The 57,671-nt window shown below is 37.1% G+C and carries 49 protein-coding genes and 2 pseudogenes (1 of these 51 running past the window's edge); 41 read left to right on the top strand and 10 right to left on the bottom strand.

Annotation, left to right across the window (positions count from 1 at the left end):
- The first annotated feature begins 1,019 nt into the window (after positions 1 to 1,019).
- The 4 genes from KQI21_RS14250 (at position 1,020) to KQI21_RS14265 (ending at position 2,933) form a co-directional block, all read left to right on the top strand.
- Positions 1,020 to 1,334 (top strand): cytochrome c oxidase subunit II, encoded by a 315-nt coding sequence (locus KQI21_RS14250; RefSeq protein WP_216484887.1) that lies wholly within the window; start codon positions 1,020 to 1,022, stop codon positions 1,332 to 1,334.
- 165 nt (positions 1,335 to 1,499) lie between these two features.
- Complete coding sequence (locus KQI21_RS14255; RefSeq protein ID WP_179104300.1) at positions 1,500 to 1,637, top strand: hypothetical protein; 138 nt, start codon at positions 1,500 to 1,502, stop codon at positions 1,635 to 1,637.
- Positions 1,638 to 2,141: 504 nt separating this feature from the next.
- Complete coding sequence (locus tag KQI21_RS14260) at positions 2,142 to 2,450, top strand: YwdI family protein (RefSeq protein WP_216484889.1); 309 nt, start codon at positions 2,142 to 2,144, stop codon at positions 2,448 to 2,450.
- Positions 2,451 to 2,564: 114 nt separating this feature from the next.
- Positions 2,565 to 2,933, top strand: coding sequence for a DUF423 domain-containing protein (locus KQI21_RS14265; RefSeq protein WP_216484891.1), 369 nt, complete (start codon positions 2,565 to 2,567; stop codon positions 2,931 to 2,933).
- An 8-nt stretch (positions 2,934 to 2,941) separates the two neighbouring features.
- Here KQI21_RS14265 and KQI21_RS14270 read toward each other — a convergent pair whose 3' ends face one another.
- Positions 2,942 to 3,199, bottom strand: coding sequence for a hypothetical protein (locus tag KQI21_RS14270; RefSeq protein ID WP_216484892.1), 258 nt, complete (start codon positions 3,197 to 3,199; stop codon positions 2,942 to 2,944).
- A gap of 397 nt (positions 3,200 to 3,596) precedes the next feature.
- On the opposite strand from KQI21_RS14270, the gene KQI21_RS14275 reads away from it, so the two are divergent.
- Positions 3,597 to 3,752 (top strand): hypothetical protein, encoded by a 156-nt coding sequence (locus KQI21_RS14275; RefSeq protein ID WP_216484893.1) that lies wholly within the window; start codon positions 3,597 to 3,599, stop codon positions 3,750 to 3,752.
- Positions 3,753 to 4,033: 281 nt separating this feature from the next.
- On the opposite strand, the gene gerQ is transcribed toward KQI21_RS14275, so the two are convergent.
- The 3 genes from gerQ to KQI21_RS14290 form a co-directional block, all read right to left on the bottom strand.
- Positions 4,034 to 4,492: a spore coat protein GerQ gene (gene gerQ / locus KQI21_RS14280; protein ID WP_216484895.1), complete on the bottom strand. Its 459-nt coding sequence runs from the start codon at positions 4,490 to 4,492 to the stop codon at positions 4,034 to 4,036.
- A 31-nt stretch (positions 4,493 to 4,523) separates the two neighbouring features.
- Entirely contained in the window at positions 4,524 to 4,949 is a 426-nt protein-coding gene (locus tag KQI21_RS14285) for a cell wall hydrolase (RefSeq protein ID WP_216484896.1), read from the bottom strand.
- Positions 4,950 to 5,109: 160 nt separating this feature from the next.
- Positions 5,110 to 6,108 (bottom strand): SDR family oxidoreductase, encoded by a 999-nt coding sequence (locus KQI21_RS14290; RefSeq protein ID WP_253291531.1) that lies wholly within the window; start codon positions 6,106 to 6,108, stop codon positions 5,110 to 5,112.
- A gap of 135 nt (positions 6,109 to 6,243) precedes the next feature.
- Between KQI21_RS14290 and KQI21_RS14295 the strand changes: the two genes are divergently transcribed.
- Positions 6,244 to 6,408 carry a hypothetical protein gene (locus tag KQI21_RS14295; protein ID WP_216484898.1) on the top strand — a complete coding sequence of 55 codons (165 nt, stop codon included), beginning with the start codon at positions 6,244 to 6,246 and terminating at the stop codon, positions 6,406 to 6,408.
- An 83-nt stretch (positions 6,409 to 6,491) separates the two neighbouring features.
- Here the strand turns inward: KQI21_RS14295 and hemQ are convergent, their stop codons facing one another.
- Positions 6,492 to 7,238, bottom strand: a complete 747-nt coding sequence (gene hemQ, locus KQI21_RS14300; RefSeq protein WP_216484899.1) for a hydrogen peroxide-dependent heme synthase — start codon at positions 7,236 to 7,238, stop codon at positions 6,492 to 6,494.
- Positions 7,239 to 7,748: 510 nt separating this feature from the next.
- On the opposite strand from hemQ, the gene pta reads away from it, so the two are divergent.
- The 3 genes and pseudogenes from pta (at position 7,749) to ltrA (ending at position 11,600) form a co-directional block, all read left to right on the top strand.
- Positions 7,749 to 8,717 (top strand): phosphate acetyltransferase, encoded by a 969-nt coding sequence (gene pta / locus KQI21_RS14305; RefSeq protein ID WP_216484901.1) that lies wholly within the window; start codon positions 7,749 to 7,751, stop codon positions 8,715 to 8,717.
- Between the two features lie 85 nt (positions 8,718 to 8,802).
- Positions 8,803 to 9,015 (top strand): annotated as a pseudogene (locus tag KQI21_RS14310) (zinc ribbon domain-containing protein); the annotation flags it as partial.
- A 782-nt stretch (positions 9,016 to 9,797) separates the two neighbouring features.
- Positions 9,798 to 11,600 (top strand): group II intron reverse transcriptase/maturase, encoded by a 1,803-nt coding sequence (ltrA, locus tag KQI21_RS14315; protein ID WP_216484902.1) that lies wholly within the window; start codon positions 9,798 to 9,800, stop codon positions 11,598 to 11,600.
- Between the two features lie 126 nt (positions 11,601 to 11,726).
- On the opposite strand, the gene KQI21_RS14320 is transcribed toward ltrA, so the two are convergent.
- Positions 11,727 to 12,572, bottom strand: coding sequence for a lipoate--protein ligase family protein (locus KQI21_RS14320; RefSeq protein ID WP_216484904.1), 846 nt, complete (start codon positions 12,570 to 12,572; stop codon positions 11,727 to 11,729).
- A gap of 253 nt (positions 12,573 to 12,825) precedes the next feature.
- On the opposite strand from KQI21_RS14320, the gene KQI21_RS14325 reads away from it, so the two are divergent.
- The 3 genes from KQI21_RS14325 to KQI21_RS14335 all read left to right on the top strand — a co-directional run bounded on the left by KQI21_RS14325 (position 12,826) and on the right by KQI21_RS14335 (position 15,355).
- Positions 12,826 to 14,145: an HD domain-containing protein gene (locus KQI21_RS14325; protein WP_216484906.1), complete on the top strand. Its 1,320-nt coding sequence runs from the start codon at positions 12,826 to 12,828 to the stop codon at positions 14,143 to 14,145.
- Positions 14,135 to 14,629 (top strand): YwgA family protein, encoded by a 495-nt coding sequence (locus KQI21_RS14330; RefSeq protein WP_216484908.1) that lies wholly within the window; start codon positions 14,135 to 14,137, stop codon positions 14,627 to 14,629. The genes KQI21_RS14325 and KQI21_RS14330 overlap by 11 nt, the downstream gene beginning before the upstream one ends.
- Before the next feature lie 207 nt (positions 14,630 to 14,836).
- A complete protein-coding gene (locus KQI21_RS14335; RefSeq protein ID WP_216484909.1) occupies positions 14,837 to 15,355 on the top strand; it encodes a YwhD family protein in 519 nt (172 codons plus the stop codon).
- A 578-nt stretch (positions 15,356 to 15,933) separates the two neighbouring features.
- Here the strand turns inward: KQI21_RS14335 and KQI21_RS14340 are convergent.
- Positions 15,934 to 17,979 (bottom strand): transglycosylase domain-containing protein, encoded by a 2,046-nt coding sequence (locus KQI21_RS14340; RefSeq protein ID WP_216484910.1) that lies wholly within the window; start codon positions 17,977 to 17,979, stop codon positions 15,934 to 15,936.
- Positions 17,980 to 18,251: 272 nt separating this feature from the next.
- Entirely contained in the window at positions 18,252 to 19,199 is a 948-nt protein-coding gene (locus tag KQI21_RS14345) for an L-lactate dehydrogenase (protein WP_216484912.1), read from the bottom strand.
- Between the two features lie 513 nt (positions 19,200 to 19,712).
- Here KQI21_RS14345 and KQI21_RS14350 point away from each other — a divergent pair.
- Together KQI21_RS14350 and argS are read left to right on the top strand one after the other, a co-directional pair.
- Positions 19,713 to 20,153 (top strand): YwiB family protein, encoded by a 441-nt coding sequence (locus KQI21_RS14350; RefSeq protein ID WP_216484913.1) that lies wholly within the window; start codon positions 19,713 to 19,715, stop codon positions 20,151 to 20,153.
- On the top strand, positions 20,150 to 21,814 hold the full coding sequence (argS, locus tag KQI21_RS14355; protein ID WP_216484915.1) for an arginine--tRNA ligase: 1,665 nt from the start codon (positions 20,150 to 20,152) through the stop codon (positions 21,812 to 21,814). Before KQI21_RS14350 ends, argS begins: the two co-directional genes overlap by 4 nt.
- A 596-nt stretch (positions 21,815 to 22,410) precedes the next feature.
- On the opposite strand, the gene pflA is transcribed toward argS, so the two are convergent.
- Together pflA and pflB are read right to left on the bottom strand one after the other, a co-directional pair.
- A complete protein-coding gene (pflA, locus tag KQI21_RS14360; protein WP_216484916.1) occupies positions 22,411 to 23,142 on the bottom strand; it encodes a pyruvate formate-lyase-activating protein in 732 nt (243 codons plus the stop codon).
- Between the two features lie 101 nt (positions 23,143 to 23,243).
- Positions 23,244 to 25,493, bottom strand: coding sequence for a formate C-acetyltransferase (gene pflB, locus KQI21_RS14365; RefSeq protein WP_216484918.1), 2,250 nt, complete (start codon positions 25,491 to 25,493; stop codon positions 23,244 to 23,246).
- Between the two features lie 368 nt (positions 25,494 to 25,861).
- On the opposite strand from pflB, the gene KQI21_RS14370 reads away from it, so the two are divergent.
- The 27 genes and pseudogenes from KQI21_RS14370 to KQI21_RS14500 all read left to right on the top strand — a co-directional run.
- Entirely contained in the window at positions 25,862 to 27,964 is a 2,103-nt protein-coding gene (locus KQI21_RS14370) for a heterodisulfide reductase-related iron-sulfur binding cluster (protein WP_216484920.1), read from the top strand.
- A gap of 157 nt (positions 27,965 to 28,121) precedes the next feature.
- Positions 28,122 to 29,306 (top strand): acetyl-CoA C-acetyltransferase, encoded by a 1,185-nt coding sequence (gene mmgA / locus KQI21_RS14375; RefSeq protein ID WP_216484921.1) that lies wholly within the window; start codon positions 28,122 to 28,124, stop codon positions 29,304 to 29,306.
- Positions 29,307 to 29,330: 24 nt separating this feature from the next.
- Positions 29,331 to 30,182 (top strand): 3-hydroxybutyryl-CoA dehydrogenase, encoded by an 852-nt coding sequence (locus tag KQI21_RS14380; protein WP_216484923.1) that lies wholly within the window; start codon positions 29,331 to 29,333, stop codon positions 30,180 to 30,182.
- 30 nt (positions 30,183 to 30,212) lie between these two features.
- Entirely contained in the window at positions 30,213 to 31,343 is a 1,131-nt protein-coding gene (locus KQI21_RS14385; RefSeq protein ID WP_216484925.1) for an acyl-CoA dehydrogenase, read from the top strand.
- A 40-nt stretch (positions 31,344 to 31,383) separates the two neighbouring features.
- Complete coding sequence (locus KQI21_RS14390; RefSeq protein WP_216484926.1) at positions 31,384 to 32,523, top strand: acyl-CoA dehydrogenase; 1,140 nt, start codon at positions 31,384 to 31,386, stop codon at positions 32,521 to 32,523.
- A 43-nt stretch (positions 32,524 to 32,566) separates the two neighbouring features.
- Entirely contained in the window at positions 32,567 to 33,193 is a 627-nt protein-coding gene (locus KQI21_RS14395) for a TetR/AcrR family transcriptional regulator (protein WP_216484927.1), read from the top strand.
- Between the two features lie 39 nt (positions 33,194 to 33,232).
- Positions 33,233 to 33,577 (top strand): hypothetical protein, encoded by a 345-nt coding sequence (locus tag KQI21_RS14400; RefSeq protein ID WP_216484929.1) that lies wholly within the window; start codon positions 33,233 to 33,235, stop codon positions 33,575 to 33,577.
- 641 nt (positions 33,578 to 34,218) lie between these two features.
- Positions 34,219 to 34,743, top strand: a complete 525-nt coding sequence (gene rpoE / locus KQI21_RS14405) for a DNA-directed RNA polymerase subunit delta (RefSeq protein WP_216484931.1) — start codon at positions 34,219 to 34,221, stop codon at positions 34,741 to 34,743.
- A 600-nt stretch (positions 34,744 to 35,343) separates the two neighbouring features.
- Positions 35,344 to 36,954, top strand: a complete 1,611-nt coding sequence (pyrG, locus tag KQI21_RS14410; RefSeq protein WP_216484932.1) for a CTP synthase — start codon at positions 35,344 to 35,346, stop codon at positions 36,952 to 36,954.
- An 856-nt stretch (positions 36,955 to 37,810) separates the two neighbouring features.
- Positions 37,811 to 38,170: a response regulator gene (locus KQI21_RS14415; protein ID WP_216484934.1), complete on the top strand. Its 360-nt coding sequence runs from the start codon at positions 37,811 to 37,813 to the stop codon at positions 38,168 to 38,170.
- A 101-nt stretch (positions 38,171 to 38,271) separates the two neighbouring features.
- The gene (locus tag KQI21_RS14420; protein ID WP_216484936.1) at positions 38,272 to 39,129 is read left to right on the top strand and encodes a class II fructose-bisphosphate aldolase; all 858 of its coding nucleotides are present in this window, start codon (positions 38,272 to 38,274) and stop codon (positions 39,127 to 39,129) included.
- A gap of 35 nt (positions 39,130 to 39,164) precedes the next feature.
- Positions 39,165 to 39,806, top strand: a complete 642-nt coding sequence (fsa, locus tag KQI21_RS14425; protein ID WP_216484937.1) for a fructose-6-phosphate aldolase — start codon at positions 39,165 to 39,167, stop codon at positions 39,804 to 39,806.
- A gap of 127 nt (positions 39,807 to 39,933) precedes the next feature.
- Entirely contained in the window at positions 39,934 to 41,220 is a 1,287-nt protein-coding gene (gene murA / locus KQI21_RS14430; RefSeq protein WP_216484939.1) for a UDP-N-acetylglucosamine 1-carboxyvinyltransferase, read from the top strand.
- Between the two features lie 394 nt (positions 41,221 to 41,614).
- The gene (glpX, locus tag KQI21_RS14435; protein WP_216484941.1) at positions 41,615 to 42,580 is read left to right on the top strand and encodes a class II fructose-bisphosphatase; all 966 of its coding nucleotides are present in this window, start codon (positions 41,615 to 41,617) and stop codon (positions 42,578 to 42,580) included.
- A 1,595-nt stretch (positions 42,581 to 44,175) separates the two neighbouring features.
- Positions 44,176 to 45,459, top strand: coding sequence for a transcription termination factor Rho (gene rho, locus KQI21_RS14440; RefSeq protein WP_216484942.1), 1,284 nt, complete (start codon positions 44,176 to 44,178; stop codon positions 45,457 to 45,459).
- 241 nt (positions 45,460 to 45,700) lie between these two features.
- Complete coding sequence (locus KQI21_RS14445) at positions 45,701 to 45,946, top strand: type B 50S ribosomal protein L31 (RefSeq protein WP_077318529.1); 246 nt, start codon at positions 45,701 to 45,703, stop codon at positions 45,944 to 45,946.
- A gap of 1,112 nt (positions 45,947 to 47,058) precedes the next feature.
- Positions 47,059 to 47,679 (top strand): thymidine kinase, encoded by a 621-nt coding sequence (locus KQI21_RS14450; RefSeq protein ID WP_216484944.1) that lies wholly within the window; start codon positions 47,059 to 47,061, stop codon positions 47,677 to 47,679.
- A 372-nt stretch (positions 47,680 to 48,051) separates the two neighbouring features.
- On the top strand, positions 48,052 to 49,122 hold the full coding sequence (gene prfA / locus KQI21_RS14455; protein ID WP_216484945.1) for a peptide chain release factor 1: 1,071 nt from the start codon (positions 48,052 to 48,054) through the stop codon (positions 49,120 to 49,122).
- Positions 49,123 to 49,135: 13 nt separating this feature from the next.
- Positions 49,136 to 49,987: a peptide chain release factor N(5)-glutamine methyltransferase gene (gene prmC, locus KQI21_RS14460; RefSeq protein WP_253291533.1), complete on the top strand. Its 852-nt coding sequence runs from the start codon at positions 49,136 to 49,138 to the stop codon at positions 49,985 to 49,987.
- 70 nt (positions 49,988 to 50,057) lie between these two features.
- Positions 50,058 to 50,669 carry a stage II sporulation protein R gene (gene spoIIR / locus KQI21_RS14465; protein WP_216484946.1) on the top strand — a complete coding sequence of 204 codons (612 nt, stop codon included), beginning with the start codon at positions 50,058 to 50,060 and terminating at the stop codon, positions 50,667 to 50,669.
- Positions 50,670 to 50,739: 70 nt separating this feature from the next.
- Positions 50,740 to 51,141 (top strand): GNAT family N-acetyltransferase, encoded by a 402-nt coding sequence (locus tag KQI21_RS14470; protein WP_216484947.1) that lies wholly within the window; start codon positions 50,740 to 50,742, stop codon positions 51,139 to 51,141.
- Between the two features lie 489 nt (positions 51,142 to 51,630).
- A complete protein-coding gene (locus KQI21_RS14475) occupies positions 51,631 to 52,656 on the top strand; it encodes an L-threonylcarbamoyladenylate synthase (protein ID WP_216484948.1) in 1,026 nt (341 codons plus the stop codon).
- A gap of 724 nt (positions 52,657 to 53,380) precedes the next feature.
- Positions 53,381 to 53,929: a manganese efflux pump MntP gene (locus KQI21_RS14480; protein ID WP_216484949.1), complete on the top strand. Its 549-nt coding sequence runs from the start codon at positions 53,381 to 53,383 to the stop codon at positions 53,927 to 53,929.
- Positions 53,930 to 54,344: 415 nt separating this feature from the next.
- The gene (locus KQI21_RS14485; RefSeq protein ID WP_216484950.1) at positions 54,345 to 54,950 is read left to right on the top strand and encodes a low molecular weight protein arginine phosphatase; all 606 of its coding nucleotides are present in this window, start codon (positions 54,345 to 54,347) and stop codon (positions 54,948 to 54,950) included.
- Between the two features lie 14 nt (positions 54,951 to 54,964).
- Positions 54,965 to 56,324, top strand: a pseudogene (locus KQI21_RS14490) (methyl-accepting chemotaxis protein).
- 360 nt (positions 56,325 to 56,684) lie between these two features.
- Positions 56,685 to 57,125 carry a ribose 5-phosphate isomerase B gene (rpiB, locus tag KQI21_RS14495; RefSeq protein WP_216484951.1) on the top strand — a complete coding sequence of 147 codons (441 nt, stop codon included), beginning with the start codon at positions 56,685 to 56,687 and terminating at the stop codon, positions 57,123 to 57,125.
- Between the two features lie 501 nt (positions 57,126 to 57,626).
- Positions 57,627 to 57,671: the 5' end (the start) of a TIGR01440 family protein gene (locus KQI21_RS14500; RefSeq protein WP_216484952.1), read on the top strand. It continues 504 nt past the right edge of the window; 45 of the gene's 549 nt are visible here — the first part of the coding sequence; its start codon is at positions 57,627 to 57,629; its stop codon lies off the right edge, out of view.

A 57,671-nucleotide genomic window follows, 5' to 3' on the forward strand; every position in this document is an offset into this window, starting at 1 on the left:
ACGAAGCAAGTAGCATTTAGTGCAGAAAAGATGTTACGTGACATTCCGCATTTTCGATTACAGAATGTAGCCTAGAGACATAACGTTTCCCATGTATTAATGAGAATGTAAAACGTTTATTTTTAGAGGAATCATCCATAACAATGGAAGCACGGAGCAGCCGGCAAATTTTTATACTATCGGGCAATGACCCTGCAGGAAAGCATCGCCGGCCCCACTTCATGGATAGACCGAACGAAGGAATGTATGCGCAATGACGCTGTGAGATGTGGGAGGGTTTGTCGCCATGAGTATAGTGGGATTAAGAGGTGCGATCATAGCAGCAATAAATTCCATTTTTTTCAAAGAGAGAAGGATGGCTTATTAAGTGCACCCTTTTCCATTAAAATCTCTCTAAATCAGTTGGATACCCAGTATAATGTTATGAATAACTCAAAACAAATTATGAAATTCTAAGAAAAGCGAAGAAAACTAGAGAAAACGTTAGTATATAGAGGGAGTATAAAACTTTATGGTTTATAGTATAAGAAAAACGATAGCTTTCGCTATAAAGACTTGGCGATAAGCCAAGTTTTTCTAATACGGCGCTAAAAATATAGTTCAATACTTAAAATTTTTGTTTTTACGTATTACACGCAATTCGTTTTCTGCCAGGAGATTGCTTGCTAAGTTTTCTATTTATGAAAGTATGCAGGCCTTAAGGTAAACGATGCAGACACTTAACTTTGGAAATCTTTGTGTTAACCATATTTTTTATAGAGGTTATTTAAAAAGTCAAAAATGACACTTCCAATTCCTTTGTTGATTTGTTTCTAGCTAGTGCTGATATCTCATGACATACATTCTCCTGATGTTTTCATTTTGAACAAGTATTATAACTGAGTAAAAAAAACTATGTTTTAGTCCTTCGTTAGGTAGGAGTAGAGAATAACTGTAACGGATTTTGCAAAAGCCCCTTGATTGTAAATCGTTTGCACTAGAGCTCTAAATTAAACGTTAACAAGGGGAGATGGGATACAATGAAAAAATTATTTCTTGTTTCAATATTGTTTATTCGATCAGGCTGTCATATTATTGTACTTGATGCTAAAAGTGGTACTGCAAGTGACCAGATTTTTCTTATTATATTTAGTTTTTGGATAATGATGATTGTTGTTAGTACTGTCTTTGTTTTAGTGATTTGGTTTGTTTACAAATACACTAAAATTAGAGAAAGATTAGCTATTTTTTCTTATTACTGGTATTTTGTTGATAGCGTTAGGGTGTTTATTATTATAATTCTATTTGCCTTATTTGTTATAGGTTGTCAAACAATAGAAAAGACATGTAGATAAGTTGTAATCTTTACAAAAAATCTGTCGGTTTAGTTAGCATCTATTTTGTCAAAATGAGTAGTTATCTGTAAATTCTGCCTTTTGACCAGAAAGTTATTGCGCTTCACTCTAAACAGCGATACAATGGAAGGAAATATCAGCTCCAATAGGGGGAATTTCAAGCGTATGGTAACCTTTTTACAAATCTGTCAGGAAACCGAAGAAAAGTTAGGCAGGCAATTACAAGATAATGAAGTAGTTTTTTTGCAATGGGTGTATAGTCGATATTTAGAGGAGTTACCTAAGAAAATGTTAAATGCATAGACAAGATAAAAAATGGAACACCAATAGAAATGTCTCTACTTGAGTTGATAGGGTAAACTGAAAATACAATTTGGAAAGAAACAAGGTCCTGCCATTACAGGACTTTTTATTTGACCAGGAAAGTATATCTATTTATATGGTGGATAGTTTCTTTAAAAGTAGCATTTGAGTGACTAGCAAATTTCGATCTTCTTGCTCCGATAAGTTAACATCGGTTCGAATCTAAGGAAGGCCGACTAAAAGCGGGCTTGCCGCTCAGGCGTCGGCATACCCCTGTTACAGGGACTTGTTTCCTTATTCCACCATATAAGGTTCCCGTAAAGACTCCCGTTTTAAGAGTTATAGAGAAGACGAAGAAGTAAGTAGGAGATAACATTAACATTCAAGCACTCCTTAAAATGAAGTTACACTATATCTATTTCGTAAGCTCAAGGGAAACTGTTTGTTTTCCACTAGAACTCCTAATATAATGAAACTAGGTATTTTAAGGAAGGAAGATAGGCTATGGCAGTAGCTAATGCAACAATTATAAATAAAATGATAACTGAATTAAATAAAGCGAAAGCTGATCCTGAAAATATAACCGAAATGACCAAACGTATTAGTCATGTTCGTTTATTATGTGATTTGCTACTTGAGGAACAACCAAAAACAGTAAATCAGACGGATGAACACACCATTTCACAGCTCGAGCTAAAAGCAATGATCGGAGAACAGGATGCTAGTAAAGTGATCCAGCAACATCAAGTTTCAGGTAATTTATCAAAGCTTGATCATGATGGTGCGAATGGAGACTCGATTTTTGATTTTTAACACTATAGGCAACTATAAAACTTTATGGTTTATAGTATAAGAAAAACTATAGCTTTCGCCATAAAGACTTGGCGATAAGCCAAGTTTTTCTAATAAAGAGGGGGAAGTGCAAGCATGAAGGTATTTTTACTTTTAGGAGTTATAAATGGTTTTTTAGCAGTTGCCTTAGGGGCATTTGGCGCGCACGGCTTAGAAGGAAAACTATCTGAAAGTGCTATTGCCACTTGGGAGAAGGCCGTAACTTATCAAATGTTTCATACGATAGCACTATTAGTAATCGGGCTACTCATGATGAAAGTAAACAGCAATGGAGTTATGTGGGCAGGTTGGATGTTTTTTATTGGTATTGTTTTATTTTCAGGAAGTTTATACATCTATTCGACCACTGCTATTAAAACTTTTGCGATGATTACACCATTTGGGGGAGTTGCATTTCTTATTGGCTGGGTGCTTTTAGGATTATTTATCTTAAAATATGTATGATTGCATAATTAAAGCTGGAACATTAAAGCTACTGCAAATAAAATAAGCAGCAGTGCTCGTACTGCTTGTTTAATGGTGTAGAATGGTTGCATAATAAATACTTGTAATTGAATGAATGTGTCAAAAGCGAGGCTTGCTGCAATTAGTAAAAGGCAAATGATGATAAGGAGCGGATACCCATTTATGAGGGCAATTAACCCAAGAATGGCAGCTCCAAATAATGATACGGACTCCATAAGTATGAATTTTTCATAACTTCGTTTCATCGTATCAGCCTCCCTATCATACCGCTATTACAATTAATTAAACTGAGGAGGGATGACACAGGGGATATTGCCCGCGTCATCCCTTATTTTTCGTCTAGGAAATTATACATTTGTTTTTGTTTAAGAAACGATATCTGTTAGTACATGGTGGATATCTTGTTTTGAAAGTAGCTTCATCTAGCTTAAGCACACTCACGCTGCTAGCAAACTTCGATCTCCTTCCTGGCACGGAAGAAAAAGTGTTTTTTCTTTTTCAGTGACGCCTGAGAACTTAGCTTTTGATCTACTGTTTCAAGGGCAATAAAAGCTACGATAGCGACGCATCGCACGCAGAAAAAGCGTTCTTCTTTTTCAAGGACAGATAAGCTACGACAGCAACACACCGCACGCAGAAAAAGTGCTTTTCTTTTTCAAGGACAAGAAAAGCTACGACAGCGCCGCATCGCACGCAGAAAAAGTGCTTTTCTTTTTCAAGGACAAGAAAAGCTACGACAGCGCCGCATCGCACGCAGAAAAAGTGCTTTTCTTTTTCAAGGAGAAAAGAACTCCTTGAATGAAGTTGCCCTTCCTCCTGTCAGAAGATCTCCGATTTGTACGCTGCTTCACGAGCACTTCAAAGCTTTTGATCAAAGTAGATATTTATCCCGTATTAAGGTGCCGTAAGATTCCCACTTCAAGAGTGATAGGGGAATACAATAAACCTAAGTGGAAGATAATGGCGTCTAAACGCTGTTTCCTTAACAAAAAATGAGTCTATCTCTGACATCGTTTGGATTAGAATCATTGTAAGTCATGCTTGCCGTCGTGCCTTTCTATTGTGCTGTTTTTGATTAGCTAACGTGGTGAATAGGATGCGTTTGCATATGGATAAGCATAGGTTAACTCTTCATCAAAGACAATATAATCAAGATAGATCATAAGTAGTAAATAACGTTTCCCTGTTTGAGGATCACTAATTACAATATGGTCCCGACCTGCTGCTTCAATAATTCCACGAAATACTTTAGCATTCCACTGTTCATTATTTTCAAACGTCATATAGACAGTTGCTTCTTTGCCGCGGTTTAAACGTAAAATATTTTCAATGTAGGATTCTTGATCAGGTAGTATAGCTTGACCCTGAATTGTACTACCTGATACAGGTGGAGTTTGTGCTTGTTGGTAGGTTTGACTTGCAGGCTGTTGCCGCATCGGGTACATAGGATAATAAGCAGGTGAAGTTGTTGGATAATAATAGTAAGGGTATGGCTGGTACGAGCTTACATGCTGACGATTATTTTGATTGTCACTCATAAAAAAACCTCCTTTTATATTTGTAATTTATTCATCGATAAACGGTAGGACATTCTGACGCTAATGGAGCATAAAAGCAATGTGATTTATAGCGTCCTGCATTCCACTGTCCAAACCATTGAGCAGGACAGCCGCCTACAGGCTTAAAAAACCATAAGGAATTTGTGGCAGGATGCTGACGTTCCCCACGGACAACTCTGCGTGCTAAACGTTTATCCTGTTCTCTTGCCCGTTGATAAAAATATCCTTTTTGCGTAGCTTCAAAACCCCCAGGGCTTTGAAATACCATACTGTTAATAGTTCGTATATCTACAAAATCGAGACATACAGCAATAACTCGATTAATTCCGGTATTTCCAACCATTAACATACCTAATTGACCATCACCTTCTGCTTCTGCTCGCATCAGTCTAGCTAACAATGCGATATCATTTTCGGTATGTGCTACAAGCGCCATTTGCATTCCTCATTTCTGTCTAATCTGGTTGCATTAGTATATGTATGAAAAGCTGGGTAGGAATATGTACGATAAAAAATTCAGGCAGAAAAATTTTTCAAAAAGCTTTTTGCCTGAATTAAAATTGGCTTAAGTTTTTAAACTAGTTTTGGTACCAGAATTAGGAGTGTGTCGATTCTCCTGCATCAACATGTAAAACTTGGCCAGTAACAAATCGTGAATCATCAGATGCAAGGTATACATATGTTGGTGCAAGTTCGAATGGCTGTCCTATACGTTGATATAAGTTGGATCCATGTAATACATTTAAGTCGGCAGAAAAACTTGCTGGAATTAATGGTGTCCAAATTTTCCCCGGTGCCACAGCATTGACGCGAATTCCTCGATCAACCAGGTTTTTTGCCAATGATCTGGTCCATCCAACGATCGCTCCTTTGGTTGCTGAATAGTCAATTAATAATGGTTCACCTGAATACGTAACAACTGATGTAGTACCAATAATAGAGCTTCCTGCCGTTAAGTATGGCAGGGCTGCTTTTGTTGTATAAAAATGTGAATAAATGTTAATTTTAAAGGTATGGTCAAATTGTTCGTCAGTAATATCGAGCAGGTCATTTTGTTGAAACTGTATCCCGACATTATTGCAAAGTATATCTAATTGGCCGAATGTATTAATCGTTTTCTCTACAATTCGTTTGCATTGTTGTCTCTCACCCAAATCCCCCGGGAGTAGCAGGCAAGATTGACCATGTGCCTCTATTCGTTGCTTCGTTCGGTTAGCGTCATTGTGCTCGTTCAAGTAAGCAATTGCAACATTTGCCCCTTCTTTGGCAAAGGCAATGGCTACAGCAGCACCAATTCCGCTATCGCCGCCAGTGATTAAAGCTACTTTATTATCCAGTTTCCCACTTCCTTGATAATTGGGGTTCTCAATAATTGGTTTAGGTACCATGAATTCTTCTTGACCAGGATGAATTAACTGACGTTGCTCCGGGTTACTTAAAGGTATTTCTTCATAGCGTGTGATTTTACCATAATTCGGATACATTGGATATGGATATGTTTGTTTATTTTCTTCAAACCAATGCTGGAGCTGATGAATTTCATGTAAATGCTGTTCGGGAGAAAGCTGATGATTGGGTCCGTCTTTTTTCATCATAAATATAACCTCTTTTCTTTTTGTTTCACTAATGTATGTATAGGCGTCCGCGGATGTGAAAGATAAATGGAGCTAAGTGTCCATGCTTCATTTTTAAATAAATAACGTACAATGAAAGAAAGGAGGGATGTGTAATTGGACGTTGTATTTAGCAGTGAAGTGGTTTGGTTATTAATTGGAGGAACACAGAAGAAAGTACGAATGAAATATCTTAATGAGAGTTGGCTCATGCCTGTTATTGGAAGACGACCTCCGTTTTACACTTCTCCGCGCTATGAACCCTATTATTCCCGTATTTGATAAAGAAAAACGCCCTGTTATGTGATGATTTATCACATAATAGGCGTTTTTTAGTTACCAATAGGTTTTCATATTTAAATTAACTATACTTCAAGAAAGGGTACAATATCTTTGTTGCCAAGATGATTTCCGACGAAAAATTCACCAAACTCACCATATTTAGAGCTTACTTCATCAAATCGCATTTCATAAACAATCTTCTTGAATTGCAGTGGATCATGGGCAAATAATGTTACTCCCCATTCCCAATCATCAAAACCAATCGAACCGGTAATAATTTGCGAAACTTTTCCAGCATATTTTCGTCCAGTCATGCTATGTTCATATAGCAGCTTTGCACGAACATCTTTTTCTAATGTGTACCAGTTCTCATCCCCATAACGCCGTCTATCCATTGGGTAGAAGCAAATATGTTCCCATTTTGGCAAAATCGGTCTTAGACGTTTTGCTACCTCAGGAATAAGCTCTGGATGTTCTTCCTTATAAGGACGATATTTTGATAATTCTACTACAGAAAAGTAAGAATGGGCAGGAATTAAAAACTCACCCATTTTCGATTTATTAATTGCTGTTTCAATAGCAGCTAATTCATTCGTAGTCGGTCGGAGAAACATAAACATTAAATCTGCTTTTTGTCCAATAATGTTATAGAGAGCGTGACTTCCGTTTTTAGCTTCTTCTGTTTCATCCCATTCAGCTAATAATTGCCGGATATCATTGATTGCTTCCTTTCGTTCTTCTTCACTGGCTAATTTCCATGAAGTCCAATCGATTGTTCGGAAATCGTGCAGGCTGTACCAGCCATCCATTGTTTCTACTGGCTCTACCATCGTAATCTCCCCTTTAATTAATAATTTGTTTCTATTAAGCGGTTGCTCAAAAACGTCGGGTAAAATGACACATCGAATTTCATTGTTAGCTTGTTTCTCGTTCCTTGGAAAAGAAAAACATTTTCCTGTGTTGGATAGATTTTCGAGGAAGCCGTCAATGTCATGTATTTAATTGTAAATACTCTAGCTATTTAAAACTATCCTTGAACTTTGACTCGACAGGACATGCTACTGTCGGATTATAACAAGGGCCCCTTAATTGACCTTTGCCGACCTCAGGTCAAATTACCCTATTTTTGAAAACGCACTTTGAGCTTACTAAAATACAAATCTGCTTTTACTATAGCATAATTCGGGCAAGCTAAGCATGATATAGACTTTAAAATGGATGATGGATATATAATTGTCATTATACTGTCAAAAAAAGATGGATGCTAGGGAGGAAATGCTTTAATTTAAACACAAAATCATCTACTATTTAAATATAACCATTTAGGAGGTTTAGTAAAAGTGAGTGAATTATTTGAGCAAATGAAAGAAAAAGTGATGAACCAACCCAAATCTATTGTCTTTCCGGAAGGGACAGATCAACGTATATTGACTGCTGCGAGTAAACTTGCTGCTGAAGATGTCTTACTGCCAATTCTAATTGGAGAAAAGTCAAGCATAAAACAGAAGGCAGAAGAAGCAGGTGTAGATATTACTCGTTGCAAAATAATGGATCCAAAAGAGTTCGCTGAGTTTGATTTAATGGTTGAAACATTTGTGGAGCGTCGTAAAGGAAAAGCAACCAAAGAAGATGCGGAAAAGATACTTTTAGATGAGAATTATTTTGGCACCATGCTTGTTTATATGAATCAAGCAGATGGTCTTGTAAGTGGTGCAGCTCATTCTACTGCAGATACGGTAAGACCAGCACTGCAAATTATTAAAACAAAAGAAGGGGTTAAGAAAACATCTGGTGTTTTTGTCATGGTTCGCGGCGAAGAAAAGTATGTCTTTGCTGATTGTGCGATCAACATAACTCCCGATAGTCAAGACCTTGCGGAAATAGCAGTGGAAAGTGCGGAAACAGCTAAACTATTTGGTATCCAGCCACGTGTTGCTATGTTGAGCTTCTCGACGAAGGGTTCAGCAAAATCTGAAGAAACGGAACGGGTAGTAGAAGCACTAAAATTAGCGAAGGAAAAAAATCCGTCACTTGTGATCGATGGTGAGTTTCAATTTGATGCAGCGTTCGTACCAAGTGTTGCAAAGCAAAAAGCTCCGGGGGCTGTACTGCAAGGAGATGCGAGTGTATTTATTTTTCCAAGCCTTGAAGCAGGGAATATAGGTTATAAAATTGCTCAACGATTAGGGAACTTTGAAGCAGTAGGACCAATTTTACAAGGTTTGAACAAGCCGGTAAATGATCTATCACGCGGATGTGATGCAGAGGATGTTTATAATTTAGCACTAATTACAGCTGCTCAAGCTTAATAACCTGGAAGATAAATAATTATGTACCCTATAGTGAACTTATTCACGAAGTTTAACTATAGGGTACTTTTTATCGTTTTCCGATGGCAAAGAAGTAGTTGCTGTATCTAAAACTTTTGCTAGTTCTCAACTATGTTCATATTGTGGATACCAAAATAAAGACGTTAAGAATCTAAACCTTCGTGAGTAGGACTGCCCTTCTTATGGCACACATCACGATCGTGATATTAACGCAGGACAAAATCTTAAAAATGAAGCTATAAGACTTTTAACCGTTGGAATGACGGGGATAGCTTAATCAATTAGGATTTGATAGAAACCTTTACTTAAGAATCTCCCACTTCAATCAGATCACAAGGTCGATAAGTGGGAGTAGTTGTGCGAAACGTTTCCTTATAAGTGCATATGCATGAAATAGGAGGATTGCTATCAAGCAATTATAACTGATTAACTGAAACTCGGAATGAAAGCCTTCATGTTGGGCTGAAACGAGTTATCTAATACTCCTACATGCATGGGATAATAGTAGTTTGAACATGTATGAAGCTAGGTGAAGTCGGCTGAAATAAACCTAAGTCGCTTACAAAGGATATGGATTATGATAGGTCGGGATGCTATAAAATATCTATGGTGAGAATGTCCAGAAAAGGACTGACAAACTTACGAATGTACGGGTCTAAAACCACATTACTTATCGAAAGATGTAACCTGCAAAATTGCAGGGTCAACCACCGAAAAGTATGGATAACTACTAAGAAATTCGGAATACCTAACAATGAAGGTATAGAGTTGACAGGTCTAGAGTAAGCATCTACGGATATATGTAAAGCTAGGTTAATTGGAACGTTGTAAGCAAGGAACATCTATCTAAAACGACTACTATCGAAATGGTGTCTATAAGGTAATAACTGAAATGACTTTATTCTTGTGAAAGTAGGGATACAGTACCGATGAAACGTCTAACTAACGTGGAGGGATAGTCCCAAGTCTTGTTCTTTGATAACTAAATCAACTAAATGAAACTCACAGGGTCGAGTAGGATGATGGGACTTTTCCAAAGAAAGGGGAAACAATCCATCGGTGAGTACGACATTACGACATGCAGAATATTATGATATGCAAAATATATACGATAATCTCTATGAGCGAAGTAAGAATAACGCCACAAAAGGATTGAGATTATATGAACATATCATATCAAAAGACAATATTTTACTAGCTTACAGAAACATCAAGGCTAACACAGGTTCTAAAACAGCAGGAACAGATGGTGTAACTATTGACCAATACAAAATAGAAAATGTTGAATCATTTGTTGAAGACATAAGAAATACTTTAGAAAATTATAAACCCCAAACAATTAGAAGAGTTGAAATACTGAAACCAAATGGAAAGAAACGTCCATTAGGTATACCGACTATGAGGGATAGACTTATTCAACAGATGTTCAAACAGGTATTAGAGCCAATTTGTGAAGCGAAATTCTACAATCATTCATATGGTTTTAGACCGAATAGGTCAACTCATCATGCAATGGCAAGATGTCAATATCTAATAAATAAAACTGACCACCATCATGTAGTAGATATAGATATACAAGGTTTCTTTGATAATGTAAACCATACTAGACTATTAGAACAAATGTATAGAATAGGTGTCAAAGACAAACGAGTCCTTTCAATTGTATCCAAAATGTTAAAAGCACCCATACAAGGTCAAGGGATACCAACCAAAGGAACGCCACAAGGTGGTATCTTATCACCATTACTGTCAAACATTGTTCTAAATGACCTAGACTGGTGGATAGCTAATCAATGGGAAAAAATGAAAACGGGTTTTAAATACAAAAACCAAACTATTAAGATTCGGATGCTAAAGAAGTCGAATTTAAAACAAATGTACATCGTTAGATATGCAGATGATTTTAAAATTTTCACGAGTTCTCATAAATCAGCGATTAAAATATCCCATGCAGTAAAGGGATACCTCAAAAACCAATTAAACCTTGATATATCAACCGAGAAATCAACAATAACCAATTTAAGAAGAAGAAAATCAGAGTTTCTGGGTTTCTCTCTTAAAGCAGTATGTAAAGGCAATAAAATTGTAGCGAATACGCACATCATGGATAAGAAAATAAAAAACATCTTAGAAAAATCTAGAAAGCTGATTCATGATATTAGGAGAAACCCCACACCCAAGAACATCAATCGCTATAATTCATACATTCTTGGTATTAAAAACTACTACAAAATAGCGACACACATAAATTTGGATTTTGCAAATATAGACCATCGACTGTATCGAACCCTTCACAATTGTCTAAAATCAATAGGAAAATATGGAATACCTATTAAACCTTCTGAAACGTACAAGCGACTCCATAAGAATAAATTCAGAACGTTTGAAATAGCAGGTATCTATTTATATCCTCTAAAAGATATACAAACTAAGAACGCTATGAACTTCAGTCAAGATATATGTAACTACACAAAAGATGGAAGGATTAAACTTCATCAGAAACTTAAAACCGACATTGCAATAGAAATCTACAAAATGCTACAAACATCTTATGAGAATGAAAACTTAGAATATGCAGATAATAGAATCTCAAGATACTCTATGCAATTAGGAAAATGTACAGTAACAGGAAAATTTTTACTTGCAAATGAAGTTCACTGTCATCACAAGATACCACGACACATGGGTGGAACAGATAAATTCAGTAATCTCGTAGTAGTCCATGAAAATATTCATAGATTAATTCATGCCACAGATAAAAAGACGATTGAGCAATATAGGAAAATTCTCCAATTGGATGGAAAACAATTGGAGAAAATAAATCAATTTCGTAAAGTTTGTAATTTAGTTGCTTTAGCATAAAAGAATAAGATGGAACGCCCAATGCGGTGAAAGTCGCACGTTGGGTGTGGAGCAGGGGAAAAGATGGCGATTACATCAAAGTCTTACCTATTGCTATCAAGAGAGTTCCTTTTCCTAATACAATAATTATCTATGGATATGTTCATTTCGTTTCTTCATTTGTGCTAGTCTTTTTGTATAGTCTCGATATTCTGATTCGCTGAAAGATGATTTTACCACTTGTTGATTTGCTTCTTCCAATGCTGTTATGACACGTTTCTTCATATCCTCAATCGTTAAAGGAGTGTCTAGTAATTGAGATAAAGAGCACATCACATGAGGATCGACTTGTGGATAGGAAAATTTAGTTGCTTCTCCCTTTTTACTGATGGCGTAGAAATCTCGAATAAGACTAGCTCGTTTATAGCTATTTCCTTCTACATCGAGATAAATTTGCACCGCGGCGCCATCTTTTACCCGCCGCTGAGAAATTCCGGCAAATTTCTTTCCGTTAATACTTAAATCATAATCACCTGGACAATAGGAATGAACGATTTCATAAGCCTTAATTTCATCAGTTAAATCCCTTAATAGATACTGTATAAAGCTCACCATTGCTTTATAGCCATCATGAATCGACAGTTCCTTTACTCCGGGCAAAATAAAGGATATATTTAGTACACCATGATCCAACGCAACTGCAAGTCCCCCAGAATTACGAATGACGACATCAAAATCAGCCTTACGTAATAGATCAACACCTTCTTTGACATGAGGGAGCTTACCATCAGGAATCCCCAATACAATTGTATTCTCATGCACCCAAAGGCGGATGATCGGAGGAGAAAGCCGGTTACTAACTGAAAGTGCTAATGCATCGTCAATAGCAAAAGAATGTAGTGCTGTGTAAGGTTCATAATGAAACGTTTGCAGCGATGTATGGTCTAAATAGCGAATGGTGTGATGTGCGATAATGTCTTTCCAATTTTTCATAAGCAACTCCTGACTTTCTTTTATCTTTATCCCGCATGTAAGGTGCCGTAAGACTCCCACTTCAAGACCTTGAGTTGATACAAAAGGTCTAAGTGGGAGAAAACGGCACCTAAATGCCCGATTCGTTCAACTAACATTCAGTAGGAGATGGAAGAAAACTCCTACTGAATGAAGTTTCACTTTATCCTTTTTTATTCGGCTTATCTATTATATAATAAAAAGAAATAGTCGAAAAGAAACGGATGAATCAGACATGGCATATAAGGATGAGCAGCTCCACGAGGAAAAGGTTTTCAAAGATCCCGTACACCGTTATGTTCATGTAAGAGATAAGGTGATTTGGGATTTAATTGCTACCCCGGAGTTTCAACGGTTGCGAAGAATTAAGCAGCTAGGCACTACAAATTTAACATTTCACGGTGCAGAACATAGTCGTTTTAATCACTCGCTTGGAGTTTATGAAATTGTCAGAAGAATCATATCGAACTTTGAAGGGCGTCCACATTGGAATAAAGAGGAGCGTCTTCTTTGTTTATGTGCGGCTTTATTACATGATTTAGGTCACGGTCCATTTTCCCACTCCTTTGAAAAAGTATTTAAACTGGACCATGAGTATTTTACACAACAAATTATTTTAGGGAATACAGAAGTAAATGCTATTTTAGAGCGAGTAGAAAAGGGATTTAGTCAAGATGTTTCCGATGTGATTGCTAAAACATACCGTGATAAATTAGTCGTCAGTTTAATCTCCAGTCAAATTGATGCTGACAGAATGGATTACCTGCAGCGTGATGCCTATTTTACCGGGGTCAGCTATGGGCATTTTGATATGGAACGAATTCTTCGAGTTATGCGACCAATGGAGGATCAAGTAGTAATTAAGTCAACAGGGATGCACGCTGTTGAAGATTATATTATGAGCCGTTATCAAATGTACTGGCAAGTTTATTTTCATCCGGTAACAAGAAGTGCGGAAGTTATTCTGTGTAAAATACTACAGCGTGCGAAAGTACTGTATGAAGATACAACATACGAATTCAAGTTAAAGCCCACTCATTTTGAATCGTTTTTTACAGGGAATGTGAAGCTTGAGGACTATTTAAAATTAGATGAAGGTATTGTCTCTTATTATTTTCAGTTATGGCAAGAAGAAGATGATGTTATCCTTCGTGATCTTTGTGAGCGATTTATGAATCGCCGTTTATTTAAATATGTTGAGTTTAATCCCAACTTACAAATGAATGATTGGATGGAACTGCATCAATTATTTACAGAAACAAATATTGACCCGGCCTATTATTTAGTTGTTGATTCGTCTTCTGATTTACCATATGATTTTTACCGTCCAGGTGAAGAGGAAGAACGTTTGCCAATTCATTTATTAATGCCAAATGGGGAGTTACGAGAATTATCACGAGAGTCCGATATTGTTGAAGCAATTTCTGGAAAGAAGCGAACCGATCATAAGCTCTATTATCCTCATGATTTTTTAGAAAACTTAGAGGATGAGCAGAAAAAGGTGCGGATGAAAGAAATATTATCTGGTCAGGGAGAGGTAAAACATGTTAACTAACCATGCAAAATTAATGCAATTTTTTTCGGTAGTAAATGAAGTAACAGGAAGAAAAAAACTGCAAAAGATGATTTATATTTTGCAAAAATGCAATATACCTTTTGAGGAGAAATACGCATTTCATTTTTACGGTCCTTATTCAGAAGAGTTAACGCTGCGTGTAGAAGAATTATGTAATTTAGGTTTTATAAAGGAAGCTAAGGAAGAAAAAAGCAATTATTATCAATATCACTACACGATTACGGAAGATGGAGCAGCTTTTTTAGAACAATTTAAAATGGACATGCCTGATTTTTCTGCACAAGTAAAAGCGATGCAAGAAAAAAGTTCCCGTTTTTTAGAGTTAGTTGCTACGCTTCTTTACTTTGATGACTTACCACTTGAAGAATCGATTGCTAAAGTTTATACAGTCAAGCCAAAGCAAAAATATACCGATGAAGAAATTCAAGATGCATTGGCCTTTATCGATGATATTCGTCATTAAAGGATATTCTAAATGAAAGTATACGAGAGGCATAATGAATGTCATTGTTAAAAGTTTTTAATACAGAGACCCTTCATAACGTGAAGAGTTTTTCATCACGCTTCTTGTAGTATACATACTCGTATGTATTTGGATACGGAGTACATGCTATGTAAGTTAAACCTATGCTACAATGGAAACCACATACATTGGAGAAGGAGGGGTTAAATGAATTCCGATCAATCTTCGAATCAGAAAAAGAATAGATTTACAATTATTAAAGATGATTCCACAGATGGCCATGGCGGCTACGGCTATGGTTCCATCAGCTTAGAGAATATGTCTTCCGTAATCGTTGACCCGAATGAGAATAAAGCATATGTTGATATGGCAGCGATGCATGCGCGGAGTGATATTGAACGTCGAGTTAAATATTTCTCCGATAAAGGTGAGGTACCTAATGGTAAGCTTTATTGGATTGTATGGGTAAATATCGACCGTAACGAAACCGGTCCTTACTATGCCGGTGTGGCTGGAAGCGAGCTACGTGTTGATAAACCGAATAAGCGTGCATATAAATCAATGCCTGAGCATGTGACACATATGGAAAAATCACTAAAAGGAAAAGTAGTCGTTGATCATATGGATGATCATTCTAAAAAATTATTAAAGGACTTTTTAGTTGAGTTTAATCAAGATATGTGGAACAATTCTTCAGAAGAATTAAAGTCAGCTCTGCCAGAGTAAGCTATCTTAAGGTAATATAGATGTTTTTACTTTAGGAAACACTTTTTATTGTCATGAAATTAATTTCCTGACGCTAATAAAAAATGAATAATTTGTGACTTTGTTATGAACATATTGATTTTTCCTTGTACTTTGTAAAGGAAGTTTGTAAAATATAGGCTACATGGGCTTACTCATGTATTACTAGGACAAAAAAGAGGCTGAATTCAGACTTGCTGGATTCAGCCCCTTTTTCCTTTAAAAAGCACGCTAAAAATGACACATTGAATTTCTTCGCACATTAGAACGTATAAAATTTTAATGTTGTAGTTCATTCAACGTAGTTAAAAAATTTTAAGTTCTAAATATAAGTGTAATTAGGTCAGCGACGCATCGTGGTTTTTCAAGGACAAGGAAATCTACGTTAGCGACACATCGCGGTTTTTCAAGGACGCCTGAGACGTTAGCCGACCTTGGTCCTTTTTATACTATAGGAAAGTATAAAACTTTATGGTTTATAGTATAAGAAAAACTATCGCTTTCGCCATAAAGACTTGGCGACAAGCCAAGTTTTTCTAATCCCTTTTTGAACACGCTTTTTAATGAAAAAGGTCAAAAACTTTTTCCAAGATGCTTTTGTTTTTAGGCTTTGGATCGGTTTTATTTGGTGAATCTTCCGGAAAGTGAAGTGAACAATATTCTTTCGGTTCATTTCCTTTTTCGAAAAACATAACTCTGCTTGATGAACAATAAGGAGTGGCGCGTTGTCCAGTAGCAGGGTCAACAGGAACACCAATAACTCCTGAAGGGATAGGGAAACTGCTTTTTGGCAAATCTTGATGAGCAGCATCCATAAAACCAGCCCATATATCTTTGGCATAACTTGTTTCTTCTACTTGCTCTATTTTTCTGTTATCGTCATAACCTACCCAAATACCAGTAACAATAAACGGGCTAAATCCAATCATCCAACTATCGGAGTCTGTCGACCCTGATTTTCCTGCATATGTGCGGTCGAGTTGGTCAATAATGGAAGAGCCTGTTACTTGCATATAGCCGTCAAGAGAATGGTCAAACATTCCTGTCAGTAAATGGGCCAGGATATATGTCTTCTTTTTATCAAGAATTTGCTCTTGGGGGTTATTCGGTCGTTCATAGATTGTCTTACCTTCTCGATTAACAATTTTTTTGACCGCATACGGATCTACTTGTTTCCCCCCATTTGCAATCATTCCATAACCGCGAACCATTTCCTTCATTGATACAATTTCTGTCCCAAGCGCTAAAGATGGAATCGGACTAAGCTTACTAGAAAAGCCAAATTGCTTAGCTGTATCAACGACATTTTCTGGGCCCACATACATATTGGTCTTCACGGCATAAATATTATCCGAAAGAGCCAAAGCTTGGGCAAGCGAAATAGGTTTATTTGCATAATACCCATTAAAGTTACCCGGTTGATATACTTTACCTTCAGACAGTTCAAATGTAGTTGGTTTACTCATTAACATCGTTGTTGCATTATATCCATGTTCCAATGCTGTATAATAGACAAATGGTTTGAAGGCAGAGCCGGGCATTCGCTTTGCACGGATTGCCCGATTAAAGGTACTTTTATCATAGTTACGACCACCAACCATAGCGATGATTTCTCCGGTTTGTGGGTCGATAGCGAGCCCACCTGCCTGGATCTCGCTGGAATTAGTAATAGTAGTTTTTAGCTCTTTTTCAAGTTTTAACTGACGATCTTTGTTTAATGTAGTGTGAATCCGATACCCTCTCGATCGAACTTCATCAGCATCCAGATTTAATACTTTACTTGCTTCCTGAATGGCGAAATCCTGAAAGTAGGCACCTGGATTTGTTTGTTTTTTCTCTTTTGATTGTCGATATGTTAATCGTTGTTGTTTAGCTTGTTTATACTCATCTGAACTAATTTTATTTTGTGATAGCATTGTTTTTAAAATATGGTGTTGCCTTTGGTTTGCCTTTATATCATTATTGAATGGAGAGTAGTAGGTTGGGCCTTTAGGAATACCTGCGAGCATAGTAGATTCTGCCAAGGAAAGTTCATTGGCTGATTTATTAAAAAAGACTTCACTAGCAGCTTCAATCCCATATGCACCATGACCGTAGTAAATCGTATTTAGGTAGCCTTCCAGTATCTCTGATTTCGAATAGAACATTTCCAAACGAATGGTAAAGAACGCCTCTTTTATTTTTCGTAACCATGTTTTTTCGTGGGTTAAGTATAAGTTTCTTGCGTACTGTTGTGTTAATGTACTTGCACCTTCTTTAAGCGAGAAAGACTTTATATTTTCAATAACTGCACCGAAAATTCGCTTTAAATCAAAACCATTATGATCGTAAAAATGCCGATCTTCAATGGTAAGCGTTGCCTGTACAGCGTCATCAGCAATATCATCAAGCTTTACCCATTCTTCGTTATTTAGCTCACTTGTTTTGCCAATGACTTCTCCATCACTACTGTATAGAACGGTTTTTTGGTCAAGTGATAATGGTGGGGGACCAAGCAGAAAGCTAATGAAGTAGATGCTAGCAATAAATGTTATACCTATTGCAAAAAAGATACCTGATCCGAGCAGGATAAATTTGTGTTTATGTTTTCTTCTATGTTTGTTCATAACCTTTTCCCTCTTTAAAAGTTTACAACTAATACCATTATGGGAAAACAAACGAGCAAATAAACGTACGAACGATCCTTTATTAAATCAAATAGTAATCCCCAACCTTCATGCATCGTTGAAGTATAAAGGTTGGGGATTATATGTTAAATTTATTTTATTTTTTACCTTGAAAAGATAAAGTTGATTCCCTATGTGCAAGATCTCTAGATTTTACGAGGAAGTACCAACCGGTAGGAAGCTTTACCGGTTCATCTAAGTTTCTATTGAGTTTATTCATCAGGTAAATTATGGAATATACGTGCCTGAACTGCTTTTAATGTTTCAACTGATTTAGCGAATTTTTCCTTTTCATCTTGATCTAATGAAAAATCGGCGATGCGCTTAACACCGGTTCGATCGATAATAGAGGGAACGCCAATAAATACATCCTCGTAACCATGTTCTCCCTCTAATAAAGATCCTACTGGTAATACAACTTGTTCATTATTTAAGATCGCCTTCGTGATTCGTGCTAATGCTATCCCAATGCCGTAATACGTAGCTCCTTTTAAACCAATAATTTCATAAGCTGCATTGCGAACTTTGGCTGAAATTTCAGTTTTTTGTTCTTTGGATAGTTTTTCTGCAATAAGTGATCCTGAAATGTTAGCTGTACTCCAAACCGGGAGTTGTGAATCACCATGTTCTCCGACAATGTAACCATGAACACTTGTAGGGGCAGTTGCAAATGTTTGGCTTAATAAGTAGCGAAATCGAGCTGAATCTAATATCGTACCGGTACCAATAATTCGTTCTTTTGGCAAATTAGAAAATTTCCATGTCGCGTAGGACAAAATATCGACTGGATTGGTAGCAACAATAAAAATTCCGTTAAAACCAGCATTCATAATAGATGTGACCATGGACTGAAAAATCTTTACATTTTTATTAACTAGGTCTAGCCTTGTTTCTCCCGGCTTTTGCGCAGCCCCGGCACAGATAACAACTAATGCAGCATCGTTACAATCTTCATAGGTTCCATGCTTAATTTTTATTACACTAGGAGCGTAGACAACTCCATGACTCAAGTCCATTACTTCTCCTTCCGTTTTCTTCGTATTGATATCTACTAAGATAAGTTCATTGCTTAACCCTTGATTTATTAGTGCATAAGCATAACTTGATCCAACTGCACCTGTGCCAACAAGAACAATTTTATTTCCTGGTGTAATATTCATTAAGAAGACCTCCATCAATGTTTGTTCTGTTAAATTTGAAGTATTTGCTTTCCCAAATGTAAGAAAGTACTTCAGCATCTGTTTTAAAAAAAATACCTTCATGGAATTTGTTACTCTATGAGAAAAAAGAAACCCTATTTTTAATACTATAGGAAAGTATAAAATTTTAGGGTTTATAGTATAAGAAAAACTACAGCTTTCGCTAAAGACTTGGCGACAAGCCAAGTTTTTCTAATAAAAAACCACATTTTTTAGTTGTTACGTAAAGAAGCTATATTTGATATCGTTACCATTTTCTAATGCTCGTATAAGTTTATTTGAAACGAATGTTTGTCATTACCCAAAAACAGTCGATTGGAAAAATGAAAAATGAAAGTCACTTTAGTGGCAAAGATCCTTGTATAGTACAGCTTGATAAATAGGTTTAGATATAATAGAATACACAAGTATACGTCATTATATAAAAGGTTAACTCCATCCGTTATCTGTATAAAAATGGAGGGAATGTTTACGATGGTTAAGCAGCAAATACCAGTTATAATCAAACTTTATACAACTATTGAAGAAAATGGGGAAAAGGAATATCATAATATAGAACAGCGTGGTACTTTTTATCGAAGAGGTCATATAGACGTTCTTATGTATGAAGAAGCTGGAGAAGAGATGTCTACCGTAAGCAACTTACTCACTATCCAGCCAAATAAGGTCAATTTGAAACGATCTGGAAATGTAAAGATGAACCAGCAATTTCTGTTAAATAAGAAGACAGAAAATATAGTGAAGCATCCTTATGGTAGTTTACATATGGAGACTTTTACGACTAAGATTGTTTACGAGCCTATTCAGCCTGCAAAAGTTGGGAGCCTCCATATCGCTTACAAAATAAAGCTAAATGATCAACATACAAGGCGGCAGCAGATCGATTTAATCATAAAAAAGGAGGACAAGGCATGAATGTCTTAACACAGACAGAAGAAGCGTTAAAGCAGCAAATTAAGGAAGCCGTATTAAAGGCAAAGCTTGCAAGTGAAGAACAAATACCCCTAATTGTTTTAGAAAAGCCAAAGGATAAAAATCATGGAGATTTTGCGACTACAATTGCCATGCAATTAGCTCGAATAGCGAAAAAAGCACCTCGGTTGATTGCTGATGAGATCGTGAATCATCTTGATCAAACAGAAGCTGCGATTGAGAAAGTAGAAATTGCCGGACCAGGATTTATTAACTTTTTCATGAAAGAGGACTTTCTTGGCTCTATTATCCCTACAATTATAAAGGAAGGGGATGCATATGGAAAGTCAACGGCAGGTCAAAATAAACGCATACAAGTAGAATTTGTATCTGTTAACCCAACCGGGGATCTTCACCTAGGTCATGCACGCGGAGCGGCATTTGGAGATGTACTTTGTAATGTGTTGGCTGCAGCAGGTTATCAAGTAGAACGAGAATATTACATTAATGATGCAGGCAATCAAATAGATAATTTGGCACTTTCTGTGGAAGCACGTTATTTACAAGTGCTTGGTCAAGACGCTTCTATGCCTGAAGATGGATATTACGGTGAAGATATTATTCAGATTGGTAAAAAATTAAGTGAAGAGTATGACGATAAGTGGGTACATAGCGAACGAGAAGAGCGCCTGGCCTTTTTTAGAGAGTACGGATTAAATTATGAATTAGGAAAAATTAAAGAAGATCTAGAAAGCTTTCGGGTGACCTTTGATTCATGGTTTTCGGAGAGGTCCTTATACAAAGAAGGAAAAATTCCCGAAGCGCTTCAGGTTTTAGATAAATATACATATGAGAAGGACGGAGCTACTTGGTTTCGTTCAACTGAATTTGGTGATGATAAGGATCGCGTTTTAGTTAAACAGGATGGAAGCTATACGTATTTAACCCCGGATATCGCGTATCATAAAAACAAGCTGGATCGCGGGTTTGATCAAATTATTAATGTTTGGGGAGCAGATCATCATGGATATATTCCTCGTATGCGTGCAGCTATTCAAGCATTAGGGTATCCAGTTGACAAGTTCAGTGTCAAGATTATTCAAATGGTTAATCTATATGAGAATGGCGAAAAGCTAAGGATGAGTAAACGAACAGGTAAGGCTATTGCACTGCGTGAATTAATGGAGGAAGTTGGCGTAGATGCTGTCCGTTATTATTTTGTTATGCGTTCAAATGATTCACAACTTGATTTTGACATGGATTTGGCGCGCTCTGAGTCGAATGATAATCCAGTGTTTTATGTACAATATGCTCATGCGCGAATTTGTACGATGTTAAAACAAGCGGAGGCAAAGGGATTCACGATTGATGATTCTGTAGATGTATCAGTATTAACTACAGAAAAGGAAACAGACTTGTTAAAGCAACTAGCTAAGTTTCCGCAAGTCATCGCTGATGCTGCAGAAAAACAAACCCCACATAAAATAACACAGTACGTCTTTGATCTAGCGAGTTTACTGCATAGCTTTTATAATGCAGTGAAGGTTTTGGATATAGAGAATCAGGAGCTAACAAAAGCCCGTATTCTTTTAATGAAGGCGGTCAAGATCACGCTTGCTAATGCTTTAAGAGTACTTGGTGTTACTGCACCAGAAAAAATGTAGAATGATGGTTTCACCACTACAAAAAAGAGGCTGGGACAAAACTAAAACAGCTGATTAAAAAACGAACAATAAATCGTCCTTGTGTATACGCAAGTTTTTGGCGTAGTCAAAATATGTAGACTCCTGCAGGAATAGCTCGAGCTGAAGATCCCGCAGGAAAGCGATCTTTGCTTTCCGAGGAAGCTGAGGCCGTGCCCGCGGAAAGTGAAATAGTTTGACGTAGCGATGATAGGAATTTTTTTAACACAAACAAACCGAACAATTATAAATGAATTGTTCGGTTTTTGCTATTTAGTATTTGCTTATGTCCCAGCCTCTTCTTTAATTGACTCCCTATTATGGGCTGCTATATCTGCTCGGATGGCTGAGATGGGGGTGGTAAGGGCACCCATTTACCGTTTTATCTCGGAATGTAAGCTGCCGTAAAACTCGCGCTTCAAGAGTGAAGACAATACAAAGAAGTCGAAGCGGGTGATAGTGGCACCTAAATTTCCCGATTGTTCGGGGACAGGAAAAACTTCGACAGCGATACATTGCACGCAGAAAAAGTGTCTTTCTTTTTCAAGGACAAGCAGCCCACTGAATAAAGTCTCACTTTATTTTGACGTAATTGATAGTATTTGTTCAGCTCGCTCTACTTCTTCTTTGGAAGGCGGATTGACGTTAGCGAGCGGGTAGTCTAGATTTAACTGTTCCCATTTGTAGACACCCATCGTATGGTATGGCAGAACTTCTACTTTTTTTACATTGCCAAGTCTAGTAATAAATTCATTTAATTTGGCAAGTTCTTCTGGATCGTCCGTTCTGCCGGGAACAAGTACACGACGAATCCAAACAGGGACGTCTTTTTCAGCTAATAATTCCGCGAATTTTAAAATGTGTTCATTAGGCAGACCAGTAAGTTGTTTGTGTAATCGCGAATCTAAATGTTTTAAATCTAATAATACTAGATCGGTAACTTTTAGTAATTCATCAACTTTCCTTAAAAAAGTAGGGCTTTCACGGAAACATCCAGCAGATGTATCGATAGCGGTGTGGATACCTAGCTTTTTACATTCTTTAAACAGTTCAAGCAGAAAGTCGATTTGTAATAAAGGCTCTCCACCACTTACGGTTATGCCTCCGCTCTCTTTTATATATGGAAGGTAATCCTGCAAGTCTTTTACGATGTCTTCTACACTTCTTTCCGTGCCTCCTTTTACATCCCACGTATCGGGATTGTGGCAAAATTGGCAACGCAGTAGACATCCTTGTAAAAAAATCACATAACGTAGTCCAGGCCCATCCACAGTACCGCATGTTTCAATGGAGTGAATTCTTCCGATCATTGGTAAAGCCCCCTATCTTAATGGAAGGGCAGTTAAAATTGCCCTTCCAGGTAAATGATATTTAAAATTTACATGTTATGGTTTCTACACCTATGACTCGATTACAAACCTTCATGGAATGTACGGTTTATAACGTCAAGCTGTTGTTCTCTTGTTAATTTTACAAAGTTTACAGCATAACCACTAACACGAATGGTTAATTGTGGATATTGTTCAGGGTGCTCCATAGCATCCTTAAGTGTTTCACGGTCAAATACGTTAATATTTAGGTGATGTCCTTCTTTTTTAGCATAACCATCAAGGATGGATACTAAGTTTTTAGAGCGATCATCCATTGTTTTTCCAAGTGCTTTTGGAACAAAGCTTGTTGTGTTAGAGATACCGTCTAATGAATTTTCATAAGGTATTTTAGCTACGCTGTTTAGAGATGCAAGTGCTCCAGATTTGTCGCGACCATGTAATGGGTTTGCGCCTGGTGCAAATGGTTCTCCAGCACGACGTCCGTCTGGTGTATTACCTGTTTTCTTACCGTAAACGACGTTTGAAGTAATCGTCAAAATGGATAATGTTGGAATAGCATTTCGATACGTTTCATGTTGACGGAATTTATTCATAAATCTGTTTACGATATCCACAGCTAAGCTATCAACTGCATCATCGTTGTTTCCGTATTTTGGATAGTCACCTTCAATTCGGAAGTCTACAGCTAGTCCATCTTCATCACGAATGACATGTACTTTAGCATGTTTAATTGCACTTAGACTATCAGCTACAACACTTAATCCAGCAATTCCACCTGCCATCGTACGTTTGACATCTTTATCATGTAATGCCATTTCAATTCGTTCATACGCATATTTATCATGCATATAATGAATAACATTTAACGTATTCATATATAATTTTGCTAACCAATCTAAAACAAGATCATAACGTTCCATAACTTCATCGAAATCTAAGACATCAGAAGTAATTGGACGAAGCGCTGGTGATACTTGTGCTTTTGATTTTTCATCAACCCCACCGTTGATTGCATATAACAATGCTTTGGCTAGGTTAGCACGAGCTCCAAAGAATTGCATTTGCTTACCAATTTCCATGGCACTAACACAACATGCAATACCATAATCATCACCGTAGTGTTTTCTCATGATATCATCATTTTCGTACTGGATGGAGCTTGTATCAATAGACATTTTCGCACAATATTTCTTAAAGTTTTCTGGTAATTTAGTAGACCATAGAATGGTTAAGTTTGGCTCAGGAGCAGGTCCTAAGTTTGTTAAAGTATGCAAGAAACGGAAAGAGTTTTTGGTAACCAGTGGTTCACCATTTATGCTTACTCCGCCGATTGATTCTGTTACCCAAGTTGGATCTCCGCTGAATAATTCGTTATATTCAGGAGTACGGGCAAATTTTACTAGTCGTAATTTCATAATAAAATGATCAATCAACTCTTGTGCTTCTTGCTCAGTTAAGGTGCCTTCTTTTAGGTCACGTTCAATATAAATATCCAAGAATGTGGATACACGACCTAGACTCATTGCTGCACCATTTTGTTCTTTAATCGCAGCTAAATAAGCAAAATATAGCCATTGGATAGCTTCTTGCGCATTTGTAGCTGGTTTAGAAATGTCAAATCCATAAGATACTGCCATTTCTTTTAATTCATGTAATGCTCTAATTTGTTCTGCATGTTCTTCACGCTGTCTAATAATATCTTCTGTCATGATACCATCATTTTCTAATTGCACAAGTTCTTCTTGTTTTTGCTTGATTAGAAAGTCTACTCCATAAAGGGGAACTCTTCGATAGTCACCTATGATTCTTCCACGCCCATAAGCGTCAGGTAATCCAGTAATGATTCCGGCTTTTCTTGCTCTTCTCATCTCCGGAGTATAAGCATCAAACACACCTTGGTTATGGGTTTTTCTGTACTCTGTGAAAATATGCTCGGTTTCTTTATCTAATTCATAACCATATGCTTCGCAGGAGTTTTTTGCCATACGAATGCCACCGAATGGCATTAGCGCACGTTTAAATGGTTTATCTGTCTGTACACCAACAATTTTCTCTTTATCTTTGTCTAAATAACCAGAACCATGTGAAGTAATAGTCGATGGAATTTTTGTGTCCATATCTAATACGCCACCTGCTTTACGCTCTTTTGCCGTAAGCTCAGTGACTAGATCCCAAAGATCCAGCGTATTTTGTGTTGGCTCAGCTAAAAACTCCTCATCACCTTCGTAACAGGTGAAATTTCGTATAATAAAGTCTCTAACATCAACATTTTGTTCCCATTTCCCTGTTAGGAAGCTTCTCCATGGGGATGCTGTAGTTGTAGTAGTCATAAAACTACCTCCTTTGGTATTGAATAAATGAAGCTACTATTATTATATCGAAAAATCGCTAATTGTGAAAGGGTTCACGTGTGATGTTTTTTTGACATTTCATTTTATTAAAGATTTAGTACAAGGCAATACAGAAGTTGTTTCAAAAATTCGCGCCTACCTTGGATGGTGGCATTTCTTTCATTGTGATTTCATAAATAGTTAGTGAAAAACAGTTGACTGAATGATCATTCATATTTATAGTAGTATATATAAGATTTAAAAAGAAGTCATTTTTCTGAATAATGCAATCGCTATCAAGCGGGGGACGGAGAAAGGATGAAAACATAATAAGATGTATTACGACATGATAAGGGGGATCGGGCAAATTGGATACATTTCTACTTATTAATGCGATCGCTTTTACGGTGATTACAATTTATGGCGTATACCTATTTGCTAGGGCAGTAGCAACGCGTGTTGCCTATATTCGACTCGGGAGAAAGTCTGAATTTGATCGGGAGTTTAAAGAACGCTTTAAAAGAATAGGGAAAATTGTTTTTGGTCAATCAAAATTATTAAAGGATAAAAAATCAGGGATCATTCATGTTATGATGTTTTATGGCTTTATTCTTGTCCAATTTGGAGCCATTGATATGTTTATTAAAGGGCTGTCTCCAGAAGCTCATTTACCATTTGGTCCACTTTATCCGGGCTTCGTATTTTTTCAAGAACTAGTAACATTAATGATTCTAGTAGCAGTTGTCTGGGCTTTTTATCGTCGTTATATTGAAAAGCTTGTTCGATTGAAGCGAGGATTTAAAGCAGGGTTAGTACTCTTATTTATTGGTACCTTAATGCTTTCTGTGTTATTCGGTAACGGAATGGTGCAATTATGGCACGGTCATGAACCAACGTGGATGGAACCAGTTGCGAGTGTTATCGCTATGGCTTTTTCATGGCTTTCCCCAACAGGAGCAATGGTACTTTTCTATGTTGCGTGGTGGATTCATACGATCACCATTCTCGTTTTCCTAATTTATGTTCCACAGTCTAAGCATGCGCATTTGATTGCTGCACCGATCAATGTATTTCTAAGTAAACGAGTTCCAGGTAAGTTACAGAAAATAAATTTTGATCTAGATGAGGAGGAAAACGAAGAGGATATTTCCTTTGGCGTTGGCAAGGTAGAAGATTTTGAACAGTATCAAATGATCGACTTCTATGCCTGTGTGGAATGTGGCAGATGTACAGATGTCTGTCCTGCTTCTGGTACGGGGAAAATGCTTTCGCCAATGGATATTATGATCAAGATAAGAGATCATTTAACAGAAAAGGGGGCTGCGATTACTGGAAAGTCACCTTGGGTTCCTGCTTATGCATTTGCCAATACAACTGGTAACCAAGCAAGTGCTAAACAAGAAGCCGCAGCTACGATACAAAGTGCCAGTTTAATCGGTGATGTAATTACAGAAGAAGAGCTGGCAGGTTGTACGACGTGCCGAAACTGTGAGGATGCATGTCCAGTAAATAATGAACATGTAGGTACGATTATTGATATGCGCCGTTATCTTGTTATGACAGAAGGGAAGATGGACCAAGATGTGCAGCGGGCGGTAATGAATATTGAACGTCAAGGTAATCCATGGGGGCTATCGAAAAAAGATCGAATTAAATGGCGTGAACAGGATGATTCCGTTTATATTCCAACTGTGAAGGAGTTAAAAAAAGAAGGCAAGGATTTTGAATATTTGTTCTGGGTCAGTTCCATGGGTGCTTACGATAACCGCAGTCAAAAAATAGCTCTCGCTTTTGCAAAATTGTTAAATCAAGCTGGTGTTAGCTTTGCCATCTTAGGGAATAAGGAGGCAAATTCGGGCGATACAGCTCGTCGTATAGGAAATGAATTTTTATTTCAGGAAATTGCCGAGAAAAATATAAAAGAATTCACGAAGAATGATGTGAAAAAAATTATCACGATTGATCCACATGCATATAACATTTTTAAAAATGAATACCCAGATTTTGGTTTTGAAGCAGAGGTTTATCACCATACGCAATTGTTATATGATTTAGTAATGAGCGGTAAGTTAAAACCTAAAAAGGCTATCAATCAACGACTTACCTATCATGACTCTTGCTACTTAGGAAGGTATAATGGGGTTTATGACCCACCTCGAGAAATTCTTAAGGCGATTCCGGGATTGGAATTGGTAGAGATGGATCGTACTAGAGAAAATGGCATGTGTTGTGGCGCAGGTGGTGGCTTAATGTGGTCCGAGGAAACAACCGGAAATCGAATTAATGTAGCACGCACCGAACAGGCGTTGAGAGTTCAGCCGAATATGATATCAAGTGCATGTCCATACTGCCTGACAATGATTAGTGATGGTACGAAAGCAAAAGAGGTTGAAGAAGATATAAGCACGATGGACGTAGCCGAGATATTGGCACTGTCTGTATTTGCAGAAAAGAAAGAAAAAAGCGCATAGTTTAATATAAACGATCAATCAACAGTTTTTTGCAAGCATTGTGTTATTCTACTAACTAAATGTAAATATGTACAAAAAGGGGAAAATCCTCCTTTTTGTACATAATTCATCGTTATTTTTGAACGAGCGTTCAATCAAGAAAAGGAGTGGAAAATTTATGAAAGAATCTGTAATTGTAGCTGGTGCAAGAACACCATTTGGAAAATTTGGTGGGGCCTTGCAGCCATTTACAGCATCAGAACTAGGAGGGAAGGCAATTGCCGAAGCTTTAAAGCGGGCAAACCTAGCAGGAGATGATGTAGATGAAGTAATTATTGGAAATGTGCTACAAGGTGGACAAGGGCAAATCCCATCACGACAAGCTGCAAGAGAAGCTGGGATTCCATGGGGTGTAAAAACAGAAACGATAAATAAAGTTTGTGCTTCTGGCTTACGTAGCGTGACATTAGCTGATCAATTGATTCGTCTTGGCGAAGAAGAAATTATTGTAGCTGGCGGTATGGAGAGCATGAGTAATGCACCTTACTTTTTACCAGATGCACGCTGGGGAAATCGGATGGGTGACAAAAAAGTAGTTGATATGATGGTACATGATGGACTAACCTGTTCTTTCCAAGGAGTTCATATGGGGACATATGGAAATGCTACTGCAAATGAATATGAAATAAGTCGTGAAGAGCAGGATAAATGGGCATACCGTAGCCATCAACGGGCAATTCAAGCAATAGACGAAGGGAAGTTTGCTGAAGAAATAGTTGCCATTGAAGTACTACAACGAAAAGGATCTCCGCTTATTGTAGATCGAGACGAAGCACCAAGAAAAGATACAAGCATTGAAAAGCTTGCAGCGCTTAAACCGGTATTTAATAAGGACGGTACGATTACAGCAGGGAATGCACCAGGCATAAACGATGGAGCATGTGCGCTTGTGGTAATGTCAAGTAACAAAGCAAGCGAATTAGGAAAAACTCCACTCGCAACGATTAAAGGGCATGCAGAAATAGCTGTACCTGCTGAAGATTTTCCAAAGACTCCAGGGCTCGTCATCAATAAATTACTTGAAAAAACAGGTCATGTTATAGATGAAATAGATTTATTTGAAATTAATGAAGCATTTGCCGCTGTATCGTTAGCAAGTGCTAAGATCGCAGGGATTGATCAAGCAAAAATTAATGTAAATGGTGGGGCAGTTGCATTAGGTCATCCAATTGGAGCTAGCGGAGCAAGAATATTACTAACTTTAGTCTATGAACTAAGAAGACGAGGCGGTGGACTTGGTATTGCTGCAATTTGCAGTGGGGGAGGCCAAGGTGACGCTATATTAATCGAAGTACCAAAATAGAAAATTTATTAGGGGATGGGCGAAATGAATATAGAGAAAGTTATGGTCATAGGCGCTGGACAAATGGGGGCAGGTATTGCTCAGGTCTGTGCTCAAGCTGGTTTTCAAGTTCGATTATATGATAATCAGGCAAAAGCATTAGAAAAGGGAATAAATACTATTGAGAAGCTGTTGCAACGATCTGTTGATAAACAACGAATCACCGAGCAGGAGAAAAATGAGACACTTACAAGAATTCAGGGAGTAGATACATTATGGGAAGGAAGTAAAGCAGATTTAATAATTGAAGCTGTTATTGAAAATATGGATGTGAAAACGGATATCTTTCAGCATCTGGATCGTGTTGCTCCGGCACATGCTATTTTAGCTTCGAATACATCATCCTTGCCAATTACAGAGATCGCAGCAGCAACGGAACGTCCAGAACAAGTAATTGGCATGCATTTCATGAATCCTGTACCTGTGATGAAATTGGTAGAAATTATTCGTGGTTTACAGACGAGTGATCAAACCTATCAGGCTATTGACCAAATGGCAAAGGCTTTAAATAAAACGCCAGTTGTAGTAAAAGATTTTCCAGGGTTTGTTTCTAATCGTATTTTGATGCCAATGATTAATGAAGCGATATATGCGCTTTATGAAGGAATTGCAACGGTTGAGGATATTGATACTTCATTGAAATTAGGGATGAACCATCCGATGGGACCGCTAACCTTAGCTGATTTTATTGGTCTGGACACATGTCTTTATATTATGGAAGTATTACATGAAGGGTTTGCGGACAGCAAATATCGCCCATGTCCATTACTCAGGCAATATGTAAAAGCAGGTTGGCTCGGTAAAAAATCAGGTCGAGGCTTTTATACGTATACGTAATTTTATACGAATGCTTAAGGGGGGGAACGGATGCTATATGAAACAGAAGAACAAGCAATGCTGCGAAAAATGGTCAGGGATTTTGCGCAAACAGAAATAGCTCAGGCCATACCACGGATGGAGGAAGAAGACAGGTTTCCAAGAGAAATCATTAAACAAATGGGGAAACTTGGTTTAATGGGTATCCCTATTCCTGAACATTACGGTGGTGCAGGGATGGGGTATACTTCCTATATTCAGACCATTCATGAAATATCAAAAGTAAGTGCTACAGTAGGAGTTGTTTTATCGGTACATACATCTGTCGGAACCAATCCTATTTTGTACTTTGGTACGGAACAGCAAAAAAATCATTACCTCCCAAAGCTTGCTAGTGGAGAATACCTTGGTGCTTTTGCTTTGACAGAGCCAAACGCCGGTTCTGATGCAGGAAGTATTAAAACAACCGCGGTAAAGGAAGGCAATGGTTATATATTAAATGGTTCTAAGCTATTTATTACAAATGGTGGCGAAGCAGATACATATATAACCTTTGCTCGAACAGGTGAGCAAAAAGGCGATATAAGTGCGTTTATTATTGAGAAGGATACTCCAGGACTTACGATTGGAAAAAAAGAAAGAAAAATGGGGCTACATGGATCAAATACGGTTTCACTCATCTTTGAAAATTGTAAAGTTGATAAGAAACAGCTGTTAGGTGAGGAGAGACAGGGCTTTAAAATCGCGTTACATAATCTAAATATAGGCAGAATTGGTATTGCGGCGCAGGCATTAGGTATTAGTGAAGCGGCTTTGGAATATGCGACAGAATATGCTAAAGGGAGAATCCAATTTGGCAAGTCAATTGCTAACCAGCAAGGAATTTCCTTTAAACTAGCAGATATGGCCACCCGTACAGAAGCGGCAAAGTTATTAGTCTATCAAGCCGCTCTATTAGTAGAACAAGAAGTTCCTGCTGGAAAAGAAGTATCCATGGCAAAGTTATTTTCATCAAGAACAGCTATGAAAAATGCCATAGAAGCTGTCCAAATTTTTGGTGGCTATGGTTATACAAAAGATTACCCTGTTGAGCGATTGTTTCGTGATGCTAAAGTTACGGAAATTTACGAGGGCTCCAATGAAATCCAACGAATTGTTATAGCAAAGCATCTATTAAAATAGCAAAAGCATCTGTTAAAAACATGAAGGAGGACAAGTGAGAATGAACTTTCAACTAACTGATGAACAAGAAATGTTGCGAAAGATGGTGCGGGATTTTGCGGAAAATGAAGTAGAACCTTCAGCTGCTGAACGTGATGAACAAGAACGATTTGATAGGGAAATATTTGATAAAATGGCGGGATTAGGGTTAACCGGTATTCCATGGCCAGAAACATATGGCGGCATTGGTGCAGATTATATGAGTTATGTTATTGCCGTAGAAGAATTATCAAGAGTCTGTGCATCTACCGGGGTTACTTTATCGGCTCATGTATCTTTGGCTAGCTGGCCGATTTATAAATATGGGAATGAAGAGCAGAAAAAAACGTTTTTGTATCGTCTGGCCAGTGGTGAAGCGTTAGGTGCTTATGCGTTATCGGAGCCTGGGGCTGGAAGTGATGTTGTTTCCATGTCAATGACAGCAAAGGAAGAAGGCGACCATTATGTACTAAATGGTAATAAAGTATGGATTACCAATGGTGGAGTTGCTGATATATATATTGTATTTGCTAAAACAGATGCCGATAAACAACATAAAGGAATTACGGCATTTATAGTAGAGAAGGGTATAGAAGGTTTTACTTTCGGTAAAAAAGAGAAAAAGCTAGGCATTCGTTCTTCACCAACAACTGAACTTATTTTCGAGAATTGCCGTATACCAAAAGAGAACCGGTTAGGAGCAGAAGGAGAAGGCTTTAAAATTGCGATGGCTACGTTGGATGGCGGTCGAAATGGAATTGCAGCACAAGCGGTTGGAATTGCTCAAGGAGCATTGGATGCAGCAACTGTCTATGCAAAAGAAAGGGAACAATTTGGGAAACCAATTGCAATTAATCAAGGGATATCCTTTAAGCTAGCAGATATGGCAACAGAGGTAGAAGCAGCACGCTTATTAACTTATCAAGCAGCCTGGTTAGAGTCGCAAGGATTACCTTATGGTAAAGCATCTGCCATGTCAAAATTATTTGCAGGAGACGCAGCAATGCGGATTACTGTAGAAGCCGTCCAAATATTCGGCGGCTATGGCTATACAAAAGATTATCCAGTTGAACGTTATATGCGAGATGCGAAAATCACCCAAATATATGAAGGAACAAATGAAATTCAACGTCTAGTTATTGGTAGGATGCTTACGAAATAGGTAAAGGAAAGTATTAAAGTTGAACGAATAGGGAGGTAATGGAATGCAGAAAGATTCAATTCTTTCTTCTATAAAAGATCAATCCTTAATTGAAAAGCGTCGGAATCAAATCATAAGAGGAGCCATTACCTTATTTAAAGATAAAGGGTTTCATCGGACTACAACTAGGGAAATTGCCAAAGCAGCCGGTTTTAGTATTGGAACATTATATGAATATATACGAACAAAAGAAGATGTTTTATTTCTTGTTTGTGATTCCATTTATCTTCAAGTTCGTAAGCGATTGGAAGCACAAATAGATTTGAATAATTCTTCCGTAGAGCATTTCACGAATGTAATTCGGTCGTACTTTTATTTAATGGATGAAATGCAAGAAGAAGTGCTAATCATGTATCAGGAAGTGAAATCATTAAAAAATGAAAGTAAAGAATATGTGTTAAAAAAAGAATGGGATATGTTAGCTATATTAGAGCGGTTAATAGCGACTTCTTTTCCTGATTCATTGTCCCTTCGAAAACGTAAACTTTTAGCTAATAACATATTTATTATTGGACAAATGTGGGCATTTAGAAGATGGATGCTACAAAAACAATTCACACTTGAGGAATATACAGATTACCAAATCCATTTTTTAATGAATTCCATAAAGGGATATAATGAGAGCGTTTAAAGAAAGTATAAAGAACCAAGGCAACAAAAAATTGTTTTAATGAACGTATTGAATTATCTTTTAAAACGGGTTATTCCTACTACAGAGATAATTAATGAGACTTTTGATATAGCTTTTAGAGCCTTGTATGATTATATGTTCATACAAGGTTTTTTACATGTAGAAAAATCGTTCTTCTTTTTCAAGGACAAGAAAAGCTACGACAGCGACACATCGCACGCAGAAAAAGTGTTTTTCTTTTTCAAGGACAAGAAAAGCTACGACAGCGACACATCGCACGTAGAAAAAGTGTTTTTCCTTTTCAAGGGCAAGAAAAGCTACGACAGCGACACATCGCACGCAGAAAAAGTGTTTTTCTTTTTCAAGGAGAAAAGTATTCTTTGAATAAGGCTTCATTTTAACGCTTCAGAGTTATGCTGTTTTGTAGGTCGCTCACCAAGCGCTTCTAGCTTTTTTGCCACTATAGGAAAGTATAAAACTTTATGGTTTATAGTATAAGAAAAACTATAGCTTTCTCCATAAAGACTTGGCGACAAGCCAAGTTTTTCTAAAGATACTGTGGTTTTATTTTTTTCTGCTTTATCCCTAGCATAAACCCTATAGAATTGTTTATAATGTATGGTATGGTTATTGGTATAAAGACGTTAGATATATGTAATTTATTCGGTATCTAACTGTTCCTAAAACTTTTACCTAATGTTAGTTTAACAACAAATCGTGAATAAGAGGGGGTAGCGGCACTCAATACTAGATTGATTTAACTGCTACTTCCATGTGTGAAAGAATCAGTCATAGATTGAAGTTTAACTTTTACCCCGCATGTAACTTGCAGTAAGATCTCCATTTTCATGCTACGAGGTGAAACCTAGGAGGCATAAGTGGAGGACCCAACTGCAAGTAAATGCCCGATTCTGTTCATTCTAACAATCAGTGGGGGGATAAAAGCAAACCCCCACTGATTGAAGATTCACTTTATTAAAGTTAAGTAGCAAAGTTATTAATATAAGTAAAGGGAGTGCATGAACGTGAGCTTAAAAAAATATAGCCACGAAGAAATTCAAAAAATGTCCATGATTGAATTAGCTACCTTATTAATGTTAGAAGAAAAGAAAGCTATTCATTTTAAGGACATATTTGAACAGGTAGCAGATTTAAAAGGTTTTACTAAACAACAAAAACAGGATCTAATTGCTCAATTTTATACGGATCTAAATGTAGATGGCAGATTTTTGACAACAGGAGACAATATGTGGGGTCTGAAACGTTGGTATCCTGTTGAACAAATGGACGAAGTAGTCCACGTAACTCCAAAAAGGAAGAAAAAGGCGAGGCAAAAGTCTGAAGAGGAAGTAGAAGAAGAACTGGATATCGTTGATGATGAAATTGAAATTTTTGATGAAGATTTCGAAGAAGAAGATTTCGAAGAAGAAGATTATGATGAAGCCTACGATGAAGATTATGATGAGGAATATGACGAAGAAATAGAAGAAGAAGAATTAGTGGATGAAGAGTACTTAGATGATACGGAAAAAAGTAAAGGAAGTATTTAATTTTTAGAGTGGATGGCAGTTCTTGGAGTCTTGACTTTTTTATTTGGGATCAGTACAATTTAACTTGGGCTCTTTCATTTAATTATCAAAGCGTTTCCCCAACTAATTGGGGAGGCGCTTTTATTATTTTTATTGTCACCTTGTGCATGATTAAAGACAACAGATAATTTTTATTCCGCATGTAAGGTGCCGTAAGACTCCCACTTCAAGACCTGAGTTGATACAAAAGAGTCTAAGTGGGAGAAAACGGCACCTAAATGCCCGATTCGTTAAGGGCCTTTAGGTCATACCATTAAGGTATTAACATTCAGTAGGAGATGGAAGAAAACTCCTACTAAATGAAGTTTCACTTTATCACGATTAAAATTCTTAGTGCATCCTAAACATTGGAGAAAAAGTATGTTAGCTTATGTTAATTGGACAGTGTAAGAATGAAAAGCTGACAAAATCAATTCAATACTAACGAAAATTTACTTGGGATTTCTTTATCTGGAAAATCATGTATGGTCTTTATTTGTGACTATTATGCAATTATTTATAAAGAGCTAAATTCCTAAAAAACCTTTGATTTAATAAAAATATAGAGAAAGAGGGAGTAAGATGACTAAATATATTTTTGTTACTGGAGGCGTTGTATCTTCATTAGGGAAGGGAATTACAGCAGCTTCATTGGGACGATTATTAAAAAATCGCGGTTTAAAAGTTACGATTCAAAAATTTGATCCTTATATTAATGTTGATCCTGGAACAATGAGCCCTTACCAGCATGGGGAAGTATATGTCACAGAGGATGGTGCAGAGACCGATTTAGACTTAGGTCATTATGAACGGTTTATTGATATTAACTTAAATAAGTATAGCAATATTACAACAGGAAAGGTATATTCAAGTGTTATTCGTAAGGAGCGCCGTGGTGATTATTTAGGTGGAACAGTTCAAGTTATTCCACACATCACAAATGAAATAAAAGAACAGGTATTTCGCGCTGGGGAAGCAACAGAAGCAGATATTGTAATTACGGAAATCGGCGGAACCGTTGGTGATATCGAATCATTACCTTTTTTGGAAGCAATTCGTCAAATTAAGAAGGATGTTGGCAGAGATAGCGTCATGTATATTCACTGTACGCTTGTTCCTTATATTAAAGCTGCTGGTGAGATGAAGACCAAACCAACCCAACATAGTGTGAAAGAATTGCGTTCTCTTGGGATTCAACCTGATGTTATTGTTTTGCGAACAGAACAGGCAATTAGTAAGGAAATGAAAGAAAAAATTGCTCTGTTTTGTGATATTAATGAAAAAGCAGTGATTGAGATGATAGATGCTGATACACTTTATCAGATACCAATTTCTTTGCAAGAACAGCAGTTAGATCAACTAACATGCAATCACTTTGGTTTAGAGTGCCAAGAAGCGGATATGGGTGAGTGGAAGGAATTGCTTAATAAAGTACGGCATTTATCAAAGCAAGTTGATATTGCGCTTGTAGGAAAATATGTTGAATTACCTGATGCATATTTGTCTGTCGTAGAAGCATTAAAACATGCTGGATTTATATTTGATTCGGATATTCATGTACATTGGATTAATTCAGAGCAGCTTGATGAACAAACGATTCATCAAGAGCTAGAAAATGTGGATGGTATTCTCGTTCCCGGTGGTTTCGGTGATCGAGGAATTGATGGTAAAATTATTGCTATTCAACATGCAAGAGAAAATAAGATCCCGTTTTTAGGTATTTGTTTAGGTATGCAACTAGCTACGGTGGAATTTGCTCGTAATGTTGTAGGGCTTGAAGGTGCTCATTCAACAGAGATTGATCCAAATACACCACATCCGATTATTGATTTACTCCCGGATCAGAAGGACATTGCCAATCTTGGGGGAACTTTACGACTTGGCGCTTATCCATGTAAATTAAAAGATAATACTAAAACAAAAGCAGCCTATAATGGTGCGGATTGTATTGAAGAGCGGCATCGTCATCGTTATGAGTTTAACAATGTTTACCGGGAGCAAATGATTGATCATGGATTTGTCTTTTCCGGTACAAGCCCTGATGGCCGTCTTGTTGAAACAATTGAAATTGCCGATCATCCGTGGTTTGTAGCATGTCAATTTCATCCGGAATTTACATCTAGACCTACTAGACCACAACCTTTATTTAAAGGGCTTATCGGTGCTGCCTTAGAGTATCAAAACGCTAAATAATAAATAAACATAAAAAAGAGGCTGGGACATAAGCAAATACTAAATAGCAAAGAGGCTGGGACATAAGCAAATACTAAATAGCAAAAACCGAACAATTCATTTATAATTGTTCGGTTTGTTTGTGTTAAAAAAATTCCTATCATCGCTACGTCAAACTATTTCGCTTTCCGCGAACACGGCCTCAGCTTCCTCGGAAAGCAAAGATCGCTTTCCTGCGGGATCTTCAGCTCGAGCTATTCCTGCAGGAGTCTACATATTTTGACTACGCTAAAAACTTGCGTATACACAAGGACGATTTATTGTTCGTTTTTTAATCAGCTGTTTTAGTTATGTCCCAGCCTCTGTTTGTGTTAAAAAAATTCCTATCATCGCTACGTCAAACTATTTCGCTTTCCGCGGGCACGGCCTCAGCTTCCTCGGAAAGCAAAGATCGCTTTCCTGCGGGATCTTCAGCTCGAGCTATTCCCGCAGGAGTCTACATATTTTGACTACGCTAAAAATTTGCGTATACACAAGGACGATTTATTGTTCGTTTTTTAATCAGCTGTTTTAGTTATGTCCCAGCCTCTTTTTTATTTACAGTAATTATACATGAGATTTTTATGGTCGAAGTTAAGTTCGGATAAGAAAAACTTCTTCAGCGATACATCGAGATTAGCCTTTGATTTTCTTTCGCAGAGAAAAAAGCCTTAGTGAATGAAGTTTAACTTTATCCTTTTTTGAACATGAACTTAAGACTTCATTATTATTTACTCTTCTTTATTTGGCAAAACCCATAAGAATTGCAGGATATCTAGCGATTAATAGCGAATATTAGTGTTGGGGGACAAATGCTTTAGAAAGGGGAAGTCTATAAATGGAAAAAGCAATCCTAGTTGTTGACGACCAACCGGGAATCTGTATGCTCCTGAAAGATATTCTTACAGAAGAGGGTTATTATGTGGAGACTGCCAATAATGGTAAAGAGGCTATAGATAAAATTAATTCTTTTACTTTTCATTTATTAATGATCGATTACCATTTGCCAATTTTTAACGGTTTAGAAGTGGTGCGGCAAATAAAGAAAACAAACCTTTACATTCCTACTATTATTATGAGCGGAATGTGTGAAGCTGTCCTTGCTGACAATATAGAATGTACCAATATTGTAACGATTATAGGCAAACCGTTTAATATTAAGGAAGTATGTAGGGTTGTAAATTCGATTCTCGGTTAAAATTAAATAAAGTATTGTTGCGCCTTTGGACGGTTGTTGGTATTCTTATAGTGTAATTTATTTTGACATAGGTGTAATGTTCATCTAAGAGGAGGATATACATGCCATTAGTATCAATGAAAGAAATGTTAGAAAAGGGTAAAGAAAATGGTTATGCGGTAGGTCAGTTTAACTTAAATAACTTGGAATATGCGCAGGCAATTTTACAGGCAGCAGAAGAGGAAAAATCTCCAGTTATTTTAGGTGTTTCTGAAGGTGCCGCAAGATATATGGGTGGTTTCAATGTAGTAGTGGCCATGGTAAAGTCACTTATGGATTCATATAAAACAACTGTGCCAGTAGCTATTCATTTAGATCATGGGTCTAGCTTTGCAAAATGTGCAGAAGCTATTCATGCTGGTTTTACATCCGTAATGATTGATGCATCACATGATCCATTGGAAGAAAATATCGAGGTTACAAAAAAAGTTGTAGAATTAGCTCATCTACATGGCGTTTCTGTAGAAGCAGAATTAGGTACAGTTGGTGGGCAAGAAGATGATGTTATAGCAGACGGTGTTATTTATGCAGATCCCCAAGAATGTAAACAGCTAGTTGATGTAACTGGGATTGATTGCCTGGCACCAGCACTCGGATCTGTTCATGGACCGTATAAGGGAGAGCCTAATCTAGGGTTCAAGGAAATGGAAGAAATTCTTGATTTGGTAAAAATACCATTAGTTTTACATGGTGGAACTGGTATTCCTACAAAAGATATTCAACGTGCCATTTCCTTAGGTACAGCAAAAATTAATGTAAACACAGAAAACCAAATTGCACAAGCGAAAAAAGTTCGTGAAGTGTTGAACGAAAACCCTGATTTATACGATCCACGTAAATATCTAGGACCGGGTAGAGAAGCGATTAAAGAAACAGTTATTAGCAAAATGCGTGAATTTGGCTCATCACAAAAAGCTTAAGATGTTTTCAAACAAGATGTGGAGGAGGGGTACGAATGAAGTTTTTTATTGATACAGCAAATATTGATGAGATCCGTGAAGCTAATGCCTTAGGAGTACTGGATGGAGTAACAACCAATCCAAGTTTGGTAGCAAAAGAGAATGTTTCATTCCATGATCGTCTGCGTGAAATTACAGCAGAGGTTTCTGGGTCTGTTAGTGCCGAAGTAATCTCTGAAGACGCAGAAGGTATGATTCGTGAAGGAAAGGAATTAGCAGCCATTGCATCAAATATTACCGTTAAAGTTCCAATGACTTTAGAAGGCTTAAAAGCAGTAAAGACCTTTAGTGATTTAAATATTAAGACGAATGTTACACTTATTTTTAATGCAAATCAAGCTTTACTTGCAGCTCGAGCAGGTGCTACCTATGTATCACCGTTTCTGGGTCGTTTAGATGATTTCGGTCATAATGGAATGGATTTAATCCAAACAATTGCTACCATATTTAAAAAGCACGATATTAAAACAGAAATTATTGCTGCATCAATACGTCATCCTTTACATGTAATAGAAGCTGCTCTTCATGGTGCACATATTGCGACAATTCCGTTTAAGGTTTTAGAGCAGCTTGTTAAGCATCCGTTAACCGACCAAGGAATTGAAAAATTCTTAGCAGATTGGAATAAACAAAATTAATTGTATAATAATGGAAAAACAGCGCAACCTAAGGAGCAAATGCAGTTGTATTCACTGCGATAAAGATTGCAAGTGGTGTGGACATACACTAGGATCCACATGATCCTTGCCTAAGTGGGGTTTTTATATGCAAAAAATGTTCGTTGAAGGTGGCCATCTGCTAAATGGCAAAGTAAGAATCAGTGGGGCAAAAAATAGTGCAGTTGCATTGTTGCCAGCAGCGATATTAGCTGATTCTAGTGTAACAATTGAGGGACTTCCACAAATTTCTGACGTATTTACGCTCGGTGATTTATTGGAGGAGATAGGTGGATCGGTTTCCTGGGATGGACAAACCGTTAATATTGATCCTGCAAATATGGTGGCCATGCCACTTCCAAATGGAAAAGTAAAAAAGCTTAGGGCATCGTATTATTTTATGGGTGCGATGCTCGGCAAGTTCAATAAAGCGGTAATAGGTCTTCCTGGCGGCTGCTTTTTAGGACCACGTCCAATTGATCAGCATATAAAAGGATTTGAAGCTCTTGGTGCAGAAGTCACGAATGAGCAAGGCGCAATTTACTTGCGCGCTAAAGAATTGATCGGTGCACGTATCTATTTAGATGTCGTGAGTGTTGGAGCAACGATTAACATAATGTTAGCAGCGGTCAAAGCTAAAGGGAAGACGATTATCGAAAATGCTGCTAAAGAACCGGAGATTATTGATGTAGCTACATTGCTCACCAATATGGGAGCGAAAATTAAAGGTGTAGGTACGGATGTTATTCGTATTGAAGGTGTTTCTCATTTAAGTGGATGTCGTCATACAATCATACCGGACCGTATTGAGGCAGGGACATATGCAATTGCAGCTGCTGCTATGGGAAAAGAAGTTGTAATCGATAATGTGATTCCTACACATTTAGAGTCCTTATTAGCTAAGCTGCGTGAGATGGGGCTCCCTATTGAAGAAAGCAATGAGTCACTCTTAATTAGACCAAAAGATTTATTGAAAAGTGTTGACATAAAAACATTGGTTTACCCCGGATTTCCTACCGATCTCCAACAGCCGTTTACGTCCTTGTTAACAAAGGCGAATAATACAGGTGTTGTAACAGATACAATATATTCTGCAAGATTGAAGCATATCGATGAGTTAAGAAGAATGAACGCTTCGATTAAAGTAGAAGGTGGCTCAGCTATTGTTACAGGTCCTGTAAAATTACAAGGAGCAAAAGTAAATGCAACAGATCTTCGTGCTGGAGCTTCGTTAATAATTGCTGGTCTAATGGCAGAAGGAATTACAGAAATTACGGGTCTCGATCATATCGATCGTGGCTATGAAAACATCACAGAAAAATTAACAAATCTTGGCGCTAAAATTTGGCGTGATGAAATGACAGAACAAGAAGTACAAGAGCTACAAAACTCTTAAATTGCTGTCAAGAAGAGGATAAATGGACCTAAGATAATTAAGATTGTAACGTCCTTGAAAATGCGCGATGTATAACTATCGACGCATTTCTTGTTGTTGTAACGCCGACACTACACATCTTGTGCGTTAAAACTGTAAGATGGAGGAGTTTTAGCACCACATCATAGTGCAGGTGACCGTCTAGTTGCGTGTATACTTTGGAAATTAAAATTTCTATTTCGTCGCCTTAACTTTTTTACACTACAGTTTAATGCATCCTAAGCGATGAATGTTGACGCATTATTTTATCTTGTCTTTTTTAATAACCTCTTAAATAGATATAATACAACAACAGTAGCCTTTGTAAAATTTCTTCTTGGGATGAGGATATTTTACTAAAGGGAGAGATTTATTAATGGAAAGAAGTTTAACGATGGAGTTAGTACGTGTCACAGAAGCAGCTGCATTAAAATCAGCACGTTGGATGGGTAGAGGAAAAAAAGAAGAAGCTGATGATGCAGCAACTACAGCCATGCGTGCTGTTTTTGATACAATACCAATGCAAGGAACAGTTGTTATTGGTGAAGGAGAAATGGACGAAGCACCTATGCTTTATATAGGTGAAAAATTGGGAACCGGTAATGGACCGGGAGTTGATGTAGCTGTTGACCCACTAGAAGGAACGAGTATTGTGGCAAATGGTTCTTGGAATGCCCTTTCTGTTATAGCTATAGCTGATAAAGGTACATTGTTACACGCACCAGATATGTATATGAATAAAATTGCAGTTGGTCCAGAAGCAGTTGGTCAAATTGATATTAATGCTTCTACCTTAGAAAACTTGGAAGCTGTTGCCAAAGCTAAAAATAAAGCAATAGAAGATATAGTTGTGACTGTATTGGATAGACCACGTCATCATAAGTTAATTGAAGAAATCCGCGAGGCCGGTGCTCGCATTAAACTTATTTCAAATGGTGACGTAGCAGGAGCAATTAATACTGCATTCGATGAAACAGGCGTTGATATTTTAATGGGAATTGGTGGTGCTCCAGAAGGTGTCATTGCAGCTGTTGCTCTAAAATGCCTTGGTGGCGAAATGCAAGGAAAACTTTTTCCAACCAATCAAGAGCAAACCGATCGTTGTTTGAAAATGGGTATAGATGATCTGAATAAAGTATTATACATGAAGGATTTTTGTAATGGTGATGATGCGATTTTTGCTGCTACAGGTGTGACGGATGGTGAACTATTGAGAGGAGTTCAATTTAAAGGCAAGCAAGCAACAACAGAAACTGTCGTGATGCGAGCAAAAAGTGGCACAGTACGTTTTATTGATGGTACGCATAGTTTACAGAAAAAGCCTAATCTTGTTATTAAGTAATGTATGAAACCACCAAAAAATGGTAACAAATAAGTGATAAGTATATTTTCTCCATTATAGATAAAGGGAGAGGAAGCCAATCAAACGGCTTCCTTTTCTATTAGTTTTACCTAAGGAAAAAACTTTCGTATAAACTGGTAACAGTAATAGTGCCTGAGGTTTTACGAATAAGTATAACTAGTAATCGCTGCGTAAAAGGCTTAGCGCTAACCAAGAATTTAAAGCGGATGGTTGCAAGCTCCGTATATAGTGTTAAACTTATGATAAGGAAGAAATGATTTGCTGTAATACTTCTTCTTGAAGAGAAAAAGCTAAATTCCTAGAAAAGTTACTGTAGTTTGCTTGTAATGCATGTTCAAAAAGAGGTTGAGATCAGGCTCGAGGTCGGCTTAAGATTGAGCGTCCTTCAAAAATGCGCGGCTGTATTGCTGTCGCAGCTTTCCCTATTATCTTGTAATGCCGACATTAGCAAGTCTTGGGCCTAAGTTCGAGGCAGTGTAGTTTAAGAATAGTGTATAAAGTTAGAAACATGTGCTGCAAGACGAGAAGCAAAAACACTAGTCGAACGCCTAGTTGCAACTAATTAGAATTTAAAGTAAAACTGTATCCCAGGAGTGTTATTCTCCTTGAAAAAGAAGTACGCTTTTTCTGCGTGCGATGTGTTGCTAACGTAGCTTTCCATGTCCAGTCAACCCAAACCAATTAGGAATTTATAAGTCGTTTCGCTTGCAATGGTCAAGCTAATAAAAGCTGTTTGAAGCGAGAGAAATACCTTTTCTTGACTGAGGATTTCACTACGTCATCTTCATCTTCAGTGTTAAATTTTATCCATTTAACGTATGAGAAATTTGATGAGTCATTTTTTATGGACTTTTTGAATACCCTCTTGAAAAAAATTTTTCCTGATGTGCTATACTAAAGTAATCGTAATCATAGAATTTCTTTTAATATTTATCATTATATTGTTGAATCTTAAGTGGTAAAAGGTTATTATGGTATATGTTTACGATATATGTGTGTAATTTGTTGAACTTCTAATCTAGCTTCTAAATCTTTCTTCTTTTCTGCAAGGACAGACCTTCCAACAAAGAAGTGAAAACTCTAATTTATAGAAAGCCGTTTATGCAAATGGTATAGATAGAAAGGAACGTTTTTTATATCTGCAGATACTTACTATAATTTTCTAGAACGTACATGTGAATGCTTAAGTGGAATAAGATCTAAGATGAAATAATTTATCCCGCATTAAGGTGCCGTAAGACTCCCACTTCAAAGAGGCTAAGTTGGTACCAAAGGGTCTAAGTGAGAGAAAACGGCACCTAAATGCCCGATTCGTTCAACTAACATTTCTTGGGAAAAGCATTCCAAGAAATGAAGTTTCACTTTATACTCATGATCAGTGAACGTTTTTATCATAGTTTTCTAAAGATTATAAACAAGTAAGAGTTCCATATTCAAGTAGATAGTTATTGGGAAAGCAAGTTACTTAATGAGTGATTTTTTCAAATTCCTCAGTATTATTGGCTTCCTGTATCCTAAATTTGCCTGAGCGAACTCTACAGTTAAAATATTTTAATAGGCGTGGTGATTATTAGATGGCAGGATTAACTATCTCCCGTTTGGAGACGTTAACATTAAAGGAAATATACCAATTAGCTAGAGAATATAAAATTTCTTATTACGCAAAGTTAACGAAAAAAGAACTTATTTTTGCAATTTTAAAAGCACAGGCAGAAAAAGATGGTTATCTATTTATGGATGGAATTTTGGAAATAATTCCTTCTGAAGGGTTCGGATTTCTCCGTCCAATTAATTATTCACCCAGTGCTGAGGATATTTACATTTCAGCTTCACAAATTCGCCGTTTTGACTTACGTAATGGGGATAAAGTATCCGGGAAAGTACGTCCTCCAAAGGAAAATGAAAGATATTATGGTTTACTCCATGTGGATGCTGTTAATGGAGAAGACCCGGAAACAGCAAAAGAACGAGTTCATTTTCCTGCGTTAACCGCATTATATCCAAATCGACTAATGAAGCTGGAGACGGAAACAAATAATTTATCAACTCGAATTATTGATTTGATGACCCCAGTTGGTTATGGACAACGTGGATTGATTGTAGCACCCCCTAAAGCCGGGAAAACAACTTTATTAAAAGAGATTGCCAACAGCATCTCGCAAAACCATCCAAATGCGAAGCTTATCATTTTGTTAGTCGATGAACGTCCAGAGGAAGTCACTGATATTGAACGATCGGTTCATCCGGATGTAGATGTAGTAAGTTCTACCTTTGATGAAGTTCCAGAAAGTCATATTAAAGTATCTGAATTAGTATTAGAACGGGCAATGCGACTAGTAGAGCATAAACGAGATGTCATTGTGCTAATGGATAGCATTACCCGACTAGCAAGGGCTTATAACCTTGTCATTCCTCCTAGTGGTCGCACATTATCTGGGGGAATTGATCCAGCTGCTTTTCACCGTCCAAAACGATTTTTTGGAGCTGCACGTAATATTGAAGAAGGTGGCAGTTTTACCATTTTAGCTACAGCATTAATTGACACTGGATCCCGAATGGATGATGTTATTTATGAGGAATTTAAAGGGACCGGAAATATGGAATTGCATTTGGATCGCAATTTAGCACAGCGTCGTATTTTTCCGGCTATTGATATTCTGCGTTCCGGAACAAGGAAGGAAGAATTACTTGTCAATAAATCACATCTGGATAAGATGTGGGCAATTCGTAAAACAATGCAAGATTCCAACGATTTTTTAGAACGATTTTTAAGAAGATTAAAGGCTTCAAAAAATAATGAAGAGTTTTTTCAAATGATGGACGAAGAAATGAAACGGCGTGGAGTGAGACGATCTTAAGCGCTGGAATAAATTTCTTTATACGTATCAGACTATTAATAGACCATCATAACTTTGACAGCTTATGATGGTAAAGCAAATATAACAATACCGTTATGGTTAAGGTAAAACCTACTATTGCATTCCATGAATCATCCTGTTATAATCTCTTTATGTGAGTTTAGATAAGGTATTATACCTGTGACGGCTCTTACAATAACTCTGTTTCCAAGGGATTCAGGGCAAAAAGGAGTGGAAAGACATGAAAAAAGATATTCATCCGGAGTACAGAAAAGTAGTATTTCTTGATACGAGCTCCGACTTTAAATTCTTGAGTGGTTCTACCAAATCTTCAAATGAAACGATTGAATGGGAAGACGGAAATACGTATCCATTAATTCGTGTGGAGATTAGTTCAGCTTCACATCCATTCTACACTGGAAAGCAAAAAGCTGATAAAGTAGGTGGACGTGTAGATCGCTTCAAGAAGAAATATAATATGAAGTAAGCAGAAGAGAAGAATTCTGCTACAAAAGGTTTAATAACGTATAAAACAGGCAAAATGTTGCATCTTTGCCTGTTTTTTAGTTTTTTAATGTTTAGGAAACGATAAATCTTGTTCATTACGGGTAATTTTTTTATGACATCTCGTCCTATCCAGCTTCAGCGCCTAGCCTCTTAAGATCGCTTCACTCCTTCTGCGGCAACAGTCTCCTCGTCGGAGTTTCAGCGCTTATCAGGGCTTACCAAGGCGTTTCTAGCTTTTGTTCCGTAAAGGGCATTTAATATTTAGTCTAGAAGTTAATGTAAATATTTTGTGTATCCATGCAACTAGCAGCTCCCCCTGTACTAGAGAGCTTGGCACTAATAAGTTCTCTATAAGTAAATTTGGAGAAAATGAATGATCCTAAGTGCAAAGTTGCTGCTTTATCCTGCATGTAACTGGCAGTAAGACCTGCCCTTTCATGCTTCGAGGTAAAACCAAGGAGGATATAAGTGGAGGATCCAACTGCAAGTCAAATGCCCGATTCTGTTCATTCTAACAATCAGTGGGGATAAAAGAAAACCCCCACTGATTGAAGATTCACTTTATCGTCTTCCTTATAAAAACCAACAGCAGGAATTTGTTTTTATACTATAGGAAAGTATAAAATTTTAGGGTTTATCCCGCATGTAAGGTGCCGTAGGACTTCCACTATAAGATCCTGAGTTGGTACAAAAGGGTCAAAGTGGAAGAAAACGGCACCTAAATGCCCGATTCGTTCAAACTAACATTCCGTGTAAAAAGCATTCCACGGAATGAAGTTTCACTTTATAGTATAAGAAAAACTACAGCTTTCGCTAAAGACTTGGCGACAAGCAAGTTTTTCTAAGGATCAACATAAATAAAATGGACACGTTAATAGATAGAAAAACTGATAAGTCTAATTGACTCCGAGTCTAACAAACAGCAGGAGACAAAAGTAGTCTCGGATAGATTAGAGTTTTGTTTTTGTAAAAGATGCGAAAACGTTCTTTAAAATTTTTAGAAGTATAAATTTAAGGTTTTGTATCTTCTCGTAGTTATAAATAGATGCGGGTAAACAATTTTAGAAATGATTGAAAGAGAGGGCATGGAGCATGTATGTGATGAAACAAAGTGGCTGGGTAGAAGTGATTTCCGGTAGTATGTTTTCTGGAAAGTCAGAGGAATTGATACGTCGTGTGAGACGTGCTACATATGCTAACCTGGTAGTTCGGGTATTTAAACCAGCTATTGATAATCGTTATGAAAAGGATGCTGTTGTTTCTCATAACGGTACTTCAATAATTGCAAGACCAATTAAAGATGTAGAAGAGCTAATGGAACATATAGATGAAAAAGTAGATATCGTTGGGATAGATGAAGCCCAGTTTTTTAGTGAATCTATTGTTACAATTGTTGAACAATTGGCGAATAAAGGGATACGTGTTATAGTTGCCGGTTTAGATACGGATTTTCGTGGCGAACCATTTGGTCCAATGCCGAAGCTAATGGCTTTAAGTGAATCTGTTACTAAATTAAACGCAATTTGCCCGATTTGTGGTTCCCCTGCAAGTAGAACACAACGTTTAATAGATGGTAAACCTGCCTCTTATCATGATCCAATCATTCTAGTTGGCGCTTCTGAATCCTATGAGCCAAGATGCCGACATCATCATGAAGTTCCTAATAAACCAAACTATATCATAGCTGAAAAATTGTCCAAGCTTAATCCATAAAGGCGCTATCAAGGCGTCTTTATTCCTGTTTAGGAAGCTATATCTGCTACTAAATTGTGGATATCATCGTTTAGCTTACGCCTAAGCGCCCGTGCTGTTGTGTCTAACTTATTCCTCTTGAACTGAAGTAAACTTTTCGAACCGCTTCCTGTGATGAGTCAACGTTGTAGATGTTGTTCGTTAATTACATGGAATAACATAGAGGTTTAGCCCTTAGATCTAGCTAAATAAGCCAGTTAAAAAAGTGGCTTTCATGTCTTTTCAAATAATAAACCGTGCCATTCGTTTTTTAAAATCCTTATACAAATCGATTTTGACCTTGAAACGGGAGTATACTATAATTATACTGTTAATCAGAAAGAGGTGACCGTGATGTTAGAACGTTTACAATCTTTAGAAGATCGTTATAATAAATTAAATGAGTTGTTAAGTGATCCGGAAATAATTAGTGATTCAACAAAACTTCGAGAATATTCAAAGGAACAGGCTGGACTAGAGGATGTTGTCCAAGCATATCGTGAATATAAAGATGTGATGCAAGAGTTAAAAGATGCGAAAGAGATGCAAGAAGAACAGCTGGATGAAGAAATGGCAGAAATGGTGAAACTAGAAATTACTGATCTGACTGAGAGGAAAGAAGTATTAGAGGAAAGACTAAAGATTTTATTATTACCCAAAGATCCCAATGATGATAAAAACGTCTTTATGGAAATACGCGGTGCAGCAGGTGGAGATGAGGCTGCGTTATTTGCCGGTGATTTATATCGTATGTATACTCGTTACGCCGAAAGTAACGGGTGGAAAACGGAGGTAATGGAAGTCCATACGACAGGCGTTGGTGGATATAAGGAAATTATCTTTATGATTAACGGAAAAGGTGCTTATTCTCGTCTTAAATATGAAAATGGTGCACATCGCGTGCAACGGGTTCCAGAGACTGAATCAGGAGGACGTATCCATACATCAACAGCAACGGTAGCTGTACTGCCTGAAGCTGAAGAAGTTGAAGTGGAAATTCATGAAAAAGACATTCGCGTTGATACATTTGCCTCTAGTGGACCAGGAGGACAAAGTGTTAATACAACGATGTCTGCTGTTCGTTTAACACATCTTCCAACAGGCATTGTTGTTTCTATCCAAGATGAGAAGTCACAGATAAAAAATAAAGAGAAAGCAATGAAGGTTTTACGAGCTCGTATTTATGATATGTACCAACAAGAAGCGCAAGCAGAATATGATGAAAATCGTAAATCTGCAGTAGGAACAGGAGACCGCTCTGAGCGTATTCGCACGTATAATTTTCCGCAAAATCGTGTGACAGATCACCGGATTGGTCTTACCATTCAAAAGCTTGATCAAATTTTAGAAGGAAAATTAGATGAAATTATTGATGCGTTAATTATGGAAGATCAAACAAAGAAGCTGGAGCAAATTGGTGAATAAAAGGATGAAAGTAATGAAGCAATATGAAGTCCTTCAATGGGCTTCCCTTTTTTTAAAGAAACATCAACGCGAAGAACGGGTAGCAGAAATTCTTTTGCAGCATTATTTACAAGTATCATCAGCAGCTTTTTATATGAACATGCAAGAACCGGTTTCAGAGGAAGTATTAGTGAAGTATAAAAGGGCTATTCAGCAGCATGCTGAAATGGGAATACCTGTTCAACATATTATGGGCTTTGCTTCATTTTACGGGCGAAAATATAAAGTTAATAAGCATGTACTTATCCCGAGACCAGAGACAGAAGAACTGGTTCATTTCGTCATTCAAACAGTAAAAAAGCAGTTTGAAAATCAGGCACTTACAATTGTTGATATTGGAACAGGAAGCGGGGTAATTGCAATTACGCTCGCTTTGGAACTAAAGAATGTAAATGTCTATGCTACTGATATTTCAAAATTTGCTTTAACTGTAGCCAGAGAGAATGCAAAAAAACATCAAGTCTCTGTACAATTTTTAATGGGGGACTTTTTAGAGCCAGTACACAAAAATGATATTCAACCAGATATTATAGTTTCTAACCCACCATATATTGCACAAACGGAAGCTAGTTTGTTGAGAGATACGGTAAAAAATTTCGATCCAAAGCTTGCTCTTTTTGCTGAGAATGAAGGATTAGCTGCCTATCAACAAATAATAAACCAAACAAAAGAAATGGCTGTATCGCCTTCATTTATCGCTTTTGAAATCGGTCATCGTCAGGCTGAAGCGGTATCTGAGTTAGTGCATCATGCTTATCCAAATAGTGATCTGCAAGTGTTAAAGGATATAAATAGAAAAGACCGCATTGTCGCTGTAAAAATATAATTTATAAGAATACTAGTTTAAAATCATTAGCCATTGTCCATAATGATGGATAGCAAGGGAGGAAATAATGATGAAGAAGCTAGTATTTTTTGTTTTTATATGTTTCATAGTATTTCTTAGTATTCCGGCGCAAGTAGTTAGTCAAAAAGATAATGTGAATGTCAAGGAGGATTTTCAAGTTATTCCTGATGAAGCGATTCGCTTACGTATATTAGCTCATAGCGATAATGAAGAAGATCAAACATTAAAGCGTCTTGTCCGTGATCGGGTTAATGAAGAAATTACAACCTGGGTGGAAGAAATTACAGATATTGAGCAAGCTAGACAATTAATAGAACAACGTATTCCTGAAGTCGAAAGCATTGTTAAAGAAGTATTGGAAGAATCCGAGGTAAATCAAGAATTTGAAGTAAAATATGGTAACAACGTATCCTTTCCTGCAAAAGTTTATGGATCTTATGTATATCCTGCGGGAGAGTACGAAGCAGTGTTAATCACGATTGGAGAAGGAAAAGGGGATAATTGGTGGTGTGTGTTGTTTCCACCGTTATGTTTTCTCGACTTTTCTACTGGCACAAACGCTGTCTCTGCTGAAGAAGCACATCGTGAAGAAATGAAAGAAGATGAAGACGATGAACCTGAAGTAACGTTTTTTCTCTTTGAATGGCTAGGATGGTCATAGTTTTAAGAAACCCTGCATAAAATAAACTAATTCGATAAAGACTATTAAATCGTAATAGAGGTGAGTAGAAATGAATTTAATTCAGGCAAATAAGGCATCAAGGGAACGATTAGAGCAATTTTTACAAACGAATCCAAATGTGAACAAACATAGTTTATTCCAATATGGTTACGTAGTAGAGATGAGAGGGAATATTGAAGGCTGTTTTACCTTGGAAGAGATCGAGGAAGGTACGTATTGGCTGAAGCAGCTTTACATTACGCAGTCCGAAGCGGCGATCCTTCCTGTGCTTTTGGAAGCTATTTTAACAATGGCTAAGCAGAAGCATGCTCAACGTGTATATGTTCACAGTCATCAGCCAGTTGTGGATATTTTGCTGGAAGCGCTACAATTTCATCCACAAAAAGAGAGAGTATCTGTGAATAATTATGATAAAAGTAATGGGAACTGGTGGTTATACCATGTTTCTTAACATATTCACAATATTACCCACAGAATTTGTGGATAACTATCGTTTTTCTTGTGGATTATGTGTATAAATATAAATAGTAGGAGTAATAAGCAAGATTGAAAATAATAAGTCTGTGGATATCTCTGTTGAGTAATTGTCCACAGATTTTATTTTCCATATTAAAGTACTAGCGTTACATAAACTTTTTAAGTAAAGGTCAACTCAAATTATTGTCAATGTTTTGGATAATAGAAATTCTAACTAAAATATATATAAAACCTTATAATTAAGGAATGGTAGTCCTTCCAAACCCCTAATTATAAGGAGAATACATCCGTGGACAATAATATCATAAAAACTATATTCAAGGAATATATACATCAGATGCGAAACTTATCGAAAAAATGATTGCTCATGCTGGGATTGATAAGTTTGATTTGAACTTAAGATGATTGCGTAAATAATCTAGTTCTACTAAAATGATGATAGTAGAAAAGAGGTAAAGCCATAATGGAAACAAAATATTGGGATATCTATCATAACGCCGAAGAACACCAACTGGCTATTCAGCAAGCAGCAAAATTACTTCAGCAAGGAGAAGCTGTTGCTTTTCCAACTGAAACGGTCTATGGTTTGGGTGCAAATGCTACGGATGAACAGGCCGTCAATAAAATTTTTAATGCAAAGGGACGCCCACAGGATAACCCATTAATTGCTCATGTTGCATCGAAATCACAAGTAGCGGAACTTGTTACGGATTGGCCGGATTATGTAGATAAGTTAATGGAACTATATACTCCAGGCCCCATTACATTTGTGTTACCGAGTAATGGACGATGCGCCCCCAATGTAACAGCTGGACTAGATACAGTTGGAGTACGTATACCGAGTCATCCTATTGCTCAACAATTATTAACAGCATGTGGTTTGCCGATTGCAGCTCCAAGTGCGAACATATCTGGAAAACCCAGTCCTACTACTGCTTTACATGTATGGGAAGATTTAAACGGAAAAATTGCCGCAATTTTAGATGGAGGTCCGACCGGTGTTGGTCTAGAGTCGACAGTGATTGACTGTACAAATAGTATTCCTATTATTTTAAGACCGGGAGGAGTCACCAAAGAACAAATAGAACAAGCAGCCGGATCGGTAATGGTAGATCCAGGATTAGCTGTTAAAACAGAAAAACCAAAAGCTCCTGGTATGAAATATCGGCATTATTCTCCAGAAGTACCTTTGTGGATTGTTACTGGGGCAAAGCAAAACATTAAACAAACGATTGATCAACTTCAAGCTGAAGGTAAACGAGTTGGATTGATGGGTACTGCTCAAATGATAGACGGTCTCCATGCCCACTCAACCATTTCATTAGGGGAAACTATGGAGCAAGTAGCGACAAACCTATATGACGCTTTACGAACCTTTAAACGAGACGATGTGGATGTTATCGTTTGTCAATCTTTTTCAGAACGGGGCATTGGACAAGCGGTCATGAATCGGTTGACGAAAGCAGCGAGCAACTATATTCACGTATAACAACACACCAACGCATTTTGTGTATTGCACCCCAAACATGCCAGTAGTAGTATAAGACCAAGGCCATGGTCCTGTGCTACTATTTTTTTATACTATAGGAAAGTATAAAATTTTTGGGTTTATAGTATAAGAAAAACTACAGCTTTCGCTAAAGAGGCTGGGACAAAACTAAAACAGCTGATTAAAAAACGAACAATAAATCGTCCTTGTGTATACGCAAGTTTTTAGCGTAGTCAAAATATGTAGACTCCTGCGGGAATAGCTCGAGCTGAAGATCCCGCAGGAAAGCGATCTTTGCTTTCCGAGGAAGCTGAGGCCGTGCCCGCGGAAAGCGAAATATTTTGACGTAGCGATGATAGGAATTTTTTTAACACAAACAAACCAACAATTATAAACAAATTGTTCGTTTTTTGCTATTTAGTATTTGCTTATGTCCCAGCCCCTTTCTAATAGTAGAAGTGAAGAACAGCCGTTCTAACTTTGGGATCAATATAGAATCCGCACCCCAAACAGGCTAACTTCACACCCTTATTGGGTTGTTTATTTATGTCTAAGCCCAGGGAAGAGTGTTAGAAATGGGTTTTAACATAACTATTTTTAGGGATAAGCCCAATTAATCTATTTGCCCCCAAAATCAAATGAAATGAAGTGAATCTTAACCAGGTTATACATATTTTTTCTTGGGCACACATATAGTTTATAAGCATGTCCAAGGAGGATTGTAATGTCAGGTTATATTGGTGAAATAACTGCTTTATTGTTTTTAGCATTTGCACTTGGATTAGATGCTTTTTCCGTTAGTCTAGGACTAGGTATGCAACGGCTCCGATTAAAGCGGATAGCTCTTATTGGTATGATTATAGGTGTATTTCATATTATGATGCCGTTTATTGGAATTGTATCTGGCAAGCTGATTTCAGAGCAAATCGGGCATTTGACAACCGTTGTTGGGGGACTTTTGTTAATAGGAATTGGGGCACAAATGTTTTTTTCTGCATTTAGCGATCAGATAAAGATTATCCAACCGATAGGAACTGGTTTATTTTTATTGGCATTAAGCTTAAGCATGGATAGCTTTTCCGTTGGACTGAGTCTTGGTATCTCAGGTGTTAAAACAGCTTTTGCCCTCATTTTATTTGGAATGTTAAGCGCAGTACTCTCTTGGATAGGCATGCTAATCGGGAAAAAAGTTCATGGATATTTAGGAGTGTATAGTGAATTATTAGGTGGGAGTATTTTAATCGCATTTGGCATGCGCCTACTATTTGGTTAGCTGTTTATAACAGATTGACTAACAGCTTAAACATTATTTTGCAATAATCGGGTTTAAAATATATCCTTATTAAATTACTAGTTAAATAAAAAACATACATAATTGTATGAATTGTGAATAAGAATAGACAATACATATTTCCTCCACATCCGTTCTGCAATTGGATAGACAGATGAGGGGTTTTTTGCTGCTAACAATGAAAGAACTGTACGGATATGGTATATTAGTAGGAGAGTAATGATGATTAAATAAGAATAGAAGATGTGTTACAAGGATTAACAATAAAACGTATGTATTTTGGTATTTGAAATATGCTTCCAAAATTAATATGTCCTATTGTGAAGAATGTAACGACAAAAGAAAGGTAACTATTTACAATAGCATGAAAAATTTTTAATTGGAGGTACCGGCTGCAATGAAGTTGTTATTTGTATGTACAGGTAATACGTGCCGAAGCCCTATGGCTGAAGCCTTAGCAAAGTATAAAATCCTAAATACAGAGGTGAAATCAGCTGGGGTTTTTGCCGTCGAAAATCAACAAGCCAGCCCCAAAGCAATTCAAGCGCTTAAAGAGAAAGGGATCAAGCTGGATCATCGTTCCCAACCAGTTACGCAAGAATTGCTTAATTGGGCAGATATTGTATTAACTATGACGACTCAACATAAACAGTCATTAATTATGGAGTACCCCAACTTTCAAGAAAAGTATTACACTTTTAAAGAATATGTATTAGAAGCCGATAAAAAAGTATGGGAGCAATTGAAGAAGGCATATGCGGATTATGAGGAAAAAAGGTCGATATTTATCCAGAAAAATCAGCATAAATTAGACAATTCTTTGCTAGACCAACAAATACAAGAACATCTTGCAGAAGAAATGGAAAATATTAGGCGATTGGAAGCAAACTTAATAAATTATGACATCTCAGATCCTTTCGGCGGTGATTTACGGGCATATAAGAATACGTTGGAGGAATTGGATAAATATATTGACCTATTACGAAAAAAAATCTCGAAATAGGTGGGGAAAGTTTTATGGAGACAAAGAAGTATCGGTTCAGTTTACGGTTGAAGCTGGTGTTATTTACGACTACTTTAGCTTTGGTAACGTATTCAGTAAGCGCTATATTCATTTATGTTGTTTATGACTATGTAAAAAATTTTATGGATGTTTCTGAACATTTTTTTACGATAACAACTTTTATATTGGGAATTATTTGGTCAGGCATTTTAGCCTTTTTTGCAGCAAGATTTATTGTCAAGCCGCTTGAAAAATTAGAAGCTGCTGCATCTGAGGCTGCTAAGGGAAACTTAAAACAAGTTATTGAAATTTCGAAGTCGGATGATGAAATTAAAGCATTGGCAATATCTTTTGATAAAATGCTTAAAAATTTAACCGATATCGTACATAATATAGACAAGCACTTTAAAACCACGAATACATCAGTTATTCATATTCGGGAGGCTTCTGAGCAGGCAAACCAGCACTCACTTTCAATTCGCTCTTCAGCTGATGAAATTTCCAAGGGGGCTGAAAATGCTTCTGAAGCAATTCAAAATACAGCAGAAGCAGTGGAACTCGCTACAGAGCTTGCAGAAGAAGTCCAACGAAAAGCAGCTGATTCTAAGAATAAATCCAATGCTATGCTGGAGATTTTAGAACATAGCAAGCAATCTGTTAATCAATTAGTAGCCGGAATACAAAAACTAGTGAATGAACAAGAAGCATCTTTAAAAGATGTAGATCATTTAAAAGAAAATGCTTTGCAAGTAGAGACAATTATTACGATGGTTGGAGAAATTGCCGAACAAACAAATTTATTAGCATTAAACGCTTCAATTGAAGCAGCACGTGCTGGTGAGCATGGTAAAGGGTTTGCAGTTGTAGCGGATGAAATTCGTAAGTTAGCAGATCAAAGTGCTCAGGCTGTACAACGAATTTCTGGATTAATTACTGCTATCCAAGATGACGTTGCTGCTGTAGTAATTAAAATAGATGATAACGTATCCTATGCTAAACAAGAAGCCGATAATGGGAAGAAGACAAATACCGTCATTGCCGAAATGTCTGGTTCTGTTGAAGAGGTAGCTACAGAAATTGGTCGGATTACTAATTTAGTTGATCAACAGTTACAAGCGATTCAAGATACGGTAAAACAATCTCAGTCGGATTACTAATTTAGTTGATCAACAGTTACAAGCGATTCAAGATACGGTAAAACAATCTCAGGAGGTTGCTGCTGTTGCAGAGGAAACGTCAGCTGGTGCGGAGGAAGTTAATGCCTCCATTCACGAACAAGCATCGACTATTGAAAGGGTCGATGAATTGGCGCATGAATTAGAAAAACAAGCAACGATTCTAAATCAACAAATCAATCAATTTAAAGTAAAGTGAAATTCACGGAATGTTAATAGAACCGAGCGAGTATTTAGATTCTGTTAATTCAAGATAGAATTCTGGAGTGTATCTATCATTCTGTTTGTGGGGTGTACGGCACCTTAGATGCGTGATAAAGTGGACTTAGAAGCTTTTATCCCGCATGTAAGGTGGCCGTAAGACTCCCACTTTAAGAGCCTGAGTTGGTACAAAAGGGTCTAAGTGGGAGAAAACGGCACCTAAATGCCCGATTCGTTTAACTAGCATTCAGTAGAAGATGGAAGAAAACTCCTACTGAATGAAGTTTCACTTTATCTCCCGGATAAGAAGTAAAAACAATAAAAAGTAGTTCAACCATAAGAAAAGGAGTTAAATCAAATGAAAGTAATTATTACGGCAGACCATGCAGGAATGACAATTAGAAACGAGATTAAGGAATTATTAAAGGAAATGAATATTGAATTTGAAGATACTGGATGCAGTTGTGAAGAGTCAGTGGACTATCCGGATTATGCATTACCGGCTGCAGAACGAATTGCTAATGGAGAATTTGATCGTGGGATTTTTATTTGTGGAACTGGAATAGGAATGTCTATTGCTGCAAATAAAGTTAAGGGCATTCGTTGTGCGTTAACGCATGATGTATATAGTGCAAAATTAACTCGACAGCATAATGATTCCAATGTGATCGCATTGGGAGAGCGGGTATTAGGGCCTGGATTGGCTCGGGAAATAGTAAAAGTTTGGTTAGAAACCGAGTTTGATGGTGGTCGTCATGAAAATCGAATTAATAAAATAACAAAATATGAGGATAGTTAATATATAAACCAATAAAAGTACCTGTTCAAAAGGGAGTTATTAAACCAGCTATACTTTTGCGGTAGAAATTTTTACGGCACTGAATTTAATTTTTAAAACTATGCTTTTATCTATACTTACGTATGTAGAAATTTGTTTTTCATTTTTAATGTTTTTTGAACAACCTTGAAAATAAGGTATTTCCTCTTTCCAAAGAGAGCCAAGTAGTGTTAAATCCTTATTTAAAGCTGCTAAGTTTCATTTACTGTAAAACTTAAAAAGTTTAATCCCGAATGTAAGGTGCCGTAAGACTCCATTTCAAGAATTGTAGGAAATACAAAGAAGTCTAAGTGGGAAATAACGGCACCTAAATTCCTGATTCGTTCGGGAGGCATCTAGGCATACTAACATTCAGCAACGGATGAAGGAAAAGCTCTACTGCATAAGGTTTCGCTTTATGGTATGACCAACCATACTTTAATATTTTACTTTCTTTTAATATAAAGGACAGGTGTTATCATCATGGATAAGCAAAAATTGTTAAGTCAATTAGCTACAATACAAGAA

Origin of the sequence: Virgibacillus proomii (assembly GCF_018916875.1) — a bacterium.
In the GTDB taxonomy this organism is placed as follows: domain Bacteria; phylum Bacillota; class Bacilli; order Bacillales; family Amphibacillaceae; genus Virgibacillus; species Virgibacillus proomii_B.

Excerpts from the sequence above, each read along its gene's own strand:
- KQI21_RS14285 (WP_216484896.1), bottom strand. The coding sequence starts at position 4,949 with ATGGCGCTTGTAGCACATACCGAAAATGATATCGCATTGTTAGCTAGA.
- KQI21_RS14480 (WP_216484949.1), top strand. The coding sequence starts at position 53,381 with ATGTCAGGTTATATTGGTGAAATAACTGCTTTATTGTTTTTAGCATTT.
- prmC (WP_253291533.1), top strand. The coding sequence starts at position 49,136 with ATGAAGCAATATGAAGTCCTTCAATGGGCTTCCCTTTTTTTAAAGAAA.
- KQI21_RS14450 (WP_216484944.1), top strand. The coding sequence starts at position 47,059 with ATGTATGTGATGAAACAAAGTGGCTGGGTAGAAGTGATTTCCGGTAGT.
- KQI21_RS14350 (WP_216484913.1), top strand. The coding sequence starts at position 19,713 with ATGGTTAAGCAGCAAATACCAGTTATAATCAAACTTTATACAACTATT.
- KQI21_RS14395 (WP_216484927.1), top strand. The coding sequence starts at position 32,567 with ATGCAGAAAGATTCAATTCTTTCTTCTATAAAAGATCAATCCTTAATT.
- KQI21_RS14320 (WP_216484904.1), bottom strand. The coding sequence starts at position 12,572 with ATGAAAAATTGGAAAGACATTATCGCACATCACACCATTCGCTATTTA.
- KQI21_RS14270 (WP_216484892.1), bottom strand. The coding sequence starts at position 3,199 with ATGAAACGAAGTTATGAAAAATTCATACTTATGGAGTCCGTATCATTA.
- KQI21_RS14265 (WP_216484891.1), top strand. The coding sequence starts at position 2,565 with ATGAAGGTATTTTTACTTTTAGGAGTTATAAATGGTTTTTTAGCAGTT.
- KQI21_RS14415 (WP_216484934.1), top strand. The coding sequence starts at position 37,811 with ATGGAAAAAGCAATCCTAGTTGTTGACGACCAACCGGGAATCTGTATG.
- KQI21_RS14340 (WP_216484910.1), bottom strand. The coding sequence starts at position 17,979 with ATGAACAAACATAGAAGAAAACATAAACACAAATTTATCCTGCTCGGA.
- KQI21_RS14250 (WP_216484887.1), top strand. The coding sequence starts at position 1,020 with ATGAAAAAATTATTTCTTGTTTCAATATTGTTTATTCGATCAGGCTGT.
- KQI21_RS14255 (WP_179104300.1), top strand. The coding sequence starts at position 1,500 with ATGGTAACCTTTTTACAAATCTGTCAGGAAACCGAAGAAAAGTTAGGC.
- KQI21_RS14330 (WP_216484908.1), top strand. The coding sequence starts at position 14,135 with ATGTTAACTAACCATGCAAAATTAATGCAATTTTTTTCGGTAGTAAAT.
- pflB (WP_216484918.1), bottom strand. The coding sequence starts at position 25,493 with ATGACTACTACAACTACAGCATCCCCATGGAGAAGCTTCCTAACAGGG.
- argS (WP_216484915.1), top strand. The coding sequence starts at position 20,150 with ATGAATGTCTTAACACAGACAGAAGAAGCGTTAAAGCAGCAAATTAAG.
- pflA (WP_216484916.1), bottom strand. The coding sequence starts at position 23,142 with ATGATCGGAAGAATTCACTCCATTGAAACATGCGGTACTGTGGATGGG.
- KQI21_RS14445 (WP_077318529.1), top strand. The coding sequence starts at position 45,701 with ATGAAAAAAGATATTCATCCGGAGTACAGAAAAGTAGTATTTCTTGAT.
- KQI21_RS14485 (WP_216484950.1), top strand. The coding sequence starts at position 54,345 with ATGAAGTTGTTATTTGTATGTACAGGTAATACGTGCCGAAGCCCTATG.
- KQI21_RS14385 (WP_216484925.1), top strand. The coding sequence starts at position 30,213 with ATGCTATATGAAACAGAAGAACAAGCAATGCTGCGAAAAATGGTCAGG.
- KQI21_RS14420 (WP_216484936.1), top strand. The coding sequence starts at position 38,272 with ATGCCATTAGTATCAATGAAAGAAATGTTAGAAAAGGGTAAAGAAAAT.
- KQI21_RS14475 (WP_216484948.1), top strand. The coding sequence starts at position 51,631 with ATGGAAACAAAATATTGGGATATCTATCATAACGCCGAAGAACACCAA.
- mmgA (WP_216484921.1), top strand. The coding sequence starts at position 28,122 with ATGAAAGAATCTGTAATTGTAGCTGGTGCAAGAACACCATTTGGAAAA.
- KQI21_RS14290 (WP_253291531.1), bottom strand. The coding sequence starts at position 6,108 with ATGATGAAAAAAGACGGACCCAATCATCAGCTTTCTCCCGAACAGCAT.
- KQI21_RS14400 (WP_216484929.1), top strand. The coding sequence starts at position 33,233 with ATGAACGTATTGAATTATCTTTTAAAACGGGTTATTCCTACTACAGAG.
- glpX (WP_216484941.1), top strand. The coding sequence starts at position 41,615 with ATGGAAAGAAGTTTAACGATGGAGTTAGTACGTGTCACAGAAGCAGCT.
- KQI21_RS14260 (WP_216484889.1), top strand. The coding sequence starts at position 2,142 with ATGGCAGTAGCTAATGCAACAATTATAAATAAAATGATAACTGAATTA.
- rpiB (WP_216484951.1), top strand. The coding sequence starts at position 56,685 with ATGAAAGTAATTATTACGGCAGACCATGCAGGAATGACAATTAGAAAC.
- KQI21_RS14390 (WP_216484926.1), top strand. The coding sequence starts at position 31,384 with ATGAACTTTCAACTAACTGATGAACAAGAAATGTTGCGAAAGATGGTG.
- KQI21_RS14325 (WP_216484906.1), top strand. The coding sequence starts at position 12,826 with ATGGCATATAAGGATGAGCAGCTCCACGAGGAAAAGGTTTTCAAAGAT.
- KQI21_RS14470 (WP_216484947.1), top strand. The coding sequence starts at position 50,740 with ATGAATTTAATTCAGGCAAATAAGGCATCAAGGGAACGATTAGAGCAA.
- gerQ (WP_216484895.1), bottom strand. The coding sequence starts at position 4,492 with ATGAGTGACAATCAAAATAATCGTCAGCATGTAAGCTCGTACCAGCCA.
- KQI21_RS14345 (WP_216484912.1), bottom strand. The coding sequence starts at position 19,199 with ATGAATATTACACCAGGAAATAAAATTGTTCTTGTTGGCACAGGTGCA.
- KQI21_RS14380 (WP_216484923.1), top strand. The coding sequence starts at position 29,331 with ATGAATATAGAGAAAGTTATGGTCATAGGCGCTGGACAAATGGGGGCA.
- prfA (WP_216484945.1), top strand. The coding sequence starts at position 48,052 with ATGTTAGAACGTTTACAATCTTTAGAAGATCGTTATAATAAATTAAAT.
- rho (WP_216484942.1), top strand. The coding sequence starts at position 44,176 with ATGGCAGGATTAACTATCTCCCGTTTGGAGACGTTAACATTAAAGGAA.
- spoIIR (WP_216484946.1), top strand. The coding sequence starts at position 50,058 with ATGAAGAAGCTAGTATTTTTTGTTTTTATATGTTTCATAGTATTTCTT.
- murA (WP_216484939.1), top strand. The coding sequence starts at position 39,934 with ATGCAAAAAATGTTCGTTGAAGGTGGCCATCTGCTAAATGGCAAAGTA.
- hemQ (WP_216484899.1), bottom strand. The coding sequence starts at position 7,238 with ATGGTAGAGCCAGTAGAAACAATGGATGGCTGGTACAGCCTGCACGAT.
- fsa (WP_216484937.1), top strand. The coding sequence starts at position 39,165 with ATGAAGTTTTTTATTGATACAGCAAATATTGATGAGATCCGTGAAGCT.
- pyrG (WP_216484932.1), top strand. The coding sequence starts at position 35,344 with ATGACTAAATATATTTTTGTTACTGGAGGCGTTGTATCTTCATTAGGG.
- KQI21_RS14335 (WP_216484909.1), top strand. The coding sequence starts at position 14,837 with ATGAATTCCGATCAATCTTCGAATCAGAAAAAGAATAGATTTACAATT.